The following is a 56,146-nucleotide window of genomic DNA, read 5'->3' on the forward strand; positions in this document are numbered from 1 at the left end:
CTAGCTGCTGCCCCTGGGCGATGACCGTCATTCCGAGGGTGAGGGAAAGGCCGGCGGCGATCGCCAGACAGGCGATAAACACGGCGATCGCCGCTACCCCGTGGGGCATCCATCGACTCAGCCAGCGGGCGGGCAAATCGAGCAAAAAGGCCACGATGGTGGCGGACACAAACACCACCACCAGCACCTCAAAGTAGGCCAGCAGCTGCACCACCGCCCAGCCACTGGCAAACAACAGCAAAAAGCGGACCAGGGTGCTGGCGCTTAAAGCGGCCCAGAGGTGGTCGCGCCCCCTCGGGCCGCGCCCCTGGAGGGTGTCGTTAGGATCCTCCTCAATTTTCATCGGCAGCCGGATCCTGCACTAGCACGAAGGGTTGAACGATCAGGGATTGGAACTGCTTTTTGGCGGTCTGGTCCCAAACTTCGAGCTGAAAGGGGGAGGGTTTGGTGAGCAGGGCTTCTGCGATCCAGCGGTTGACGACCGTAACGTTGTCGGTGGCGATCGCGGCCCCGACCTCGACTAGATCCAGGCTTTTGTCGACCACGACCACGGCTCCTCGATTGGCGTGGGGGCTGATCCAGGCCCAGTCGGCGGGGGCAACCAGTTCTGCGAGTTCGTGCTTGAGGTCTTGGGTCATGGCTGCGGCGGTGCGATCGCGGGTCTGCTTTAGGCTACCAGATGTAGCCGGGGGTGGGTGGCGTGGGCTAGCGGCCCAGGTCGTGGAGGCGGTGAATTTCGGCGGCACAGGCGGCGGTGATCTGCTCCAGCCCGGCGCGATTGTTGGCGGCGGGCGGGGCGATGGGAGCTCCGATGCGAATGGTGAGGGGGACCGGGCGCGGCATCGCAGAGCCTTTTTTGAAAATATGCTCGGTGCCCCAGAGGCTGACCGGCAGCAGCGGCACCTGGGCCTTAGCGGCAATCAGCGCCGCCCCAATTTTAGGGGCGGGGATGCGGCCATCGGGGGTGCGGGTGCCCTGGAGAAAAATGCCCACGGCCCAGCCCTGCTCAAGCTGCTTGAGGGCCTCGCGGATGGCGCTGCGATCGGCACTGCCCCGTTTGACCGGGTAGGCTCCGTAGAGGCGAATGGCCCGGTTGAGTACGGGCACCTTAAACAGCTCTTCTTTGGCCATATAGGACACCGGGCGGCGCACGGCGGCGGAGAGCAGCGGCGGGTCAAAGTCGCTGGCGTGATTGGCCACTACAATCAGCGGGCCAGCCTTGGGGACCAGGTTGGCCCCGTGGACGCGGCCCCGAAAATACAGCCCCAGCATGGGGCTGACCACCGACCACTTGAACAGGTGGTACCACAGCAGATTGACGGGAGGTTCGCGATCGCGGCTCATCAGCGGAATTTTGGAGTTCGGATTTGCAATTTTGGGCGATGGCAGGGGCATGAGGTCAGCGCTTGCCTCAGTTCGTAAACCCCTCTACCTGCTCCAAATTGCCGACATTCACCAGCGCCAGGTCTTTGCAGGTGCGCTTGGTCAGGCCCGTCAGCACGTTCCCTGGCCCTACCTCAACCACCGTATCAATGCCCAACTCCGGTAGCGCCAGGGTAATTTCGCGCCAGCGCACCGAACCTGTCATCTGTTGCACCAGGCGCTGCTTTAGCACCGCTCCATCGGTAGCCGGGATAGGATCGACGTTGGAGAGCACCGGCACCCGGGCCGTGGCAAAGGCGATGGATTCCAACACCGGCTGAAAGAGCGCGGCGGCCTCGGCCATCAGCGGCGAGTGAAAGGCCCCGCTGACGTTGAGCTTCACCGCGCGCTTGGCCTTGACGCTTTCCATCACAGCGGTGACTGCTTCTGGAGTACCCGAGATCACCACCTGCCCGGGGTTGTTGTCGTTGGCCAGCACGACTCCGGGCGTCGCCTCCAGCTTGGCCGCCAGGTCGTCGGCATCAAAGCCCAGCATGGCGGCCATCATACCGTCCGAGGCCTGGGCCATCAGCTCAGCGCGGCGCTGCACCAGGGTCAGTCCAGCGGCAAAGTCAAACACCTGGGCGGCGTACAGGGCGACGTATTCCCCCAGGCTGTGGCCTGCCACCACCGCAGGCTGATGACCCCGATCCTGGAGCAGATCGACCAGAATGCTCTCGATGACGTAGAGGCAGGGCTGGGTGTAGAGGGTATTGGAAACCTTATCATCGTCGGCCTGTACCACCTCCAGCACCGACCAGCCCAGCACGGACTCGGCTTCGGCAAAACGCTCCTGGGCCAGGGGAACCGTTGCCAGGTCTGCCCCCATGCCGATCGCCTGGGAACCCTGCCCAGGAAATACCCACGCTGCCTTTGCCATGCCGATACCCTACTTACTCCGCAAAGCAATACTGTCTCACAAAACGCTCGCCCGAAACAGAGTAGACCCTGCTCGACCGGGGGCGGCGAACTCGTACCGCTAAGCGGAGTTCAAACTGCAACGTTCAAACTGAAAAAGCCTTAGGGGGGATCAGTTCTGCCAAAACTATCCCGCCAAATTCCGCTAGCCCCACCGCAAAATGGCGGCCCCCCAGGTGAGGCCCGCCCCAAACCCAGCGGTGGCAATCACATCCCCAGGCTGCACCTTGCCCGCTCGCACGGCTTCGTCGAGGGCGAGGGGAATGGAGGCGGCGGAGGTGTTGCCGTGGCGAGCCATATTGCTGACCACGCGCTCGGATAGGACGCCGAGGCGATCGGCAACGGCATCGAGGATGCGCTGATTGGCCTGGTGCAGCAGCATCCAGTCGATGTCGGCGGTGGTGAGGCTGGCCCGAAACAGAGCTTTTTCGATTACCTCCGGGACCCGGCTGACAGCGAACTTGTAAACTTCGCGCCCGTTCATGGTGATGGGCGCGAAGGTGCCCCTCTGAACGCTGGTGTCCCCCACCAGCGGAGCGGTTTCGGGCTGGTAGGCCAGGTTGAGGCAGTGGTTAAGGGCACCGTCGCTGCACAGCTCGAAGCCCAGCAGGCGATCGCGATCGCTGGCCCGCAGCACCACCGCACCCGCGCCATCGCCAAACAGCACGCAGGTGGTGCGATCGTCCCAGTCGGTCCAGCGGGAGAGCACGTCCGCCCCGATTACCACCACGTTTTTGAACACGCCCGTGCGGATGTACTGTGCCGCCGTGACCAGGGCAAACACAAACCCCGAGCAGGCAGCGGTGAGGTCGAAGGCTACGGCCCGGGTTGCGCCCAGGGCCGCCTGCACCTGACAGGCGGTGCCAAAGAGGTCGTCGGGGGTAGAGGTGGCCAGCAAAATCAGGTCCACCGCCTCAGGCTGTAGCTCTGCCATCGCCAGAGCGTTGCGGGCGGCCTCTGTGGCTAGGGAGGCCAGGGAATCGGTAGGAGCGGCGATGTGGCGCTGGCGAATACCGGTCCGGGCCGCAATCCATTCGTCGGAGGTGTCCACTCGCTGGCTGAGGTCGTCGTTGGTGAGCCGTACGCTCAAACAGGCCGAACCACTGCCCACCAGTGACACGCCGGGCATAAACTGTTCCACGGGTTATTCTCCGTCTGCTGCGGGCATCGCCACCCGCTGGTACTGCGCCTGAATGCGGTCCTGAACGCGATTGTCGACGGCCTCCTTGGCCAGGCGAATGGCGTTGAATACCGAGGGCGCCTGGGAGCTGCCGTGGCTAATTACCGTCACCCCAGCCACCCCCAGCAGCAGGGCCCCACCGTGCTCAGCGTGATCGACCCGCTGCTTGATCCGGCGCAGGTTGGGCTTGAGGATAGAGGTACCCAGCTTGCCACGAACGCCCTGGGGCAGCTCTTCGCGCAAAATCTGTAAAACCGATTCGCCCACCGCTTCGGCAAACTTGAGCAGCACGTTGCCCACAAAGCCGTCGCACACCACCACATCGAACTGGCCCGAGAGAATATCGCGGCCCTCGGCATTGCCCGCGAAGGGAATGTTTGGATTCTCTTCCAGCAGCTGGTGTGCTCTGAGAGCGGCATCATTGCCCTTGCTGGGTTCTTCACCAATGTTGATCAGCCCAACGCGGGGATGATCGACCCCCAGCACGTGGCGGGAATAAAGAGTGCCCATCATGGCGAACTGCTCTAGATACTTGGGCCGACAGTCCACGTTGGCCCCCACATCCAAGATCAGCACCGATTTGCCCGCCACTACGGTGGGAAACACGGCCCCAATGGCTGGGCGATCGATGCCCTTGAGCCGCCCTAGGCGCAGCAGCGCCGCCGCCATCGCCGCCCCAGAGTGCCCCGCCGACACCACCGCATCGGCCTCGCCGCGCTTGACCAGGTCCATCGCCACATTGATTGAGGCCTGGGGCTTTTTGCGCAGGGCGCTGAGCGGTTCTTCGTGCATTTCAATGCTGCCCTCGGCAGGTACCAGCTCAATGCCCGCCAGCTGGTCAACGTTCGCGATCGATGCCTTGATCTGATCAATGTCGCCTACCAGGGCCACATCGACCTCCAGCTCGGCCTTGGCGCGAATGGCCCCAGCGACAATTTCGCCCGGGGCAAAGTCGCCCCCCATCGCGTCAATGGCAATGCGTGCCCGGTTAAAACCCATCTGCTAAATCTGTGAAAAACCTGAGCAAATTCTAGCAGACTACCCTACCGACTATTCTTCGCCGGGTTCCACGATCCGCTGAAACAGATAACCGGTACCCCGAGCGGTGAGAATGAGTTCGGGATTGCTAGGGTCGTCCTCGAGCTTGGCCCGCAGGCGGGAAATGTGGACATCGACCACGCGGGTATCCACGTGGCGCTCGGGGGTGTAGCCCCACACCTCCTGCAAAATTTCGGAGCGGGAGAAGGGCTCCCCGGAGCGGCTGACCAGCAGCTCCAGCAGGCTAAACTCCATGCCGGTCAGGCGAATGCGCTCGTCGCCCTTGTACACCTGGCGCTTGTTGGTGTCGATGCGAATGGTGTTGATAGAAATGACCCCGGAGCTGGGGATGCCAGTCATGCCGGTTTTGTCGACCCGGCGCAGGACTGAGCGAATGCGGGCCTCCAGCTCTTTGGGGGAAAAGGGTTTGACCACGTAGTCGTCGGCCCCCAGCTCCAGGCCGGTGATGCGATCGGCCACATCGCCCAGGGCGGTAAGCATAATAATCGGGATGTCGGATTCTTTGCGCAGCTCCTGGCAGACGCCATAGCCGTCGAGCTTGGGCATCATTACGTCCAGCACCACCAGGTCGGGGGCGGCATTGCGGAAGGTTTCGAGGGCTTCTTCGCCATCGGCCGCGGTGACAACGTCGTAGCCAATCATCGACAGACGGGTTTCGAGGATGCGCCGAATGCTGGCCTCGTCGTCGACCACCAGAATTTTTTCTTTGTTGTTTTCCAAGGCTTTCAAAGCTCCCTACGTAACGTCATATTCTATAAATAATCGCAACGTTTAATGATTAACTTTTGAAAGGAAGTTAGTCGATCGCGCCATAGAGATGCCGTGGTTTCCCTAAAATTTTCCAAAATGCACCATCGCAAAGGGTGAAGCATTGGTCAATACTATGGGTATTGATTCATACCCAGCCGCTGAAATCGCTGCGCTTCAGGCTTTTTTAAGGTTTGTTGCGGCCATGAGAAGCCCCAGGAGGTGTAGGGCGATCGCTGGATAGAGCAGGGATCGTCTTTCCCAGACATCTCCTAACCAGAATGGGGAGAGGGGTTGGGGGTGAGGGTAGAGCCCAGGCCGAGGAAAGCGACTCCGATCACTAATCTTGGGCCTCCGATCAACTGATCTTGGGATAGATGCCCCCAGGGAAGGGGGCTTCTAATAATGGCTCAGCGGACAGAGTTGATCGTAGAGGAGCGGGGCTATGGGGATGCGACTGAGGGAAATTCCGGTTCTGACGCTTGCCCTGGTGCTGGGCGCTGTCTATGGAGCACCGGCGATCGCCAATGTCACCACCGCAGACCAAACCCAAAACGCAGAAAACCAGGGGCAGGGCTTTCGAGAGGTGGCCATTGAAGAAACCCAGTACGAAGATATTCGGATCGTTGAAATTGCCAGCGGTCTGGAAAATCCCTGGGCGTTAGCCTTCCTGCCGGACGGTCGTTTTTTGGTCACTGAGCGTCCGGGACGGCTGAATATTATTGAGTATGGCACCGTTATTGAAGTGTCGGGGGTGCCTGAGGTCAATGCCGAGAACCAGGGCGGACTGTTGGACCTGGCCCTGCATCCTGACTATGAAACCAATGGCTGGATTTACATGACCTACTCCAAGCCCAATGGCGATGGGGAAACGGCAACGGCCCTGGCGCGGGGGCGATTGGACGGCACCACCTTAGTGGATGTGGAGGATGTCTTTGTCCAAGATCGCTATTCTGAGCCCGGGCAGCACTACGGATCGCGGCTGGCCTGGGCCAACGATGGCACGCTGTTAATGACGATTGGCGATCGCTGGTTTGAGCCCATCCGAGCCCAACATTTGAGCGATCACGCTGGCTCTGTTCTACGGCTCAATGACGATGGTTCCGTCCCTGGGGACAATCCCTTTGTGGGCGATCCAGAGGTCCTAGACGAGATCTTTACCTATGGCAACCGCAACATTCAGGCGCTGATGGTCAACCGGGAGACCGGGGAAATTTGGGCGGTGGATCACGGTCCCCGCGGTGGCGATTTGATCTATCGAATTGAAGCGGGCAACAACTACGGCTGGCCGATTGTGACTCGGGGCCTGGACTACGAAACCGAAGCGCCCATTGACGAGGCGATCGCCCGCCGCATGGAAGACGTGACGGAACCCTTCCATGAGTTTTTGCCCACCCATGCTCCCTCCGGCGTCACCCTGGTCACCGCCGGTCAGTTTCCCGCCTGGCAGGGCAACATGCTGGTCGGCGGCCTGGCCAGCCAGCGGATTCGCCGGGTGCTTTTTGATGAGCAAGAGGTGCTCCACGAGGAAGAACTGCTGCTGCAAACCGTGGGGCGAATTCGGGATGTGCGCGAAGGGCCCGACGGCTATATCTACGTGCTCACGGATGAGTCCGATGGCGGCCTTTACCGAATTGAGGCTGCCGAGCTGAATGATGACGATGACAACGACGAAGAAGACATTGACAGTGTCTAAGGAGATTTCTAGAACAGAACAGCCCACCCAATGGTCCAGGGCTCTAGAATCCAGGGGCTAGATCGGAGATACTATATACTCAATATCTCCATCGCTGATTCCGCCGAGACATCGGTGCAGAGACCCGGTTCCTTGGCCAGGCGGCCCGCCCTCTCCGGGGAGGGCACCAGCGCCAAACGGGTGCCTGGCCATCCTGTTTCCTGGCCATACTGTACTGATGCTCTGGGGTGTAGGCGCGCCAGCCATCGGGCGCTTGCCCGTGTTAACGAAAAGCCCATGCCCAAGTCGCGATCGATCTTTGTCTGCAACGAATGCGGGGCTGAATCGCCCCAGTACTATGGCCGCTGCCCCACCTGCGGCAGCTGGAACTCGATGGTGGAGCAGGCCCAGCCCGCGAAGGAGACGACTTCTGCGCGGGCCTCGGCTTTGGGGCGCAGCCGAGGCACCGCCACCAAGCCCAGCCAACCCCGCCTGGCCATGACCTTGGGGCAGATCGAAGACCACCCCCAGACCCGGCTGCCTTCCGGCTACGGCGAGTTGGATCGGGTGCTGGGGGGTGGCATTGTGCCGGGGTCGCTGGTGCTCTTGGGGGGCGATCCTGGCATCGGCAAGTCCACGCTGCTGCTGCAGACGGCGGATCAGCTGTCGCGGCGAATGCGGGTGCTGTACGTGTGCGCAGAGGAGTCGGGTCAGCAGGTGAAGCTGCGGTGGCAGCGGCTGGGGCCGGTGGGGGGGGAGGGGTGGGGAGTGAGGGGGTGGGGGGAAGGTGAAGGGTAAAGGGCAAAGGGCAAAAAAAGAGGTGTTTGAGGATTTGGAGGAGGGTGAGACCTCTGGACTGGAGGCAGTAGGAGGGGATCTGTACCTGCTGCCGGAGATCGATCTGGAGACCATTCTCATGGAGCTGGAGTCGTTGCAGCCGACGGTGGCGGTGATCGACAGTATCCAGGCGCTGTACTACGCGGCGCTGACCTCGGCTCCGGGCTCCGTGTCCCAGGTGCGGGAATGTACCTCGGCATTGATGCAGCTGGCCAAGCGGGCGAATATTTCGCTATTTATTGTGGGGCATGTGACCAAGGAGGGGGCGATCGCAGGCCCCAAAGTCCTCGAACACTTAGTAGACACGGTGCTGTACTTCGAGGGCGATCGCTTTGCCAGCCACCGCCTGCTGCGCTCCGTTAAGAACCGCTTTGGCGCGACCCACGAGCTGGGCGTGTTTGAAATGGTCGATCGCGGCCTGGCGGAGATCAGTAACCCCTCGGCGCTGTTTTTGGGCAACCGCGATGAGCAGGTGCCGGGCATCGCTACCATCGTCGCCTGCGAGGGCACTCGGCCCCTGGTGGTCGAGCTACAGTCGCTGGTCAGCCCCACCAGCTACAGCTCGCCCCGGCGCTCCACTACGGGCATTGAGTACAACCGGCTGCTGCAAATTTTGGCGGTGCTGGAAAAGCGGGTGGGCATTCCCCTCTCCAAGCTGGATGCCTACGTGGCCTCGTCAGGGGGGCTGGCGGTGGGGGAACCGGCGGCGGATCTGGGGGTGGCGGTTTCGGTGGTGGCCAGCTTCCGCGATCGCCTGGTGGACCCGGAACTGGTGCTGATCGGCGAAGTGGGCCTGGGGGGCCAGGTGCGGCCCATCTCCCAGCTAGAGCTACGGCTGAAGGAGGCGGCCAAGCTGGGGTTTAAGCGGGCGATCGTGCCCAAGGGGCAGCCGGTCAGCGTCGATGGGCTGGAGATTGTGGCGGTGTCGCGGGTGGTGGATGCGATCGCCCAGGCCCTGAAGGGGAGCGGGTAGGGTTTCAGGTGCAGGGTTTGAGGCTTACCTGAGACCTGAAACCCGAAACCTGAGACCCGAAACCTGAAACCTCAAACCTCAGACCCTTCCGCCTTCCCGGGATAAAAGACTAAAATAATGTAAAGAAACCGAAACACTACTCGGAGGCGCACATGACCCCCACCGTCGAAATCTACACCTGGAGAAGCTGCCCCTTCTGCATTCGCGCCAAACGACTGCTCGACCAGAAAGGCATTGAGTACACCGAATACGCCATCGATGGCGATGAAGTCGCCCGCAGCGAGATGTCTGAGCGGGCCAACGGGCGGCGATCGCTGCCCCAGATCTTCATCAACCACCACCACGTCGGCGGCTGCGACGACCTGTTTGCCCTCGATGCCCAGGGCGGCGTCGAGCCTCTGCTGTCGGCGACCTCCGCCAGCTAAGGCACTTTCTGAACAATCAACCGGAAATTTGCGCTCCCATTTGACGCAGAAACCCGGCTGCTCCCCGACCCCAAAATCCTCTGGGTATCTCCTGAAAGCAGCCGGGTTTCTAGCGAGGCAAGACTAGCTGTGGGTAGCGGCCTCCGCAGGGTGCTTGGCTTTGTTGCCATTGCCGTTGAGGTGGCCGTTGGCGTTAGCTTTGCGGGGTTGAATCAGCCCGTAGCCGCCGTGGTTGCGCTCGTAGATCACGTTCATTTCCTCGGTTTCTGCGTTGAGAAACATGTAGAAATCGTGGTCGATGAGGGCAAGTTGCTCCAGGGCCTCCGCAACCGTCATGGGAGCCATGGCGAAGTATTTGGTGCGGATTACTTCGTCGGGCAGCTGAGGTTCACTGGTGCTGAGCACGTGGGACACATCGGTTGCCGGGGCTTCGTTGAGGTAGGCTTCGGTGGTTTTACCCAGGCTGCCCTGCATACGGGTATTGCGCTTTTCTTTGAACTTGCGCAGCTGTCGGCTGATTTTGTCGGCCACCAGGTCAATGCTTGCGTAGAGGTTTTCGCTGCTCTCCTGAGCTCGGACAACGGCACCGTCCACAAACAGAGTAACTTCGGCGGACTGGCTGGCCCCAATTCTGGGGTTCTTGGCTACGGACAGATGGACGTCAACCTCGTTGGTGAGATGTTTGAAGTGGCTCACTGCCTTGAGGATTTTTTGCTCTACATGCTCCCGAATCGCGTCTGTGATCTCAATATTTCTGCCATGGATTACCAGCTTCATAAAGCGGACTCCTTGATACGTCGGCTCATGGTTTCACCCTAACACCTTGTATTCTGCACAACAGCCTCCGTTAGAATCCTTTGCATGGGTTGATAATTCTTGATTGCTAAACCTTGAAAAATAAAGCATTTGCGCTAGTTTACGGTTGACAGAAATGGAGCAAAACCGTCGAGAACCCGGTCTCTGCTGCGAAGTGTACGACCTGGGAATGGCTGCTTTTGCCGATGCTTGGGCGCTGCAAAAGGCCCTGGTTCAGCGCCACCGCACCTCCCCCCAGCCCGATCGCCTGCTGCTGGTTGAGCACCCTGGGGTGTATACCCTGGGCCAGGGGTCTACGCTCGACCACCTGAAGGTGCCAGCGGAGGCGTTGCCCTACCCGCTGTTCCGCACCGAGCGGGGCGGCGAAGTCACCCACCACTGCCCCGGCCAGCTGGTGGGCTACCCCATTCTCAACCTGAAGCGGCACCAGAGCGACCTGCACTGGTACCTGCGACAGCTGGAGGAAGTGTTGATTCAAACCCTGGCCAGGTTTGGCGTCAGGGCGGGCCGCCAGGCGGGGCTGACGGGGGTGTGGGTGGGCGACTACAAGCTGGCGGCGATCGGCATTAAGGTGAGCCGCTGGGTGACCATGCACGGCTTTGCCCTCAACGTTTGCCCCGACTTGAGCGGATTTGAGGCGATCGCCCCCTGCGGCATTACCGACAAATTCGTCGGCAGCCTGGCCCAGTTCTGTCCTGGCATTGCGGTGAATGCCGTGCGGCCGGTGGTGATCGACTGCTTCGCCGAGGTGTTTGGCCTCACGGCGGTGGCGGGGAGTATGACCCAACTGGGCCTCTAAAGCCCTGGGCGGCACAGATGCTGCACCGCCCCCAGCGCTTGAGTTCCCCCATCGGGCAGGGGCAGCGGCACTGGGGACAGCGGGGCTGATGGGCGGCCAGGTGCTGGGTCAACTCGGCCCAGCGCTGAAAACTCTCGGCAGGGGTTTGGGGAGGCAGCGGCGATCGCGGGATAGCCTGAGGCTCAAAGCTGGGATGCTGCCTGAGCCACTCAGGCAAATTTTGTGGATCTGGGCGGGTGGCGGGGCTGGGCTGGTTTTGCTTGTTTTGGCGGTACCAGTCGCCGCTGGAAAAGCGAATATCGCTGAGGTTGAGCTGGAGGCGATCGTTGAGTTTAGCCAGAATGCGGAGGCGCTCCAGGGTAAGGGTTTGTGCCCACATCGGGTTGGCCACCGCCACATGGAGCACATCCTGGTCGAGGCGCACCGGAGCGGCCTGCCGGGCCACCCCTTCGCCCACCACCGCCGTCCACTGGTTGAGAATGTGGCGAAACTGCCCCCGGCTGCGCCAGCGGGGCTGCTGCTCTAGCTGGTGAATGACGGTGTGAAGGGAGTCGAGAGACATGGCGTACCGGCAGAGAAACGCTGACCCTGGGCTGCTCCAGACTAGCCGATCGCGGGGGCAAGTCGGCAATCGAGCGCATGTCAGACTACCCTGAGTCTAGGGCTGCCTCGCTCTGGGCCAGCCAACCATTGCCGCGAAACCCAACCTGCAATCCCATGGCTTCCATTCTCGATCCCCCCATTTTGACCAAGGTTGCCAAGATGAAGGAGCGCGTCTGCTGGCAGCACCCGGCCCTGCGCCAGCGCCGCATCGACCAGACCCGGCTGATCTTGGAGGACGGTCGCAGCGAGGATAGGGAGTTTTCCTTTTTGGTGATCGGCGACAGCGGTTCCGGGCCGCACCCCGACCACCATCCCCAGCGCCGCATTGCCCAGCAGATGCTGCCCCACCTGCAGGACTGCCGCTTTTTGCTCCACACCGGCGATGTGGTGTACCAGGTTGGCTCTAGCGAGCAGTACCCAGACAACTTTATCAAGCCCTACCGGGAGTGGCTGGTGGGGGGCGATCGCCCCTCTCAAATCCCCTTTGACGAAATGCTGTTTCGCTTTCCGTTTTTGGCGGTGCCGGGCAACCACGACTACTACAACCTGCCCCGGCTCTACAGCGTTTTGGTGCAGCTGAGTCGGCCCCTGCGCAAGCTGCTGCGGCTCAACCTCAACCCCAACGTGGGCTGGCGGGGCTCTGGGGTGGGGGATGCCTACGCCCGGGCGTTTTTAGATTATTTGAGGGGAATGCCGGAGGAGGATCTGACGGCCCACCTCGATCGCCACTACGGCCCCTGGAATGACAAGACCTGGGGACTGCGCTATCAGCCGGGGCAGTTTACCCGCCTGCCCAACCGCTACTACACCTTTCGCTACGGCGGCATTGACTTCTTTGCCCTCGACTCCAGCACTTTTAACGACCCGGCGCTGTCGCCCCAGCGGGCTGCCAATAGCCACTACCGCCAGCGCCTCATGGCCCAGCGGCAGGGTATTCTGCGCGAGCAGCAGCAGGTGCGCGATGAAGCCCTCCACCTCCCGCCCGACGCCCCGCACACCCAGGAGCGTCTGGACGACCTCCAGGCCAAGGTCGAGCAGCTAGAGGAAATGCTGCTCGACATCGAGAAACAGGCCAACCCAGGCCCAACCACCCTGGTCGATACCGAGCAGCTGCTGTGGCTGCGGGACGGGCTAATTGCCTCCTGGCAGGACCTGTCGGTGCGGGGGCGCGTGCTGTTTTTTCACCACCCCCCCTACGTGACAGAGGCCACCAAGTGGGGCCAGGCCCAGACCATGGCCATTCGCCAAAACCTGCGCTGGGTGCTCGATCAGGTAGCGGCGGCTGTACCCGAAATCAGCACCGATCGCCCCCCGGTCAACCTGGTGCTCAACGGCCATGCCCACTGCTTTGAGTACATCAAAACCGAGGCCACCGGCTACGCCGATAGCCATATGAACTGCGTGGTCTGCGGCGGCAGCGGCCTCAGCCTGAGGCGACAGCGGCCCGAGGGCACTATGCTCTACGAACCCCTCGGCACTGACCCAGACGGCCAGGTGGCCTTTCGGCTGGTGGCCAAATCGCAGCTATACATGGGTTTGACTGGCCACAAGACCGAGCGGCGGCGGCCCTACTCGTTTGTGCGAATCGATGTTACGGGGGATGATTCACCCCAGTTTGTGCTGACTCCGTATATTTCGGAGCGCTATCACCAGGGGTGGGAGGATTATGCTATGGATCCGCTGGTGTTGAGTTAGGTGGATGAGTGGGTGAGTGGGTGAGTGGGTGAGTGGGTGAGTGGTGGGTGGGAGCGTGGGAGTGTAGGTGGGATAGGCGATGGAGCGGGTAGAGGAGATTTTGCGGTTTTGGTTTGGCGATCCGGCGGAACCCAATGGAGAGTATGGCCAGCAGCGCCAGGTGTGGTTTAAGAAGGATCCGGCCTTTGACGCGGCTATTCGGCAGCGGTTTCTGGCGGAGGTGGAGCGGGCGATGGCGGGTGGGCTGGAGGGCTGGCGATCGCAGCCTCGCTCCTGTTTGGCCCTGGTGCTGCTGCTTGATCAATTTCCGCGCAATCTGTTTCGGGGGGAGGCGAAAAGTTTTGGGGGCGATCGCGCCGCCCTGGCCACCGCCTCCTACGCCCTGGAAAACGGCTACGACCAGCAGGTGTTGCCGGTGGAGCGCATCTTCTTTTACCTGCCGCTAGAGCACAGCGAAAACCTGGCCAACCAGGATCGCTGTGTGGAGCTGGTGCAGGTCCTCCACGCCGCCCATCCCGAGTTTGACTCCACCCTCGACTACGCCCTGCGCCACCGGGAGGTGATCCAGCGGTTTGGCCGCTTTCCCCACCGCAATGAGGTGTTAGGGCGAGAGACGACACCGGAAGAGGCGGAGTTTTTGCAGCAGCCGGGGTCGAGGTTTTGAGCGGTTTTGGATTGGCGGTTTTGGATTTTGGCAGGTTGGTCTATGCGGAGCCTGGACCTTGCCTCCACAGCCCCCTCGCAAAGCCAAAATCTAAAATCTCCCTAACTGCCCAACCGATACCCTTTGCCGTAGACCGTATGAATAATGGGCGGCGTGCCTTTGGGTTCGATCTTGCGGCGCAGTAGGCGCATTTGGGCGGCAACCACGTTGCTGCTGGGGGCCTCCTGATCGCCCCAGACGCCCTGGTAAATTTGCTCGTGGGTGAGCAGCTGGTTGGGGTGGCGCAGCAGGTAGGCCAGCAGGCGGGTTTCTTTATCTGAGAGTTCGGCGGCCTGCCCCTGGCGGTGGGCGAGTTGGTTAGCTTCGTCGAGGGTGAGGTCGCCGTAGGTGAGGCGGGGCGACGGTGGAGCCTCCAGGGTGGGCGATCGCCTGAGCAGCGCCCGCACTCGGGCCAGCAGTTCGCGCAGCTCGAAAGGCTTGACCAGGTAGTCGTCGGCCCCGGCGTCGAGGCCATCGACGCGATCGTTGAGGGTGTCTTTGGCAGTGAGAAAGAGGACGGGAGTGGAGTCGTGGCGCGATCGCACCTCCCGACAAATTTCCAACCCGCTCAGCCCCGGCAGCATCCAGTCGAGAATCAGCAGGTCGTAGCCCCCCTGACTGGCCAGTTCAGACCCCGCTGCGCCGTCGGTAGCCACATCCACCTGGTACCCCTCCCGACTGAGCAATCGGCTCAGCGGGTCAGCCAGTTCTACTTCGTCATCAACCAGCAGAATCTTCATGGTGAAATAGACAGGCATGGATGAAGGCGGCAGTCGTTAATCCCAGAATTCGTCTGCCAGTAGAGCCGCAAGCTCTCGGCTAAACGAATATTCGGCGGGAAACTCGCCCAGAGGGTAAGCGGTTGAGGCCTCTGTTAGGGCATCTTGATACACCTCATCCAGCACGTTTTGAAAGTAGGTCTTAAGGCTGGGCGATTGTTTGAGCAACCGTTTGAGGGCGTTGCGCTGCTCCACAATCGTCAGCTGCCAACCGCGATAGTCATCGGGTGAGTTGACGTAGCAGCGCTTGAGTAAATGGACGAGCAAAACACTGATGCGACTCTCAAGCTCTCGCCTGGCCGACTTACCCAAGTCCTCAATCTCCTCAATCAACCCTTCCCAATCGAGTTGGTCAATGTCTCGCGTTTTCAGACAGGCAACAGTAGCCTCGACCCAGCGGACGAAATCCTCATCGTAAAGCTGATGCAGCGGCGTTTGCAGCGGTGTCTTGGGCATGGCACTAAGGCCAGAGAGAACTATTCATCAGTTTACGCTACGCTGACGGGAGCTTCTCAGCTACAGACAGTCGCCGATCGCCTGATCCAAAATCGCCAGGCCTTCGTCTAGCTCGTCGTAGGTCACCGTCAGCGGCGGGGCGATGCGCCACACTGCGCCCATGCCGGGGAGGGCGGTGATGTTCATGCTCAGCCCTAGTTCCAGGCAGCGGCGGGTGATGGCGGCCCCGGTTTCGGGGTCGGGTTCGCGGCTGGTGCGATCCTTCACCAGTTCTACCCCCATCAGCAGCCCGCGACCGCGCACATCGCCGATTGCCTCGTAGCGATCCTTCAGCTTGAGCAGGCCATCCTTCAAGTAGGTCCCCAGGGTCGTAGCCCGCTCCGCCAAATTTTCGCCCGTCAGCACCCGCAGCACCGCCAGCCCCACCTGGGCAGGCATCGGGTCAGATACGTGGGAGGTGTAGAAAATGAAGCCTTTCTCGTAGCAGTTGGCTTCGATCGCCGCGCTGGTGACGGTTGCCGCCAGGGGCAGGCCGCCCCCCAGGGTCTTCGACAGCGTCAGAATATCGGGCACCATGCCCAGCTGTTCAAAGGCAAAGAAGCTGCCTAGGCGGCCAAAGGCGGTTTGGGCCTCATCCAAAATCAGCACCATGCCCCGCTCCTGGCAGTAGGTCTGCAACCGCTGAAAGTAGCCCTCGGGGGGCACAACCACCCCGCCCGAGCTGAGCACCGGCTCGGCAATGACGGCGGCGTAGGCCCCCACCGACTGGCTATCGACCAGCTCAAAGCCCACCTCCAGGCAGGTCATATCGCACTGGTCCTGGCAGTGGCGAATGGGGCAGCGGTAGCAGTTGGGTGTGGGCAGCGCCAGGTTGCCTGGGATAGTCGGCCCATAGCCCTTGCGGGCCGAGACAAAGGTGCTGGCCCCAGCCCCGGCGGTCATGCCGTGCCAGGAGGCGCTGAGGCCGACCACTTCAAAGCCGCCAGTGTGCAGCTTGGCCATGCGCAGGGCGGCTTCGTTGGCCTCGCTGCCGGTGTTGAGAAACAGGGCCTTTTGCAGGGAGGGGGGCAGGAGGTGGCAGAGGGCATCGGCCAGCTCCACCACCGACGGCGACAGCATGCCGCTGAACAGGTGCAGCACATCCTCACAGGCTTGGTGAATGGCCTGCACCACGTCGGGGTGGTTGTGGCCCAGGGTGGCGCACATCTGCCCGGAGGTAAAGTCGAGAATCTTGCGGCCCTGGCGATCGTAGAGATAGGTGCCCCGCGCCCGCTCAATCAACCGGGGGGTAAAGCGGCCGCCATAGCGCACCAGATGGTGCTCAACAATGTCCCACATCTCTGCTTCTGAGAGACGGGAGGTCCCTGGGAGAGCTTCAGGAGCGGTCTGGGACGGGGCAGGGGTGACATCAGGATTAGAGTCGGGCATGGCGGATCCACAATGATAGGGAAGTTCCCCGAGGACAGCGGGGATACCCGATTGTGTCATATCCCTCAGTCTGTCCAGTTTTTGGCGCGATCGACGGCCTTTGTCCACATCGCAAAGTTGTCCTGGGCTTCGGCCTGGCCCACGCCGGGGTCAAACACGCGATCGATGGGGCGGCTCTCCACCAGGGCGCGGTAGTCGTCCCAGAAGCCTACGGCCAGACCCGCCGCAAAGGCAGCCCCCTGGGCGGTGACATCGAGCACCTGGGGCCGCTCCACCGGAATGCCCAGCACATCGGCCTGGAACTGCATCAAAAAGTCATTGTTGCAGGCCCCGCCATCCACCTTGAGCTGGCGAATGGGGGTACCGGCGTCCTGGTTGACGGCATCGACCACTTCTTTGACTTCGTAGGCGATCGCCTCCAGCACCGCCCGCACCAGGTGCTCGCGCTGGGCACCCCCGGTCAGCCCAAAGAAGGCCCCTCGGGCACCCATATCCCAGTGCGGCGCACCGAGGCCGCTGAGGGCGGGCACGAAGTAGACGCCGTTGTTGTTAATGGCTTTCTGGGCCAGAATTTCGGTTTCGGCGGCGCTGGAGATCAGCTGCAACCCGTCCCGCAGCCACTGAATGCAGGCCCCGGCGGTGAACATGCTGCCCTCGATCGCATAGCCGATCTGGGGATGCTTGGCCTCGCCGGTCGCCGCTGACCAGGCCACGGTGGAGAGCAGCTGGTTCTGCGATCGCACCACCTCATCGCCCGTGTGCGACACCAGAAAGGCTCCGGTGCCGTAGGTGCACTTGAGCAGGCCGGGGCGATCGCAGCCGTGGCCGTAGAGGGCGGCCTGCTGGTCACCAAAAATTGCCGCGATCGGGATTTCGGCCCCCAGAATGGACTTATCGGTGTGGCCAAACACCCCAACGCTGGGCTTGATCGCCGGCATCATGTGGGGCGGAATGCCAAAGAGCTCCAGCAGGGTGTCATCCCACTGGCCGCTGGCGATGTTGAGCAGCATGGTGCGGCTGGCGTTGCTGTGGTCGGTGGCGTGCACCTGCCGCCCAGTCAGGTTCCACAGCACCCAGCTATCCACGGTGCCCGCCAGCACCTGGTCAAAGTCCACCGGCGGGTCAGCCTCCTTTTTGGCCTGCTCTAGCAGCCAGGCTAGCTTGGTGGCCGAGAAGTAGGCGTCGAGCACCAGGCCGGTGCGATCGTAGATTTCTTCGGCTTTGCCCGCCTCCCGCAGCTGGTTACACAGAGGCGCGGTGCGGCGGTCTTGCCAGACAATGGCGTTGGAGAGGGGCCGACCGGTGGCGCTATCCCACAGCAGGCAGGTCTCGCGCTGTACGGTGAGGCCAATGGCGGCAATGTCGGTGGGCTTCAGCCCGGCTTTGGAGATGGCAGACCCCATGGCCCACTCGATCTCGTCCCAAATCTCGCGAGCATTGTGCTCAACCCAGCCCGGCTGCGGGTAGTACTGGGTCAGCTCACGGTAGGCCTGACCTGCGATCGCCCCCTCCCGGTCAAACACAATCGCGCGGTTGCCGGTGGTGCCCAGGTCCAGGGCCATGATGTAGTTAGCAGTCATCGTACCTGTGAGTTTGCAGCGCCAAAAGCTTAGCAAAGCAAGCGTAAACCCGCCCCATCCTTAAGACAGATTTTTAGTTTACGAGCTACTTAGTTTTATTTCTCTAATGCAAATTGGGCAACTAAACTAGCTGTGGATAGGATAGTAAAATTCACCCCTTGAAAATCACCGCCATCACGGATAGCGATCGCGTCTAGATTGCCAAGTACAGCACAGGCTAGCTGTACACCGTCTTCAAAATCAGGCAAATTTAGCTCCAAAGCACGTTGAATGACCTGCGATTCTACTGCGCAGAGGTTAAACCCTCGCAGCAGTCTGGCAATGGCGTCGAGAGCTACCTCTCGGCCCTCAAGCTTACGCACTATGTAAAAAATATTGGTAATTGTGGTCGCTGCGATGTAACCCTGAATTTTTCCGTTTTCAATCAAAGCAAATAAGTCAGTCGCTGATTCTACAAAGGGCTCTCGTTCTAAAATCACATCCAACACAATGTTGGTATCGACTAAAACCTTCATTGATATTTCTCAATCAAGTAATTGGCATAGTCATCGGCAATATCTGAGTCATTGGGGGGGGAACTGGTGGGCTTAGCAATTCCTCTCAACCCAGTCAATGTGCCTCCAGGGACTGGGGATGAAACGGGCTTCTCCCCCTGCTGCTGGACAAACCGGGTAAAGGCAAGCACCAGGTCAGCCTGGTCCTCGGGCAAGGTTTTCACCAGCTCATAGATGGTCTCGGCTGTGCTCATGGCATCTTCGCGACTGCACTTCTCTCTACATCATGCTTCAAACCCTATCCTTCGGCCTTAACCACCTGGAAGTTCGGTATCCCCCTCTCCCAGCGGTTAAGCTCTTGTGAAACAATTTTGATCAATCGCGGGATACTACCTGCCGTTGCGCCCCGACGTTGCGTTTATGAGGCTTGCTCCCTTGAAAGGACTTTGGATACCCCTGAAGCGGCTGCTGGCGACGATCGCCGCCGCGGTGATGATGTGGACGGGGGCGATCGCATCCCCGGCCTATGCCCAATCTCCCACGCCATCTGCTGTGACAGAGGCGATTGGCAACGAAAGTTTTGTGGCCGCTGCCGTGCGCCAGGTCGGCCCGGCGGTGGTTCGCATCGACACCGAGAAAACCATCACTCGCCAGGCGCGGGATCCCATCTATGAAGATCCCTTTTTACGCGATTTCTTCGGCGGCTTCCCGCGACAGCCCCAGGAAGAGCTGCTGCGGGGCCAGGGGTCCGGGTTCATCATCGACAACACCGGCAATATTCTCACCAATGCCCACGTGGTCAACGGGGCCGACCGGGTGGTAGTCACCCTCAAGGATGGCCGCAGCTTTGACGCCGTGGTGGAAGGGGTAGACGAAGTCACCGACCTGGCTGTGGTCAAAATTGACGATGGCGAAGACGATATTTTGCCCGTGGCCACCCTGGGTGACTCAGACCAGGTGGAGGTGGGGGACTGGGCGATCGCGGTCGGTAACCCCCTCGGCCTCGACAACACCGTCACCCTGGGCATTGTCAGCACCCTGAAGCGCACCAGCAGCTCCGTCGGCATTCCCGGCAAGCGGCTGGAGTTCATTCAGACCGACGCCGCCATCAACCCCGGCAACTCCGGCGGCCCGCTGGTCAACCAGCGGGGTGAGGTGATCGGCATCAACACCGCCATCCGCGCCGACGCCATGGGCATTGGCTTTGCCATCCCCATCAATAAGGCCAAGGACATCAAAGACCTGCTGGCCCGGGGCGAAACCGTTGCCCACCCCTACATCGGCGTGCAGATTGCCAACCTCACCCCCGAGCAGGCCCGGCTCAACAACGAAGACATCAACTCCGGCATGTACCTGCCCGAGGTGAACGGGGTGCTGGTGATTCGGGTGTTGGAGGGCACCCCCGCCGCCGCCGCGGGCCTGCGGCGAGGCGACGTGATTTTACAGGTGAATGGTACCCCCATTCGCAGCGCCGACGGGCTGCAAATCAAGGTCGAAAACACCAAAATTGGCGATGCCCTAGAGCTGCAAATTCAGCGCGGTGATCGCCCCCTGACCGTACGGGTTAAAACCGCCGAACTGCGCGAGCAGGCCGACTAGCTCAGCTGCTTTGAAAAACGGTCAGCCTACATCTAAAATCGTCAATCTCAAATTCCCTATTCAGGAGACTCCCCATGTATTCCACCGAAGACACTGGCACCCGCAAAATTCTCTCTGCCGTCAGCCACGGCTCTATTTTCTTCAACGCCCTGGTGCTGTCCGTGGGTGTTCCCATCGCTATTCTGCTGATTTCCAACGATTCAGTCATTAAGGAAAGCGCTAAAGAAGCAATCAACTTTCACATCAATATGTGGGTCTGGTGGGCGATCGCAGGGGTTCTGGCCTGGGTGCTGATCGGCATTCCGCTCCTGTTTGTGCTGGGCATCGTAAATTTCATCATGCCGATCTTCGCTATTTTCCACAGCATCACCAAGCCAGATACCGTGTTCCGCTATCCCCTAATTCTGCGGTTGTTCTAACATGCCGTTAAAACCAAGAACCTGGGCTGCGGTATTGCTGATGATTTCAGGGGTTACCCATGTTATTCAGCTTCAGGTGTACGGGGCTAAATTTCATGTTGTCGGCGCAGTTTTGTTTGGGTTAGCTTACTTTGCGATCGGGGCTCGGCTCCTGCGGCCAGGGCGATCGCCCCTGTGGTGGGGAGCTATCTTACCCAGCATTGGCGGGGTTCTAGGGGTGATTCGCTTCCTAGAACTCCATGCCAACCCATTCACGGTCTTTCATGTTCTGATTGACCTGATTGTGGTTCCCCTGTGTATTCAGCAACTGCGACAGTCTCAACCTTAAAACCCGTTGGTCAGACGACCGTTTAGAAGGCGACCCTAACCATTGAATGTTAGGCTATTTGCCGATCTACCCAGTCCAGCGCTCGGTTCCACGCCCACCAGGGGTCACTGTCCCCGGCCAGGCGTTGACCGGCGCTGCCGTTGTAGTAGCCCACGTGCCCGCCGTAATCGGTCAGCACCAGGTCGATCTTGGCATTGACCGCACAAACTCGCTTCAGGTCGGGAATGATTTCGGGACTAAACAGGGGGTCATCGGCGGCGTAGAGAATCAGGGTGGGAATGGTCAGTTCGGGCATAAAGGGCAGGGGGCTGCTGGCGCTGTAGTAATCTTCTACGCTGGCGAAGCCCAGCCGCCCAATCACCAGTTCGTGGTCAAAGCCCCAGATGCTGTTGGCGCGGTCGATCGCCGCCAGGTCAAAGTGTCCGGGGTGCAGCTGGTGCAGCCGCTGGGCCAGCCGCTTGAGTTCCCGGGCGATCGATCGCTCCAGGTATTTGCCCAATGGGTCGGCGGTCAGGTAGCGCAGCGATCGATTGGAGTCGAGGCTGGGGCACACTACCACCACTCCGCCGATATCCCCCGGCACCAAGCCGCTGTCCGTGGGCAAATCCATTGCGGCTTTGGCCCCCCACAGCGCCAGTTGCCCGCTCAGGGAGTAACCCATAAACCAGAAGGGAGGCGCACAGCCCAAAGCTTTGGCCTGGGCCGCTAGAGCGATGTAGTCATACCCTTCGTACAGGCCGTCGGAAGTTAGGGTGGGGGAGAGTTCAGCGGTTTTGCCGTGGGCGCGCCAGTCAAACATCACCAGGCCGTAGCCTCGCTGGTAGGCCTTGCGGCCCAGAATCTCCAGCTGCCACTGGTCCTCCAGGCTGCCGGTGATGCCGTAGGTGGCAATCACGGTGCCCCTGGTACGGGGAGATACCGCCCAGCGGCCAAAAATGGGCACATTGCCGTGGCCCTTAAAGACATGGTCCTGGTAGCTGACCGGCACCAGATCCGTGTTGTGGGACCAGGTCTGGTTGGTGACCAAAGCCGTATAGAGGGTCATAGCCAGACCATTTTGCAGAAACCAGGGGGGCAGGAAGGGCGGCATAGGGTGGGCAGCACAAAATGGGCGAACACTGCTTTTAGCATTTCAGAGAACCCCGCCCGACACCATCCCCCCACCGAAGAAAAACGTACTATTGATGACAGGCCCTACACCAACTGGCGAGGCACGGGCAACTGGCGAGGCACGGGCAACTGGCGAGGCACGGGGAATGACCAATCCCAACATTCAGAGAGATGTGGTGCGGGTGGGTATGGTGGGCACCGGGTTTGTGGGCCGGCGGCGGGCCGATGCCTTGCAGAAACTGACCACGGCCCAACTGGTCGCTGTGGCGGGGCACACCCCCGCTGAAACGGCGGCCTTTGCAGAGCAGTACAGGGTCGCGGCCCTGGATAACTGGCAGAACCTGGTCACCTACGACGACCTGGATCTGATTGTAGTCTGCCACATCAACAGCGAGCACGGTCCGGTGGTGAAGGCCGCCCTGGAGGCGAACCGCCACGTGGTGGTCGAATATCCGCTGGCGATCTGCGCCGACCAGGCCCAGTCGCTGCTCACCCTGGCCCAGTCCAGGCAGCGGCTGCTGCATGTCGAGCACATCGAGCTGCTGGGGGGCACCCACCGGGCCCTAAAAGCCAACCTGGCGGCGGTGGGGCAGCCATTCCATGCTCGCTACTGCACTCTGGCCCCCCGCCGCCCCGCCCCCCTCACCTGGACCTACTGCCCCCAGCTGTTTGGGTTTCCCCTGGTCGGGGCGCTGTCTCGCCTGCATCGGCTGATTGACTGCTTTGGCCCGGTGGCCCGGGTCTACGGCCAAACCCACTACGGCGGCCATACCCCCGGTCCCGAAGGCATGGACTGCTACCGCACCTGTCTCTGCACCGCCCAACTCACCTTTGCGTCAGGGCTGATCGCAGAGGTCGTCTACGGGAAAGGGGAGGCGCTGTGGCAGGGGGCGCGGCGGCTGGAGGTGACCGGCAGCGAGGGGTATCTGTGTTTGGAGGGCGATCGCGGCACCGTTACCGACGCCCAGGGTACGCGCCCCCTAGAGGTCGGATCGCGCCGGGGGCTATTTGCCGCCGACACCGCCCAGGTCATTGACCACCTGCTGACGGGGCATGCGCTGTACTGCACCCCCGAGGCCAGCCTGTACACGCTCCAGGTGGCGACCTGTGCCCAGCGATCGGCGGAGACAGGGCAGGTGGTCGAGGTGGTCGCTCCCCCGGCTAAGCCTGGCAGTCCGCTGATTGCACCGCCTCAGTGAGGGTTGCCCTGGCTACCGGAGTTGACAGCGAGGCCAGGGTTGATCAAATCATTTGGTAGCGTTGATGACGGCGGGCGTTTATGCCCCTTGGAATCATAGGTCAGCGAACGGGAGTAACAACTATATGACCGTATGTGAGTACAGGCCCGGTTTAGAGGGTGTACCGGCCACCCAGTCGAGCATTAGCTTTGTGGATGGCCAGGCGGGAATTTTGGAGTATCGCGGTATTCCCATCGAAGAACTGGCTCAGCGCAGCACGTTCTTAGAGACGTCCTACCTGCTGATTTGGGGTGGGCTGCCCTCCAAGAGCGAACTGGAAGCCTTCGAGTACGAAATTCGCTACCACCGCCGCCTCAAGTACCGCATTCGCGACATGATGAAGTGCTTCCCCGAGAGCGGCCACCCGATGGATGCCCTGCAGGCCTGTGCGGCGGCCCTGGGCCTGTTCTACTCCCGGCGAGCCCTGGACAATCCGGTCTACATTCAGCAAGCGGTGGTGCGGCTGCTGGCCAAAATTCCCACCATGGTGGCGGCATTTCAGCTGATGCGGAAGGGCAACGACCCGGTGCAGCCCCGCGATGACCTCGACTACGCCGCCAACTTTCTCTATATGCTCAACGAGCGCGAGCCCGACCCGCTGGCCGCCCGCATTTTTGACATCTGCCTCACCCTCCACGCCGAGCACACCATCAACGCCTCCACCTTCTCGGCCATGGTGACGGCTTCGACCCTGACCGACCCCTACGCCGTGGTGGCCTCGGCGGTGGGCACCCTGGCGGGGCCGCTCCACGGCGGGGCCAATGAAGAGGTGATCGAGATGCTGGAGCAGATCGGTTCGGTGGAAAACGTGCGCCCCTACGTGGAGCGCTGCATTGCCGAAAAGTCTAAAATTATGGGCTTTGGCCACCGGGTCTACAAGGTCAAAGACCCCCGCGCTACCATTTTGCAGGGGTTGGCCGAGCAGCTGTTCGAGAAGTTTGGCCAGGACGAGTACTACGCGATCGCCCTGGAGATGGAGCAGGTGGTCTCCGAAAAGCTTGGGGCCAAAGGCATTTACCCCAACGTGGACTTCTACTCGGGCCTGGTCTACCGCAAGCTGGGCATCCCCACCGACCTGTTCACGCCGATCTTTGCGATCGCCCGGGTGGCGGGCTGGCTGGCCCACTGGAAAGAACAGCTGGGCGAAAACCGCATCTTCCGGCCCACCCAGATCTACACCGGCCCCCGCCATCAGACCTACGTGGACCTCGCCAATCGGCCTCAAATTTGGGATAAACAGGGATTTGCAGTCTCTTTGCCCTCCTATGAGGCTCCTTAGCCCTGGGGCGGCCACACGGTCGTAAGAGTGCCCAGATTCGAAAAAATAAATACCTCCTGATGGGTCAGACCCCTCTGGGCACTCTCTCCTTCAGCAGAGATCATTGATTTAGTGACGATTTTCAGGAACTCCTGCCCCTCTGGCGCTTGCGTCGGGGGGCTTTTGTTTGGGGGGTATTGGGTGTCGGGTGTCGGGTGTCGGGCCGCCCCTAAAACCTGACACCTAAAACCTGACACCCCCCTTCCCTCACCCCCCAACCGTAGCCCACACCATCCCCAGCAGCCCCGCCAACCCCACGTAGTAGACCACCACTGGCAGAAGCTGACGCATCAGCAGTCCTTCGCGGCCCAGCAGTCCCACCGTCGCCGCTGCCGCCACCACGTTCGAGACGCAAATTACGTTGCCCGCCGAGGCTCCCACCGTTTGCAGGGCCAGAATGAGCGCTGGCGGCGTGGCGATATTCTCTGCCACCCCAAACTGAAACAGCGAAAACATCATGTTGCTGACGGTGACGCTGCCAGCCACAAAAGCCCCAATTAGCCCCACTCCAGCGGCGAACAGCGGCCAGACTCCTCCCGCCAGGCCCGACATGCCCTCCGCCAGGGCGATCGGCATGCTGGGCAGCCCGGCACCATTGACGTCTGAGTTGATGAAGACCCGCGCCATCAGCACAGCGGCCCCCAGCGCCAGGGCGGTTTTTTGCAGCACGGGCAGCGATCGCCCCAGCGCCTGGCCCAAATCCCCAGGCTTCATCTGGTGCAGCCCGTAGGTGATCGCCACCACCAGCAAAAACATGGTACCCGGCAGGTAGAGCGGGGCAGAGGCCGCCGTGATGGTGGTGCCAAAGATCCCGGTCCAGGCGACCCGTGCCCCTTGGAGCCAGCCCTTCAGCGGCAGCTGCGACAGCCGAGACAGCACCAGCAGCACGCCGAGCAGGACGTAGGGCAGCCATGCCTTGACCACGGTCATACCCGCTGGGGGTGACGGCAACGTAGGCACGACACTACCCGACCAGCTCTCGGGCCAGCTCTCTGGGGGCGGAAAATCCCAGGGGCGCTGAGGCTGGAGCCAGCCCAGGCGAATCAGGGTGACGACGATAGCTAGCCCCACCAGTCCACCGATCATCGACGGAAATTCGGGCCCCAGGAAAATGGCTGTCAGGCTGTAGGGCACGGTAAAGGCCAGGCCCGCCACCAGGGCAAAGGGCCACAGCCGCCCCTCGACCCGCCCCCGACCCCGAGCAAAAATCCGGCTGATCATCATCACTAGCAGCAGCGGAATAAACGTGCCGATCGCCGCGTGAATCAGAGCCGCCCGGCTGCCCACCTGGGCGATGAACTCATTCAGGCCCAGGTTCTGGGCAGTCAGGGCCGCCTCCACCGCCGTCGCTCCCCCCAGGCCCGCATCCATGCCAAAGATCAGCGGAGTGCCGACGGCCCCAAAGGTAGAGGGCGTGCTTTGAATGATCAGCGCCGCCAGCACCGCCGCCAGGGCCGGGAACCCCACCGCCACCAGCAGGGGCACGCAGACCACCGCCGGGGTGCCAAACCCCGATGCCCCCTCAATAAAGCTGCCAAACAGCCAGGCGATCACGATCATCTGCACCCGGCGATCGGGCGACAGGGCCAGCAGGCTCTGGCGGATCACCGCGATCGCCCCCGACGCCAGCAGCACATTCAGCAGCAAAATCGCCCCAAACACGATGAAGAGAATCTCGGCGGCGATCGCCAGCCCCTGCACCAGCGAAGCCGCAATGTAGCTAAAGGGTACCTGCCACGCTAGCACCGCCACCAGCGCCGTCGCCACCAGCGCCCCCGGCATCGCCTGACTGGCCGGACGCCGCGCCACAACCAGCAGCAGAAACACCGTTGCGATCGGCAGCAGGGCAATGAGGAAAGTCAGCATGGAACGTCGTGGGGTGGAGTGTTGTCAGGATTGTAAAGGGATGGGGATGCGGATGAGGTAGGTGGTGAAGGCGAGGAGTAATACCCACCCATCCGCCCACCCACTATCCTCACTAATACCTTCACCCAAGAATTCCAATGAATCCTGCTTCCTAGCTCCGGTGGATCGCGAGAGATGACGGTAGAATCTAAACAACTGTTTTTTCCTCGCTAGAGTCAACCGTACCGTTGCTAAGGACTGGCCGATGAACCAAGGAATTGACCTACAGGGTAGTTTTGTCAACGCCCTAGTTGACCTGGGCTTGCCTGCCGGGGCAGCAAAAGCCCTATGGCTACCCCTGCCCATGGTGGTCATTTTGGTTGGGGCGACCGTAAGCATTTTTGTAACGGTATGGCTGGAACGAAAAATTTCCGCCGCGGCCCAACAGCGGATTGGGCCCGAGTTTGCCGGACCGCTGGGCACGCTTCAGGCGGCGGCGGACGGCATCAAGCTCATTTTCAAAGAAGACATTACTCCCGCCAAGGCCGACCGGCTACTGTTTACGCTGGGGCCTGCGATCGTTGTGATTCCGGTCTTCCTGTCTTACCTGATCGTACCCTTCGGCCAAAACCTGGTGATTACCGATATTGGCGTCGGCATCTTTCTGTGGATTGCTCTGTCCAGCATCGCTCCCATTGGGCTGCTGATGTCGGGCTATTCCTCCAACAACAAGTACTCTCTGCTAGGGGGCTTGCGGGCGGCAGCCCAGTCGATTAGCTACGAAATTCCCATGGCCCTGGCGGTGCTGGCCGTGGTGCTGATGTCCAACAGCCTCAGCACTATCGACATCGTCAACCAGCAGTCGGGCTACGGTATTTTGGGCTGGAACATTTGGCGACAGCCCGCCGGGTTTTTGATCTTCTGGATTGCCGCTCTGGCAGAGTGTGAGCGTCTGCCGTTTGACCTGCCCGAAGCTGAGGAAGAGCTGGTGGCGGGCTATCAGACCGAATACACCGGCATGAAATTTGGCCTGTTCTACGTGGGCTCCTACGTCAACCTGGTTCTATCGGCGCTGATTGTCTCCATTCTGTACCTGGGTGGCTGGGAGTTCCCCGTCTCCGTGAGCTGGCTGGCCGGCCTGCTGGGGGTCAGCGAAACCACCCCCTGGCTCCAGGTGATCACCGCCTCGGTCGGCATCATGATGACGTTGTTTAAGGCCTACGCTCTGGTGTTTATTGCGGTGCTGCTGCGGTGGACCATGCCCCGCGTGCGCATTGACCAACTGCTTGATTTTGGCTGGAAGTTTTTGCTGCCGGTTTCTCTGGTCAACCTGCTGCTGACCGCGGCCCTCAAGCTCACCTTTCCGGTGGCCTTTGGCGGCTAGTGCAGAGCCGCTGCTTTAACCTAAGTCTAGGGGTGAGTAGTTTTTGTCGAGGCTCTAGGGCTTTTTCTGCGAACTTTCACCCACTCCCCTGTAAAACTCTGGAGGCTTCCCCATGCTGGGTTTTCTAAAACAAGTCGGCGACTATGCTAAAGAAAGCTTACAGGCGGCCAAATACATTGGCCAGGGGCTGTCTGTAACCTTTGACCACATGAGCCGTCGTCCGGTGACGGTGCAGTATCCCTACGAAAAGCTGATTCCGTCTGAGCGGTTTCGGGGACGTATTCACTTCGAGTTTGACAAGTGCATTGCCTGCGAAGTGTGCGTACGAGTATGCCCGATCAACCTGCCCGTGGTCGATTGGGAGTTTGACAAGACCACTAAAAAGAAAGACCTCAAGCACTACAGCATTGACTTCGGGGTCTGCATTTTCTGCGGCAACTGTGTGGAGTACTGCCCCACCAACTGCCTTTCCATGACCGAGGAGTACGAACTGGCCAGCTACGATCGCCACGAGCTGAACTACGACAACGTAGCCCTGGGACGCCTGCCCTACAAGGTCACCCAAGACCCAATGGTGACTCCCCTGCGGGAACTGGCCTACCTGCCCAAGGGTGTGCTCAGCCCCCATGACCTGCCAGCCAACGCGCGACGGGCGGGGCAAATGCCTCAGGAAATTCTGGAGGCGGAGCAGGCCAACTCTAAGCCAGATGCCAAAGCCGAGACCTCAGCCTCTGAGTAAGTACCGTGGTTTTGGTTCCGTGGTACATTCGCCTAGGCTACCACTGTTGCAACAGCTCGATTTAACACCAGGAGATTAGAACTGTGACGCTAGCGGAAGGGGTACAACTCGTTGCCTTTGGTCTACTGACCGCCATGACGCTGGGGGGTGCCCTGGGGGTCGTGCTGTTGGACAACATTGTCTACTCAGCGTTTTTGTTGGGGGGTGTATTTACTAGCATGGCTGGTCTATACATCCTGCTCAACGCCGGGTTTGTGGCGGCAGCCCAGGTGCTGGTCTACGTGGGCGCGGTCAGCGTGCTGATTCTGTTTGGGATCATGCTGGTGAACAAAGAGCAGCCCTTCATTCCCATGAAGCGGGCCTGGCTGGGCAGGGTCGCGACAGCTGGGGTCTGTGCGGGGCTATTTGCGCTGCTAGCGGCATCGACCCTGAGCACGCCCTGGGCCATCTCCGGTGAAGTGCCCAGCGGCGATATGGCTACCGTAGCCATTGGTATTCACTTTTTTACCGACTACTTGCTTCCCTTTGAGTTGGCCTCCGTGCTGCTGCTGATTGCGCTGATTGGAGCGATCGTGCTGGCGCGGCGAGAGTTCATTCCCGATGCCGCCCCTGGGGAAGCTGCCTCGGAGGCGCTACAGTTGCCCGAGCGCCCCCGTGAGTTGGTCTCTGCTTCTTCGCTGGCCGACACCGAACGTTAGCTTTAGGGAAAAATCCTCAGGGTTTGTTTCTGGCGATCGCACAGACAACCGGCCACGCACCCAAGCAACCCTGGGATCTCCCAACGTCCCCACTCCCCCACCCTCGTTTTTCAGCCATGCAACTTGAGTACTTTTTGCTAGTCGCCGCCGCCCTGTTTTGCATCGGGGTCTACGGTCTGGTAACCAGCCGCAACGTAATTCGGGTGTTGATGTCCATCGAGCTGATGCTGAACGCGGTCAACCTGAATTTAATGGCTTTTTCCAACTACTTAGACCCGGCGGGCATCAACGGCCAGGTGTTTGCGGTGTTTGTCATTAGCATCGCGGCGGCGGAGGCGGCGGTGGGACTGGCCATTGTGCTGTCCATCTACCGCAACCGCGACACGGTGGATATGGAGCAGTTTAATCTGCTGAAATGGTAGGCGAACCCTCGGAGTCGCTAGCCTTTCGGTTGTAGGGGAGGCGATCGCTTCCCCTACAGCTGTTTGAGACACCGACGATGTTGCTATGCTCTAGTGAATACTGAGGGTAGACTAACCGCCGCCGTCCTGAGCTGCATTGAGCCTGTCCCCTGCTCTCTCCATTCACGGCCTCTTGTTGTGCAACTTGAGCAAGTCATCATCGTCCATAAAGCCGGCAATCGGCTGAGCCAGAAGTGGGCCGAAAAATGTGCCCACGAGCTAGAAGCCTTGGGTAGCAAGGTGTTGCGAGGCCCCAGCGGTCCCAAAGACAACCCCTATCCCGTTTTCTTGGCTTCGGTCAGCCAACCCATCGATCTGGCGATTGTGTTTGGCGGCGACGGCACTGCCCTCACAGCGGCTCGCAACTTGGCCGCCGAGAACATTCCTATCCTGGCCGTCAACATTGGTGGTCACCTGGGCTTTTTGACTGAAAGTTCCGAGGAGATGGACAATACCGAGGCCGTGTGGGAGCGCCTGCTGAGCGATCGCTTTGCGGTACAGCGGCGAATGATGCTGCAGGCCCGCATCTACGAGGGGCACCGCACCAACCTGGACCCGGTCAGCGAGGTGTATTTGGCCCTCAATGAAATGTCGATCAAGCCCGCCTCCCCCGATCGCATGATTACCTCCATGCTGGAAATGGAGATCGACGGCGAGGTGGTCGACCAGTACCAGGGGGACGGCCTGCTGATCAGCACCCCCACCGGATCTACCGGCTACACCGTGGCGGCGGGCGGCCCGATTATTCACCCCGGCATGGATGCCATTGTGGTGACGCCAATTTGCCCCCTCAGCCTGTCAAGTCGCCCAATTGTGCTGCCGCCTGGCTCGGTGGTGAGCGTGTGGCCCCTGGCCGACCCCGACCTGACCACCAAACTATGGACCGACGGCGTTTTGGGTACGGCGATTTGGCCGGGGCAGCGGGTCGATGTGCGCAGCGCCGAGGCCATGGCCCACTTCATTATTTTGCGGCAGGACCACTCCTACTACGGCACCCTGCGCAACAAACTCAGCTGGGGCGGTACCCGGATCAGCTACAGCGACAACCATAGAAACTGATCAGGAGCTGTGGCGATCGCGCTGAATGTCGTAGATCGCTTTTTCCCAGCACCACTGCTCGCTGTGGTTGGGGTTGCGCAGCTGCACCTGCTCCACCAGACGCTCGGCCACGGCCCGATTTCCCCCCACCAGACGCAGCAGCTCTCGTTCGGTGCGGCTGCGGACGGGACGAGTCGGGGCTGTGGCGGGGGCCGTGGTGCGATAGCCTCTGGAAGGACGACGGGGCTGGCGACGTTTGAGCCAGAAAATCAGGGTAACGAGCAGCGCGATCGCCAGCAGTAGAGATAGATCCATCGGTCGGTTAAAAAATTGCAGCGTTCAGTTCAAGCAGCGGGGCAGGGTACTGAGCCCCAGCCCCATTCGGCGAGTCCAGGGCCGTGCCGGAAGGCTACCGCCCGTTCCTATTCCAGGCCCGTGCCTATTCCAGGATAAACAAGTTCCAGACTGGCCTCCTTGCCAGCATCCCCGGCGACTCGTGCCATTAAACCGCCAGGGTTTGCTAGTGTTAGTTATATATTTGTCCAGCCTAGCCCCTGGGATTTTGCGGCGGCAACCCTGCCTCCATCGGGCTCAGGTAAGCGTTCAGTCCCTCATTTGCACGCCGTTACCCATGCCAAGAACCCAACGCAACGACAACTTCATCGACAAATCCTTCACGGTCATGGCCGACATGATTTTGAAGATGATGCCCGCCAAAAAAAGCGAGAAGGAGGCCTTTGCCTACTACCGCGACGGCATGTCGGCCCAGGCCGACGGCGAGTACGCCGAGGCGATGGAAAACTACCGTGAGGCCCTGCTGCTAGAGGAAGAACCCTACGACAAGAGCTTCATTCTCTACAACATGGGGCTGATTCACGCCAGCAACGGCGAGCACGACATTGCCCTGGAGAAATACAAAGAGGCGCTCGATCTCAACCCCCGGCTCTGCCAGGCACTCAACAACATCGCGGTGATTTACCACTACAAGGGTGAACAGGCCGAGGCCGCTGGGGATACCGACACCGCCGAAAACCTGTTCGACGAGGCGGCTCGCTACTGGCTAGAGGCCATCACCATTGCCCCCAACAACTACATCGAGGCCCAAAACTGGATGAAGAACACGGGCCGCATGAAGAACGACATTTTCTTCTAACGCAGCGTCAAAGCTAAAATTTAAGGCTCTCGTAGGTTGGCTGAAGCGGAGCGTAACCCAACAACCGTCAGCCTTGTTGGGATTTGCTAGCGCGCCACCAACCCTACAAACCGCTCGGCAGTTAACTGCCCGTAGGATGGGCACTGCCCACCACCCTTGCCGCCCCACTGCCTGAATTACCCTGCCATGATTGATCTCGAACAAGTTCGCAAAGTAGCCCTGCTGGCCCGTCTCGAGCTAACTGCCGACGAGGAAGAGCAGTTCACCGGTCAGCTCAGCGGTATTCTTGACTACGTCGAGCAGCTCAAAGAGCTCAATACCGAGGATGTTGAGCCCACCACTCGCGCCATTGAGCTGAGCAACATTACCCGACCCGACAACCTCCAGCCTTTTCCAGAGCGGGGCGCTATTCTCGACTGTGCCCCCGATCGCGAAGACAACTTTTTCAAGGTGCCCAAGATTTTGAACGAGTAGAGCGGATTAGGGGCTGTCATCTGATTGGGACAGGGCAATCGCTGAGTTCCTGGCGGTTGCTTTTATTGAGCGTGGGGCTTTCCCAGGCCGCTATACCGTGAGGGCCTATGAAGCGTCGGCAGTTGGTCACATCGACAACCTGGGGTGTGGCAGCGGCAACCACCGCCAGCGTGGCCGCCTGCACAGGCTCACCCCCAGTGGTCGAGGAGCCCGTCAGGGACGATGATTTGCCTCAGATTGACTGGCCAATGGCCACCAGTTGGCCGGTCTCCCTGGCCCCCCTGCTGAGGGGAGCGGAGGTATTTGCCCAGCGGGTGAGTGCCCTCAGCGACGGCCGCTTTACGATTACCCCCCGCCCGGCTGGGGACCTGGCCCCGCCCCTGGAAGTGCTCGATGCGGTGTCCCAGGGGGTGGTGCCCTGTGGCCACACCGCCGCCGCCTACTATATGGACCGCAGCCCAGCGCTGGGGTTTGGCTGCGGCGTTCCCTTCGGGCTGACCCCCCAACAGCAAAATGCCTGGCTCTACGAAGGGAACGGGCTGAGTTCGCTACAGGCGGTTTACGCCCGCCGGTTTAATTTGATTCAGTTTCCGGCTGGGAATACTGGCACCCAGATGGGCGGGTGGTTTCGCCGCGAAATCAATTCCGTCAGCGATTTGGCCGGGCTGAAAATGCGCATTGCGGGTCTGGGGGGCCAGGTGATGGGGGAACTGGGGGTCGCGGTGCAGCCCCTGCCGGGGGAGGAGATCGTTCAGGCGCTGCAAACCGGGGAAATTGACGCCGCCCAGTGGGTTGGCCCCTTCGACGACGAAAAGCTGGGCCTCCACCGGGTTGCCGAGTACTACTACCACCCCGGCTGGTGGGAGCCGAGCAGCACCTTGGAAGTACAGATCAACCTCGACGAGTGGAACGCGCTGCCCCCGGTTTACCAGGCAATGGTGCAGGCGGCGGCCTGCGAAGCCAACCTACAGATGCTGTCTCGCTACGAGGCCCTGAATTCAGCGGCCCTGGAACGGCTGTTGGCCAGGGGCACCCAGCTGCGGCGGTTTAGCGATGAGATTATGACGGCGGCTCAGGAGGTGACCTTTGACCTGTACCAGGAGTTTGCCGCCAGCGATGCTGACTTCAAAACGATCTACGACAACTGGCAGGGGTTCCGCGATCGCATCTACGCCTGGAACCAGCTCAGCCAGCACAGCTTTGAGAGCTTTGCCTACGCCAACCTGCGATCGGTCGTGTAGTACGGGTTGTCAGAGATAGGGCAACCATTGCTGAGGGTTTCAGGTGCTGGGTTTCAGGTTTCAGGAACAGTTGGCTGACTTCTGCCGCAGGGGACTAGTGGGTCGTTTGGGTCAGGCGTGGCAAAGCTTGATATATCGAGCTTTTGACCACAATTGATGACACGTCCTAGTACCGCTACAACGCCAGGGCTTGCCTATCGTAGTTAAGCGGGTCGATGGTGTTCGTGCCAGTGGCGGGCGATGTCGATGCGGCGGCAGATCCAGACGCGATCGCGCCCCTGCACGTGGTCCAGAAATTTGGCCAGCGCTGCCGTTCGCCCCGGTCGCCCCGCCAGGCGACAGTGCAGGCCGATGCTCATCATTTTGGGGCACTCGTCGCCTTCGGCGTAGAGGGTGTCAAAGGCGTCACGCAGGTAGGCGAAAAACTGATCCCCCGAGTTGAAACCGGCGTAGGTGGCAAAGCGCATGTCGTTGTTGTCGAGGGTGTAGGGGATCACCAGATGGGGTTTGCCGTACTCGGTGCTCCAGTAGGGCAGGTCGTCGGCGTAGCTGTCGGCATCGTAGAGAAAGCCCCCCTCCTCTACCACCAGGGCCCGAGTGTTGGGGCTGTTGCGGCCCTGGTAAAAGCCTAGCGGACGGCTCCCCGCCACCTGAGTATGAATCTCCACCGCCTTGCGAATGTGTTCGCGCTCGGCCTCCAGGCCAAAATACTGGTAGTCAATCCAGCGGTAGCCGTGGCTGGCGATTTCCCAGTCGGCTTCGGTCATGACCGCCACCGCTTCGGGGTTGCGGGCCATCGCCATCGCCACCGCGTACACCGTCAGGGGCAGACCCCGCCGGGTAAACAGCCGATGCAAGCGCCAAAATCCGGCCCGGCTGCCGTACTCGTACATCGACTCCATATTCATATTGCGCACCCCGGCCAGGGCCGCCGCCCCCACACTTTCCGACAAAAACGCCTCGGAGGCAGGGTCGCCGTGGAGAATGCAGTTTTCGCCACCCTCTTCGTAGTTGATCACAAACTGCACCGCAATTTTGGCGTCGCCGGGCCACTGGGGGTGGGGCGGCGTGCGGCCATAGCCAATCAGATCGCGGGGGTAGGAGGGGGAAACTGCCATAGGAGGGGATAGCGTAAGCGTTTGCAGGCCAATAAGGCTGGATTTTACGGGCAAAACGCGTTTCGGTCTAGGGTCGGGGGTGCCCCCGCGATCGCACGGATCCTTCCCAGGGCCGTTAATGGCCGTTTTCCAAAAAAACTGGCCTGAGGTAGTCAAATAGTCCATTCCCCCCTCGTTTATGATCTACAGATGGGCTAAGGTCGAGGAGTGGCTAGGGGCCAATCGGCGATGACCTGGGTAGCAAGGCGACGGTGTCCCCTCAAACCTTGTATTCTGTAGACTCGGCCCGTGCTGCTAGGGACCTGCTGGGCTGACATTGTATTCATCCCCCTTAACCACCCCAGCCTGGTGGTACTGGAGCTACGACCTTGTTGAACGGCCTTGTTGAACGGAAGGAGTAAACCCATGTCAGATGTTGCGCTCTTGCCGAACCGAATGCAGGCTGCCCCCGTTCTGGACCTGGACGCTGTCAACCGGGAGTGGGGCGAGGCCGATGCCGCCAGCCTGGTCCAGTGGGGCCATGACACCTTTGGCGACGGGCTGGTGTTGAGCACTAGCTTTGGCATTCAGTCGGCGGTGATGCTGCATCTGGTGACCCAGGTGGTGCCCAACATTCCGGTGATCTGGGTAGACACGGGCTATCTGCCGGTGGAGACCTACCGCTTTGCCGACGAGCTGGCGGTTCGTCTCGATCTCAATCTCAAGGTCTATCAGTCGCACCTCAGCCCAGCCCGGATGGAGGCGCTCTACGGTCGCCTGTGGGAGCAGCAGGATGTCGATGCCCTCAACCGCTACGACAAAATTCGCAAGGTAGAGCCCATGCAGCGGGCGCTCAGTGAGCTAAACGCCACCGCCTGGCTGACAGGGCTGCGCTCCGACCAGACCGACCACCGCAAGTCCCTGGGGCGCGTGGGTCAGCAGGGCGGGCGCTACAAGCTGCTGCCAATTCTAAAGTGGACCTCAAAGGATGTCTACGAGTACCTGGTGGCCAATGACTTGCCCTACCATCCGCTGTTTGACAAAGGCTACGTGAGCGTGGGCGACTGGCACTCCAGTCGCCCCATCACCGCCGCCGATGCCAACGAGCGCGACACCCGGTTCAAAGGGCTAAAGCAGGAGTGCGGGCTGCACCTGCCCCAGTCCCCCGAGGAGGCGGCCAGCCTCGACTCCAGTTCCCTGTAGCCGCCCCTGCTCAGCCCTGGTCTTCTACTGCCGTGGAAATCTCAAAGTTGGCCTGTTTGGCGATCAGCTCCAGGAACTTGGCGGTGCTGCGATCGGGTTCGTAGATGCCGTTTTCCCACTCGCTGATGGTTTGGCGGCGAACGCCCATCTGCTCGGCAAACTGCATCTGGGTCAGGCTCAGGTGCTTGCGCAGGGCGCGAATGGCGTCCTGCTGCCAGATAATTTTGCCGTCCTGGGTCACGCTGGTGGGCTGAGCGTCAGCCCGGCGGAAGGTGACGGTTTTGCTGGCGATGTCGATGGCCTGGACGTGATAGCCAGCCCCTACCCAGGCACTGGCCTGCTGGGCGGCAGGGGTGGCGCGGTTGTGCCACCAGGTTTTGCGATCGCGGGCTGAAGCAGGCAGACCAATGCCCAGCAGACCTTCTATTTCTGCAAAAGTCAGAGCTACTTCAGTTTTTTGGGATTGTTTGAGATGGTCGTATAGGGGATAGTACTTAGTGCCAGATTTCATGTAGGACCGTGACGAATCAGGAGTAAAGCTATCTAGCTTTCTATCATGCCGCAAAACCTGGCTACCGCCATCTGAGCGGTGCTGTTTGAGCTATTCAACTGATTCTGGTTATTAATTGTTAGCGATCGCTAGCGATCGACTGAGCCCATTACCACATCAATACTGCCGAGAATAACAAAAATATCCGCCACCTTTTGCCCCTTGATCAGGTGGGGTAGTAGCTGCAAATTGTTAAAGTCGGCGGGCCGAATTTTCCAGCGCCAGGGCATGGGACTGTCGTTGCCAATGAGGAAAATACCCAGTTCGCCCCGCCCCGATTCCACTCGCACGTAGTGCTCTCCCGCCGGAATTTTGAAGGTAGGCGCGATTTTTTTGGCGATGAACTGGTAATCAAAACCATCCCACTGGGACTTTGGTCCTTCGGCCAGGCGGCGGGCCTCCAGATTTTCCCAGGCCCCGCCCGGCAGCCCACTGAGAGCCTGCTGAATGATGCCCAGCGACTGGCGCATTTCCTCCAGCCGCACCCGGTAGCGGGCCAGACAATCCCCCTCGGGCTGCCACGCCACCTGCCAGTCAAAGTCGTCGTAGCACTCGTAGTGATCGACCTTGCGCAGATCCCACTGGACCCCTGAGGCCCGCAGCATAGGGCCTGAGCAACCCCAGGCAATGGCTTCGTTGCGAGGCAGTACCCCCAGCCCTTCGCAGCGGCGGCGAAACACTGGATTGTCGGTGACCAGGCGCTCGTACTCGTCGAGTTTGGGGGCCAGGTAGTCAACGAAGTCCCGGCATTTTTCGACCCAGCCGTAGGGCAGGTCGGCGGCCACTCCCCCCACCCGAAAGTAGTTGTGGTTGACCATGCGGTAGCCGCTGACGGCTTCAAACAGGTCCAGAATCGGCTCGCGATCGCGCAGGCTGTAGAAAAATAGCGTCTGTGCCCCCATATCCATCACAAATGGCCCCACCCACAGCAGGTGGTTGACCAGCCGGGTCAGCTCCAGCAAAATCACCCGAATGTAGCTGGCCCGGCGGGGTACCACGATATCGGCCAGCTTTTCCACCGCATTGACCGTGACCGCCTCATTGAACAGGCCACCGTAGTAGTCCCAGCGGCTGGTGTAGGGAATGAACATGGTGGCGGTGCGGCTTTCGGCGATTTTCTCCATGCCCCGGTGCAGGTAGCCGATGACCGGTTCGCAGTCGACCACATCTTCGCCGTCGAGGGTGACCATGATCCGAAAGCAGCCGTGCATGGAGGGATGGTGGGGACCAAAATTGATCACCATCGGGTCGGTGCGGGTTTCTAGCTGTACCACAGGACAATCTCCAGATCAGAGGGCATGGTTCCAGTGTGGGTGCCTTCCCCTGGTCTGTCTTGCAGGTTCTGACGCTAAATTGCACAAACGTCCGATCCGGCTGCCCCGATCGCGAACCTCTCTGGCCCTGGCTCTAGCCGCCATCGCCCTAGCGATCGCGATCGCCTAATCTCCGCTTCACAATTCGACGGTCAAACTCAGGTATTTCTTAAAGTTATGACCGAGTTATTACCGAACTTTAGATTTGCCCGGATTTTGCCTTCTCTTTGAGGGAACTATAACTACAACTTAAATATTTCTGTTAATCGGCCATGAAAACCTCTACAGTTCTAGTGCCCCCCACCCTTGCCCAAGCACCCGTTGCCAGCAGGCTGCCGGTGGATAACCCTTGGATGCTGTCGTCTGGGGGGTTGCTGGTACTGCTGCTGGGCCTGGGGGTTTACTCTCACTTGCAAACCCGCCGTCTGGTGAAACAGCTTAAGTTTGAAACTTACAAAAACCAGGAGCTGCAAAAAAAAGTCAAGCTGGCGCTCAAAACCATCAGCAAGATGGAGCAAAACCCAGACCTAATTCACTCGCGGGAATTCAACCTTGACTACCTGCGGATGCGGATGGATGAGGAGCACTTCCATACGTCGATTGTGAACCAGCTCAAGGTGAAGGTGAAGCAAAAGATTAGCGTCGCGCTGCGGCCGCGTCAGGCTGAGGAAGGCATGATCGGCATTGCCAGCAAGCCCAGGGTGGTCGACGAAATTTTTGATGTGGAGTACGCCCCTCAAGATAGCCCCCTGGCCAAGAAGCGGGTGCTGTTCCGCATTCAAATTCGGCTGGCCAAGCTGCCCACCCAGGCAACCTCGTCGACCATCGCTCAACTGGTCGACTGCATCGAAAACTTCATGAGCCCCGATGCCGAGGAAACCCACTGGCAGCCCACGATCCAGGGCCGGATTGCCAACATGCACTGGGACCAAAAAGCCAAGCCCACCCCCCTGCTGGTGATTGAACAGTCCAGCGAAGGGGTGAATGTTACCCTGCGCAGCCGCAACACCCTGCCCGCCAGCACCAGCTCTACGACTGGGGCCAAACCCGCCCGGCAAAGGAAACCGGCGTAGCGGTTGGTGACACCAACGCTTAGACGGCGGCCGTAGCCATCGCGGCAACATCTGCCGTTGGGGTTGGGGCCAGTCGCGCTTCGGCCATATCGGCAAAAATGGCGTCGAGCAGCTGTTCGCGCAGGTCGGGAATGACCGCCAGTGCCCGGGTCCAGTCGGGAATTTGGGTACCGGTAGGGTCCTCCAGGTACTGCTCCCCCGCCTCTAAAATGACCTGTTCGAAGGTTTCGATGGTCATTTCCTCCTGGTGGCGATCGTAGTCCAGACCGTTGAAGCGGGCATCGACAAAGTATTGACGGGCCAGGTTTTGGGCTTCGCGGCGGTACTTGATCCGCAGAGCCCGAATGTGGTCGTGGCCAATCACCACCTGCTCGGTTTCGGTCAGGGTTCTAAACACTGAGTGCAATATGTCGCGACACATTTTTTGCAGCCCCGAACTGGCAGAGGTGCCCATGGTCTGATGCTTGTGCTCAAAGATACCCAGGTCGATCTGGGCAATCCGCTTGAGGGCGACGTTGCGGTAGACCTCGGCCAGCAGCCCGACTTCCAGCCCCCAATTGCCGGGAATGCGGGTATTCAGGGCCAGGTCGCTGGAGAGGGCAAACTCGCCGGAGAGGGGATAGCGGTAGGCGTCGAGGTAGCGCAGGTAGTCGCTGTAGCCAAATAACTCCATCAGCGAGGTGATCAGCGGCGTGACAAACAGCCGGGTGACGCGACCGTGCAGGCTGCGGGGGTTGTCGCCAATGCGGGCGTAGTAGGCCTTGCTAAAGGCAATGCCAAACTCCTGCTCCAGCAGGGGATAGAGCAGTTTGAGCGGGTAGGAGCGATCGTAGGTGACAATGTCGGCATCGTGGAGGGCGATCGCGGCGGCGTGCAGCGAGGCCACCCCCAGCCCCAGCCACACCGCCCGTCCTTTGCCCTTGAACCGGAGCAGATCCAGCCCTTTGTCCTTGAGGGTTTGTAGGATGGCTGTAATGCCGGGGCCGTTTTCCCACAGCACAAAGGTGGGCTGGGGCAGCGGCTCAAAAAACTGCACCGCATGCTGGTACTGCTCGAAGGTGTCCGCGTAGAGACAGACGATGACGTTGTTGACAAAGGGACAGTGGCTGAGATGGTCGCGAATGGTGGCCAGGGCCGGGCGCTGTAGCTCTTCGTACAGCGATGGAATCAGCACGGCGGTGGGGTGGGTTTGGCTGAGCTCGATCAGGCGTTGCTCTAGGCGATCGGGCTGATAACTCAAATCGTGGATAGTTGTGATCAACTCTTGTTTGTAGTCCATACCCCGGTGTCCCTAACGGATAAATCTCATCATAGGGACAAGTGGCGATCGCAAGCTGTCTGAATCAATACCCGATATCCCCCACTCACTCCAGGGTGAATGGGGGCAGCGGTGATGGGTCAAGCCCTGGGTTAGAGGAGGCGATCGCCTGAAGGGCAGAACTTCACTGGCGGTCGATCGCTACAGGCCTCTACCCAGAATACGGAGTTTTGCCCGGAAGGGGGGCTGCGGGTTGAAGACGGCTAGCTAGAAGATAATCAGGGCGGCTAAACCGCCCGCCAGCACGCCATAGCAACAGGCCAGCAGCGCTTTAAAGGAGCCTCGGTACTTGTAGCGCCACAGCATCGAGGCCAGGGTGGAGGAGTAGAGCAGCTCTTCGATCGGGAAGTAGGGGGTTTCAAGACTGATGTCGATGCCGATCACCAGCATGGTCCAGAAGAGAAAGATGATAAAGCTATTGATAATGGGAGCGCGGCTTTCTCGGGCTGGAACTTGAAGGCGGGCAATAAAACCCAGGTAAATTAAAACAATAAAGGGAAAAAGTGCGGCGGCAATGGCGCGAGCACCAATGTTAAAGGAATCACCAAAGGACAGAGCAATACTAGAAAACAGTTGATACAGTAAAAAGCCAACCGCCAGAAACAGGACAAAAAAGCTCAGGATCCCCTTCGAGCCCTTGGTCCAATCGCCGGAAATTTGCCGTTGCCGAGATTGCATAGGTAGACGTCCCAAACGTTTGATTATCTAATTCATTGAGGTTGTGCGGGTGGCTGTTGTGCGGGTGGCTTCTTTGGCTGTAGGTCCAGGTTCACAGCTTTTTTCGATCGCTTCGATCGCACAAATAGGCCAGTTTGGATGAATTGATCTAATTTAATCTGATTAACCTACAGGATTGAACTAAACCGTAGCAGCCTGGGTAGCCCAATCGCCTGACCAGTTAGATAGATTTTTAGATGTTGGAAATGGATAGTGTGGCGACGTCCGTGCCCAGATGTTCTGCTAACCGCTCACGGCAAAACCAACGTCCGTTTACAGCTAGCCCCAGCATTGCAGTCTAAAAATACGCCAAAGGGTAGACGATACTCGGGTGAAGACCTGTCATTTTGACAGATAAACTCTAAATGAAAATTTTCGTCCCTTAGCCAAGTCGAAGTGCATTGAGGTACATAGATTGAAGTCAAAAATCTTGTCGCCTTTGCCAGGCAGGTCTGGTGCGGACGGGCTTGTATGGGTTATCAGGAGGTCTGACGATTACTGCTGAACTGTTGCGTACCCCGGCCACCCTGCAGCCAACGATCGCTGAGCTACTGCGGCTGGCCACTCCCCTGGCCGAGGAATTTGCGGCCCAAGCCGCCGCCCTCGATCGCTCCGGGGCCTTTCCGGCGGCGGGGTTTCGACGGCTGGCGGCGGCGGGCTTTGTAGTGGCTCCCCTGCGCTCGGGTCTGGGGGGCTGCGGCCTGGGCATTGAGGCCAGTAGCACCGAGGCGCTGCTGCGGTTGCTGAAGCACATTGGCCGAGGCAACCTGGCGATTGGGCGCGTGTACGAGGGCCACGTGAACGCCCTACAGCTGATTCAAACCTTTGGCACCGCCGCCCAAATTGAGCGCTACGGGCGCGAGGTCCGCGAGCAGCATCTGCTGTTTGGGGTTTGGAATGCCGAGGAGGGTGAGGGCGTGACCATTGTGCCCCTGGGGTCGGGGCGCTATCGGCTGGAGGGGGCAAAAACCTTCTGTTCCGGGAGTGGCTATGTGCAGCGCCCCTTTGTCAACGGCAAACTGCCCGATGGATCGTGGCAGATGTGCATTGTGCCCATGGATGCGGTTCAGACCGACTGCGATCGCGACTGGTGGCAGCCCCTGGGCATGCGCGCCACCACCAGCTTCAAAATTGACTTTACCGGCGTCGAGCTGGGGGCAGAGGATCTGATTGGTCAGCCGGGGGACTACCTGCGGCAGCCCTGGCTCTCGGCTGGGGTGGTGCGGTTTGCGGCGGTACAGCTGGGCGGGGCCGAGGCGCTGTTCGACCTCACGCGCCAGTACCTGCAGGGGGAGCACCGCACCGAACACCCCTATCAGCAGGAGCGCCTGGGTCAAATGGCGATCGCCCTGGAGAGCGGCAATCTCTGGCTGCGGGGGGCGGCCGAACGGCTGGCCAGCTACGCCCCCCAGTTTGGCGGTGACCCCCACACGGCCCACAGCCACTGCGATCGCCTGGTGGCCTATGCCAATATGACCCGCACCACGGTTGAGCAAATCTGTATCGAGGTTATGCAGCTCTGTCAGCGGTCGGTGGGCGCTCGGGGGCTGCTACCGCCCCATCCCATGGAGCGGGTGATTCGCGATCTCACCCTGTACCTGCGCCAGCCGGCCTACGATGCCGCGATTGCGGGAGTGGGGGCCTTTGCCCTAGCCCAGACGGCTCCGGCCGATGAGCTATGGCAGGTCTAGGGCCGCAGGTAGAAGATCCGTCGCCATTTGCCGCCGTGGCGGACCTGCCGCTGCAATCGCTAGCGACGATCGAGGCCCCCGTGCTCGTGGTGGCCCCCCATCCCGACGACGAAACGCTGGGCTGTGGGGGGGCGATTGCCCAGCTGCGATCGCAGGGCTGTGCCGTCCGGGTGCTGGTGGTCAGCGATGGGGCTAACTCTCACCCGCGATCGCGGCTATATCCGCCGTCCCGGCTGCGGGCCCTGCGCCAGGCCGAAACCCTAACCGCCCTGGCCGGGCTGGGGGTAGAGGCCACCGAGGTCACCTTTTTGGGCCTGCCCGATGGCTCCGTACCCCATCTGGTGGGGGCGCCGCCTCGTCGTCATTCTGCGGCGGCCCCGCTGGCCCTGGCCCAGTGCCAGCACTACCTCGGCCTGAGCGCTCCCCAAACCATTTTTTTGCCTTACCAGTTTGACCCCCACCGCGATCACCGCGCCACCTGGCAGCTGATACGGGGTGCCGCCGCCGCTCTGCCCCAGCCGCCCCGCATGATTGAATACCCAATCTGGGACTGGGACCCGCAGCAGCGGCAGCCCCTGGGCAGTGGCTACCGGGCCTGGCGTCTCGACATTTCTGCTCAGCTAGGGCTGAAGCAGAGAGCCATTCACTGCTATCGATCCCAGACCACCGCCTTGATCCCCGACGACCCGACTGGCTTTCGGCTTACCCCCGAGCTAATCGCCCCCTTTCTCAACCCCTGGGAAGTGTTTCTGGAGCTAGACCCATGAGCGATCAATCCCTGGCGGCAGACTTTTTTGACCGGCTCTACCAGGCGGACCCCGATCCCTGGGGGTTTGAAACCAGCCCCTACGAAGCCGCCAAATACGCCGCCACTCTTGCCGCCTTACCCCACCAGCGCTATCGGTCAGCGTTTGAGATTGGTGGTTCGATCGGTGTCCTCACCGAGCGGCTGGCCCACCGCTGCGACGCGCTGCTGTCGGTGGATATTTCCGCCGTGGCCCAGGCCCGAGCCCGGCAGCGCTGTCAGCATTTGCCCCTGGTCGGCCTGGAGCTGATGAGCGTACCCCAGCAGTACCCCGATCGCCACTTCGACCTGGTGCTGCTCTCGGAGGTGGGCTACTACTGGTGCTGGGCCGACCTGTACCTGGCCCAGACCAAAATCTATGCCTCGCTCCTGCCCGGCGGCCATTTGCTGCTGGTGCACTGGCTGCACGAGGCCCCCAGCTATCCCCTCCGCGGCGACGACGTCCACGATGCCTTTCAGAGGTTTGCGGCCTCGCGGTTGATTCACCGCGTCGGCCAGCGCACCGCCGACTACCGCCTAGACCTCTACGAGCGACCGTAGCCCGCGACGCTGTTGCCACTGGTGCAGACACAGGCGCAGATCGGCGATCGCCACCTCGATTGGCACCTGGGCCCATCGCTGCTGCCACAGGCCTGCGGCCTGCTGGCGCTGCTCCACCCGCAGCAGCAATTCGCCCACCGTTGCTGACTCCTTGACCGCCTGACACAGATCGCCCAGGGGCACCGCCCACTGGCTGGCCAGCCGCACCAGGCGGGAGGGGGCCAGAAAACCGGGGGAGGACGGGCTTTCCACCGTCTGTCGCCAGTAGCGGCGCAGCTGCCGGCGGGCCAGCAGCTGCGCCTCAATCTCTGCCGCCGACGCAACGAAAAATGCCTGTCGCCGCTGCCCCAGAGCCTGAAACTGACTGAGGCGATCGGCCAACCCCAGGGCGGCCCGCCCCTGGGGCCGGGCTGAGGTCGTCACCCGCATGAGGTAGCTGTGACGCACCCTGGCCCCAGCAGCGATCAGAGATTGGTAGAACGCTACGTCTTCGCCCGTTTGCACCGGGGGTAATCCTCCGGCCTGGGCATACATCTGCTGGGTAACCGCGAAGTTGGCCCCAAAAAACTGGTAGTGGCGGGGAGAGCGATCGAAGGGGTCAGGGTCGAGGTAATCCTCCAGCCGCTTGATCAAGTAGCGATACCCCACGAAGCGCAGGTAGGATGCCCTGGTGGCTTTGTCCAGCGCCGATCGCTCGGCCTGGTGAATGACCGTGCGGCCACCTACGGCGTCGGCCCCCTGCTCAATTTCCTGCAAAATAGCGGCCACCCAGCGGCGATCGACCTGGCTATCGCCATCGGTAGAGGCAATGATGCCCCGACTGCAGCTCAACCGCTGCAGCCGCCAGTAGGCTTCATCCATTAGCAGCTGGCGCACCCGCCCAATGCAGGCGTCTGCCTGGGGCAGCGATCGCTCGACCACGTGAATCGGCACCTGGGGATGCTGGCGAGCAACCCGCCGGGCGATCGCCGCCGACGCATCGGTGCAATTGTTGGCCAGGACGATCACCTCGTAGCAGCCAGATACCAGGGGGGTATTCTCAAAATCAGTCTGGTCAACCAGGGCCAGCAGAGATTTGAGCAAAATCTCGGCCTCATTGCGTACCGGCACAATCACCGACACCCGAGTTTGAGGCAGCGGTAGCTGAGCAATTCCCAGGGGGGACGATCGCCGGCCGTCCTCCAGTTCAGCCATAGAAGAGCTGGAAATTGCCGCCAAGCAATCACCTTGCATAGTAATCCTTTTAGGGAAGAAAAATAGGCAAAGCCGGATTGGCAGAAACGCCCTTTCGCCTGCTCTTTACCATAGGCTCTGGCCCTAGCCCCACAAATCACTCTTCTGATAGAACTCAATCCCCGGGGGCCCAACGAAGGCCGGAAGGGATAATTTTGGTGGCGTTGCTGAATGCAGGTATGATATGCCCCCCAATTCTGAGGGAGTCGAGATCTCAAAGTCCCCCAGAACTGGGGGACTTAAGGGGGCAATGAAAGGACGTCAAGTTTACAGATGCATTACTCAATTGAGCAACGCCGTTTTGGTAAACACCTTCGTGCCTAGGCTCCGACGACGACACCACCGTTGGGGTGCAGCACCTGACCCGCCATATAAGATGCATCTTCAGAGGCTAAAAAGACAAAGCTAGGCGCAACTTCCTTGGGTTGACCAGGGCGTTTCATCGGCACCTGCTGGCCAAAGTTCGACACATCGTCGCCTTCAAACGCATCGGGAATAAAGGGTGTCCAAATTGGTCCGGGGGCTACCCCGTTAACGCGAATGCCCTTCTCCAGCATGGGTGCGGCGAGGGAACGGGTAAAGGCCAAAATGGCCCCTTTGGTGGTGGAATAGCTCAGCAGACTGGCATTGCCCTTGTAGGCATTGATCGACGTGGTGTTGATGATGGCGCTACCTGGCTGCATGTGGGGGGTTGCAGCCTTGGCAAAGTAGAACATCGAAAAGATATTGGTGGCAAATACATCGCCCAGGCGAGCCGCATCAATTTCCTCTAGGCTGGGCTCCTGGTACTGCACTGCCGCATTGTTGACCAAAATATCGAGTTTGCCAAACTCCTGAACCGTTTTCTGCACGGCTTGATGGCAAAACTGCTCGTTGCGAATGTCTCCCGGAATCAGCAGACAGCGCCGTCTGTAATCCTCCACCGCCTGCTTGGTTTCCTCAGCATCTCCGTGCTCGTCGAGGTAGACAATGGCGACATCGGCCCCCTCTTTCGCGTAGTACACCGCCACCGAGCGACCAATGCCGCTATCGCCCCCCGTAATCAGTGCCACCTTGTCTTGAAGTTTGCCGCTGCCCTTGTAGTTGGGATCGTCGTACTGCGGTCTGGGGGCCATGTCTGATTCCAGCGCCGGGGTGCGCTCCTGGGTTTGGGCTGGAATTTGGTCGGGGGTAATGGGCATGGGTTATCTCCGTAGAAAATTGTGGTTAAGGAAGTTGTAATAACAGACCCTTTGAGTTCAAACGCTGGCCAAGCTAGCCAGTCAAAAGGAGGCAAGGGCTGAAGCGCTGGTTCAGGTGTCTTTTTCCCGCAAGCAATCACAAGAAATTTGGATAGAAAACCTGGAAAGTCCTACCCAAATGCCTCTGTACTCTCTAGCTGGGTCTCAGATAAAATCTGCCCTCAATGTAACGAGTGTAAATACATCGGTTATCTTTCCTTAGGGTGAACCCCCAGTTCTGGACTGGCCCCGCTGGAACCCTACCTTCGAACGCGATCCACTAATAAACTGCCGGGCTAAGAATTGTAGACCAGTCAGTTTTTAAGGCTAAGGTTTTTGGTTCCCTACAGGCGTGGCAGCAAATTACTTTAGCCCCTAGGGAAAATCGCCTGAGACAGCACGGCGATCGCCACAAAATCAACAACTAGAAACACAAAATATAAGTCCAAAGGCATACGACCCCTGGTGCTTCTCTGTCTCAGGATATAAGTTGTCCAGGCACCGTTATGCTAAAGTCAAACGTTATGCAATCTTTGAGAGTAAACCGCAAACTGGGAGCAACAGTAGCAACAGTATTTTCAGGCGCTGCTGACCTTAGACTGCGATGATTAGGCCCAATGAAGTTACACCTCTCTTATCTACAGCCTAGGGCCTACGGCATAGCGTTTCTTAGCGTCGGGCTGGCTCTATTGCTGATGCAAGCAATCAACCCCGTTGCCGGTATGGCTATGACCCCGTTTTTACTGTTTTATGGGGCCGTGGTGGTAGCAGCCTGGTGGGGCGGCTTTGGCTGTGGGCTATTAACCACCGTCCTGGCCGCTATAGCCAGCAGCTATTTTTTTATGCTGCCGCAGCATACCTTCAGTCTGAGCCCAGCGATCGTGGTTCGTCTCGCTGTCTTCCTGATTCAGGGCGTCGCCATCAGCGTAATTTGCGGCTCTCTCCACAGAGCTCGTCTGCATCTGGAGCGCAGTTCTCAAAAACTTCAGGAAAGCGAAGCCTCCCTCGGCCACACCAACCAATGGGTAACGGCCATTTTAGAGAGCATTACCGAGGGGTTTTATGCTCTCGATGGGCAGTGGCGGTTTGTCTACGTCAATCCTCAGGCGCTGCGTCTGTTTAAGCGTCCCCTCGACGATCTGCTGGGGCACCCGATCTGGGAAGTGCTGCCCACCCTGGAGGGCACCGCTATGGGCGATGCCTTTCGGCAGGTCATGGCCACCCGGCGATCGCAGGTGGTTGAAGCACCGGGGCTAGTCCATCCCGATCGCCTGTTTGAAACCCACATGAATCCGCTGGTCAACGGCCTGGCGGTCTACTTTCGTGACCTGACCGATCGCCGCCAGGACGAGCGCCGGCTAAGGCAGCAAATACAAATGCTGGATCTGGCCAACGACAGCATCATTATTCGAGAGCTAGACAGCGCCGTCATTACCTACTGGAACCAGGGGGCGGCGCGGCGCTACGGTTGGTCGGCAGCCGAGGCGGTGGGGCAATCGGCGACGGACCTACTGAATACAATCTTGCCCCAGCCGTTTGACACCCTGCGTAGGGCCATTCTGCAGGAGGGGCACTGGATAGGGGAGCTGATTCAGACCACTCGCAGCGGACGCACGGTGATCATGAGCAGCCGCTGGACGCTCCAGCAGACCCCAACGGGTGAGCCCGATGCCATTCTCGAAATCAATTACGACGTCACCGAGCAAAAGCATACGGAAGCGGCCCTGCGCAAGAGTGAACTGCACTTCCGCACCCTGGCCGACTCGATGCCGCAGATGTTTTGGACGGCCCAGACCGATGGCCAGCTCGAGTACTGCAACCAGCGCTGGTACCACTACACAGGGCTGAATGCGGCCCAGAGCTACGCCCAGGGCTGGGTGTCGGTGCTGCACCCCGACGACCAGACCGGCTGCCAGGCCGCCTGGGCGGAGGCCCTGCAGACGGGGCAGCCGCTGGCTCTAGAGGCCAGACCCCGGCGGGCCGTAGATGGCCAGTACCGCTGGCACCTGGTGCGGGCGTTTCCGCTCCAGGGGGAACGGGGCGAAGTGCTGCGCTGGTTTGGCTCCCTGACGGATATTCACGACCAGAAGCTGACCCTGGCCGAGCGCGATCGCGCCCTGGCCCAGGAGCGGGTGGCCCGCACCGAGGCGGAGGCCGCCAGCCGCATCAAGGACGAGTTTCTGGCGATGCTCTCCCACGAGCTGCGCACCCCCCTCAACCCAATTCTGGGCTGGGTGTCGCTGCTGCGATCGCGCTCCTTCGATGAAACCACCCGATCCCGAGCCCTCGAAACCATTGAGCGCAATGCCAAAATTCAGGCCGAGCTGATCGAAGACCTGCTGGATGTATCCCGCATTCTGCGGGGCAAACTGAACCTGGATATTGCCACCGTGAACCTGGCCAGCGTGATCGAGGCCGCCCTCGAAACCGTGCGACTGTCGGCCCAGGCCAAGGCCATTGCTCTGCACACCGAGGTTGACCCCGCAGTGGGGGCAATTGCGGGCGACTACAACCGCCTTCAGCAGATCGTGTGGAACCTGCTTTCAAACGCCGTCAAGTTCACCCCCGAGGGGGGAGCCGTGACCGTCAGGCTCTATCGGGATGGCACCTGCGCCACCCTTGAGGTGGAGGATACGGGCCAGGGCATTCGCGCCGACTTTTTACCCCATGTCTTTGAGCAGTTTCGCCAGGCCGACAGCAGCAGCACCCGCGCCTTTGGTGGCCTGGGCCTGGGCCTGGCGATTGTGCGCTACCTGAGTGAGCTGCACGGCGGGAGCGTGGCGGTGGCCAGCCCCGGTGAGGGTCAGGGGGCTACCTTCACCGTGCGGCTGCCCCTGAACCCCAGTACAGCCCTGCCGCCGCCCCTGGCGATCGCCCAGGACAAGGCCAGTCTGGCGGGGCGCCGGGTTCTGGTCATCGATGACGACCTCGACTCGCTGCACCTGCTGACGGCCCTGCTGGAGGACTACGCCATGGAGGTGCTGACCGCCGCCTCAGCCGAGGCGGGTCTGCATCTGGTCAGTCAGCACCCTCCCGATATTTTGATCAGCGATATTGGCATGCCCGACCAGGACGGCTTCATGCTGATTCGCGCCCTGCGCCAGCGGTCTGAGGCCGAGGGAGGCAACACGCCCGCGATCGCCCTGACCGCCTATGCCGGTGAACAAAACCGCGATCGCGCCCTGGCAGCGGGTTTTCAACGCCATCTCACCAAACCCGTAGACCTGGAGGAGCTACGCCAAACCCTGATCGAACTCCTCCCCAGCGGCGAGTCCGCTCCCCATCCCGCCCAGGACGGGTGATCAATTCCAGCGACCCAGAGTTAGACCCAGAGTTCAAAGTGCAATGTTCAACATGAAAACGCTTTGGGGTGGCAGCGGTTCAAGCTGCTCAAAGGGCAGACTTGTTTCTACCCTGACGGCCTGGGTTCGCCGGGCGGCCAGGGCGGTGCGAAGCGCATTTTGGAAAGATGCTGAGGTATCCAGCGAAAACAGCTATGATTGAGGTGGTTTTGCCCTATTCTTCCATCCTCCCCTTGACCTATGGATAGCCTGGCCCAAACCCTGCTGTGGCTAGTCTGGGAAGCTGACCTAAAGGCCGACTCCAGCCCAGGTCCGCTGGTGCTTTCCCCTGCGGTTAAGGGGCTCTTAGCACCCTCTGCGATGGCCGTGGTAGCGGGGGCAATCGTGCTTGGCAATAGCCTGACGGCTCCGGCCCTGGCCAGTAGCCACCGCTGGGGTGGAACCGTCTACGTAGCCACCCCCGAAGGGTATGCCCTCAACGTGCGATGGGGCCCAGGCACCAACACTGGCGTCTACCGCCGGGTGCGCCGGGGTAGTGCCCTACAGACCTCAGGCGTGCGCCGCGACGGCTGGGTGCAGCTGGTCGATGCCACCTGGGTGGCCGGTAGCCTGGTCAGCAGCGCCCCGGTGGGCCCAGTGCAGCCCGACCGGCCCACGGTAGACGACCCCAGCCTGGCCACAGTCATTACACCGGAGAACTTTGCCCTCAACATTCGCTCTGGCCCGGGCCGCGAGTACCCAGTGGTGGGGCAGTTCGTCAACGGCAGCCGCATTCGGCTGACGGGGCGCTTCAACGTGGGCTGGGCCCAGCTGACCAACGGCAACTGGGTCGACAGCGGTCGCCTCCAGTACAGCGGCCCTATCCGCAATGACCCCGCTCAGCCCCGTCCGCAGCCCGACCCGGTCCCGACAGCGGATGTAATTGAACTCCAGCGGCTGCTGCGCCAGGCTGGCTTCCTGCCGCCCAACTTTGTCATCAACGGGATCTACGATCAAACGACCCAGGCGGCGGTGCGTGAGTTTCAGCGGGTGAATGGCCTGCCCGTCACTGGCATTGTCGATGCCGCCACCTGGCAGGCCCTCTACCGGGCGACGAGCCCTACACCGCAGCCCTCGCCCGACCCCACCCCCAATCCCACCCCCAATCCCACCCCCGACCCACCGCCCATCGGCGGCGGTCAGCGACGGGTGGTTACCGATGGCGACGCGACCTCGGTGTTCAACGGCCCCGGCACCGAGTTTGGCTTCGTCAGAAGCGTACCGAATGGCTCAATTGTCAATATCACCGGACGCACCTCGGGCAACTGGTCCGAGCTGAGCGACGGCACCTGGATTTTTTCGCTGTGGCTGGAGCCCCTTTAGGGGCTATCATCCTGAAATTTGCTCCGTCAAACGCCGCGCAGCGGTAGCAGTGCTTCAGGACCAATCCCAGCAGTGGCAGGTCAGTCACTGATATTGAAAAAAATCTATGCTTAACAAAGATTCGTAGAGCAAAATTCAGGGGAGGCCGCGATCGCCCCAGGGTGGGCCATTTGAACCCATTCACAGCCGGGCCTAACCGCTCTGAGCGGCGCTTAACAACTTGTGACTTTATAACGTTATGTGTAATATCTAAGTGAAACCATTGAGTCTTGCCTATGGCTGCTTCAAGTCCTGGGCCAGGCACCTCGGTGGAATCCCGGTAGGGAGCGGCGGTCGAGACCTGGACTGCCTCGGTTTTCCCTATTGTCGGGTGAGTTGTGTGGGAGGACCCTGACCTTGTCTAGCGAATCGGAGTCATCGATCACCTTCTGGGCGTTCCTGCAGGACACCGTCATTCAGGTGCTTCAGCTGGTGGATCTGCGGCTGGCCCTGGTGATAGCGTTGGCGGCGTTCATGCTGGCGGTGGGGTTTGACTCCTCCGGCAACCAGGCCGAAGCGGCGGATCTCGTCACCCGCTCGGCGCTGGTACCGGTGCGAGTGTCGACTCAAGCAATGGGCTGGGGCGATCGCTCCGTTACCCCCCAGGCTGGCCCCACAGCTACAGGCGATGCGCAACTGGCGACAGCCCGCCGTCTGCACCACGGCAACCTGACCAGTGCCATCATCACCAACAATCGCCTGACTGAGGCCCACTTTTTCACCGATTTGCCCGCTGGTAACCCATAGGGGCGTCCCCGGTGACTGCCTGCGGCCGGTCGCCACCCTAATCTTCAGAACTCCTGACAACTGAATCGACTGCCGCGCTGAGGGCCTAAAATAGTATGTTGGCCCTCGGCGCTGTTTTGCCTCAGCGCCGGTTCGCTAGCCGGCCCCCGGACGAGCGGCTCTGCGTCGCCCGATCTGCCCAGTTTGACTCAGTCCCTTCACGTCAGCATCCTCCTATGAGCTCCTCCATTCGCTTTCTCATGTGTGCCCCCCACCACTACGAGGTGGACTATGTGATCAACCCCTGGATGGAGGGCAACATTCACCGCTCATCCCTCGCCACCGCCCAGGAGCAGTGGCAGAATTTGTACCAGATCATCAGCGATCGCGCCGATGTGGACCTGGTCAAGCCCCAGCAGGGCTGGCCTGACATGGTGTTTACCGCCAACGCCGGGCTGATTCTGGGCAACCAGGTGGTACTGAGCCGCTTTTTGCACCCCGAGCGCCAGGGGGAAGAGCCCTACTTCAAGGCGTGGTTTGAGGAGCAGGGCCACGAAGTGTTTACCCTACCCTCGGAACTGCCCTTTGAGGGAGCCGGGGACGCCCTGCTGGACCGGGAAGGGCGCTGGCTGTGGGCGGGCTACGGCTTTCGCACCGAGCTGGACTCCCACGGGCTGGTGGCCCAGTGGCTGAACATTGAAGTGCTGTCGCTGCATCTGATGGACGAGCGCTTCTACCACCTCGATACCTGCTTTTGTCCACTGACCGGGGGCTACCTGCTCTACTATCCCCCCGCCTTCGACGCCTACTCCAACCGTCTGATCGAACTGCGGGTGCCGCCCGAAAAGCGGATCGCCATCGACGAGCCCGACGCCGTCAACTTTGCCTGTAACGCGGTCAATATCGATCGCACCGTGATCATGAACCAGGCCAGCGACGAACTGAAGGCCCGCCTGGCCGAGGTGGGCTTTGAGGTGGTTGAAACCCCCCTGACCGAGTTCCTGAAAGCCGGGGGCGCCGCCAAGTGCCTCACCCTGCGCGTCACCGAGCCGCTGCACCCCGAACCTGCCCAAGGCGGCCTGCTGGTCCGCACCGTCACCATGACCGGGCACCTGCTCGACTCGGGCCTGGTCAGCCGGGCGCTGGATCTGGTTATGGAAGGGGGCGGCAGCTTCCAGGTGCTGAACTTTGACCTGGGTGAGCAGCGCCAGAGCACGTCCTCCGCCGAAATTCGCGTCTCGGCCCCCGATCGCGAGGTGATGGACGAAATCATGGCCCAGCTGATCGACCTGGGCGCGGTGGCCCTGCCCGAAGATCAGCAGGATGCCCACCTGGTCACCATTACCCAGGCCGGTGTCGCCCCCGACGACTTTTACAGCTCCACCATCTACCCCACCGAAGTGCGGGTGCGGGGTCAGTGGGTGCGGGTGCAGGGCCAGCGCATGGACGGCGTGATTGTGGTCTCACAAACCGAGCCGGTGGCCACCTGCAAGCTGCTGCGCGACCTGGCCGTGGGCGACCAGGTGATCGTTGGCTACGACGGCATTCGCAGCGTGCGCAGCACCAAGGACCGCAGCCGCGCCGCCCACGCCACCGAGGAATTTAGCTTCATGGGCTCCGGCGTCTCCAGCGAGCGCCGGGTAGAGCTGATTGTGGAGCAGGTGGCGTGGGACCTGCGCCGCCTGCGGGACCAGGGCGGCAAAGTGGCCGTGGTGGCTGGGCCGGTGGTGATTCACACCGGCGGCGGCGACCACCTGTCGCGGTTGATCCGCGAGGGCTACGTGCAGGCACTGCTGGGGGGCAACGCGATCGCCGTCCACGACATCGAGCAGGCCATGCTGGGTACCTCCCTGGGCGTTGACATGAAGCAGGGCACCTCGGTGCGAGGGGGACACCGCCACCACCTGCGGGCAATCAACGCCATTCGCCGCTGCGGCAGCATCGCCAGCGCTGTGGAACAGGGGGTGCTGACCAAAGGCGTGTTCTACGAGTGCGTCAAAAACAACGTGCCCTTCTCCCTGGCCGGGTCCATTCGCGACGACGGTCCCCTGCCCGACACCAAGATGGACCTGATCGCGGCCCAGGCCGACTACGCCCGCCTGATCGAAGGCTGCGACCTGATTTTGATGCTCTCGACCATGCTGCACGCGATCGGCGTCGGCAACATGACCCCCTCCGGCGTCAAAATGGTCTGCGTTGACATCAACCCCGCCGTGGTCACCAAACTGGCCGATCGCGGCTCCCTGGAGTCGACCGGGGTGGTCACCGACGTGGGCCTGTTCCTCAGCTTGCTGGTGAAGCAGCTCGATCGCCTCACCCAGCGGCACGTTGTGACCAAGGTGTAAGCTTGTTGGCCCGATCGCACCGTATGGACGCGATCGGGCCAGATTTTTTCAAGATCTAAAGTTCGCTGGGGGTATCCGGGGCCACTTCCATACCCCGCTCGGCCCGCACCACCGCAGGCTCGTCATCTTCGAGATCGGAAAGGCCCTCGATCTCCACATTCATGTCGCTACAGGCCGCCCTCAGGGCTGTCTGAAACTTGGCCGTGTCGCTGCCGTAGCCACACCGCTCGGCGGCGATCGCCAGCCCCTCGCTGGCATTGGCCCGGGCGCAATCGACCAGAATGACACCGGTCAGCGGAGATGAACTAGCCATATGCAGAGTCGCTTTTGATAAATTCTGACTCCTAAACTATTACCCGCAGTATTCCTTAACATCTAACCCACGGGGGACTTGTGGTTTAGAAACGACCGAAGGGAAGAGGCGACTGTCGCCCGGTTTCCCACAGAGGGTAGATGAGATTTTGCGGTGGCTGCGGTTAGATCAAACAGAACGCAGTCACACCACAAAAGAGTAATCAAATTTATGAGCATCAACATTGGTCTATCCGAGCAGCAGCGCCAGGGCGTTGTTGAACTCCTCAATAAAGTTTTGGCCGATGCCTACCTGCTGCTGATCAAGACGAAGAAGTACCACTGGGATGTGGTTGGTCCTCAGTTCCGCACGCTGCATGAGCTGTGGGAAGAGCAGTACGAAGCCCTGACCACCAACATCGACGCCGTGGCTGAGCGCGTTCGGGCGCTGAATGGCTACCCCCTGGGCACCGCCGACAGCTTCCTCAAGAACGCCACCATTAAAGAGCACCCCGGCGATCTGCCCAACGCCAACGAAATGGTCAAGCGCCTGGTTATCGATCACGAGCAAATCATTCGCAACCTGCGCGAGTTCGTCGATCAGACCTCCGAAGAGTTCCACGATGAGGGAACCTCAGACTTCCTGACCGGCCTGATGGAAGAGCACGAAGAAATGGCCTGGATGCTGCGCTCCTTCATCGAAGGCGAAGCCCTCGAAGGCAGCGGCCAGCGTGACAAAGAGCTGGTTGCCAAAAAGTAGTCAAGCGCCCACGGCCACCCGCAACGGCTCATGCTGGGCTCAGGCCTGGATTATTTTTCCCAGCCCTGACCACTCGACCCAAACGCGATCGCCGTTGCAGCTTGGCGTGACCATTCACCCTGCCCAGTCCTCTCTCCAACCGAGGGAGAACCTGGGTGGGGTGTTTTTGTCGTCGTGCTGCCCCAGTTCAGGCGGTAATCTAGGGGAGCCGACCGTTGCCATTGCTACCCCCTGCCATGCCCACCGTCACCTTTCCCCTTGCCTACCTGCAGCGGCTCACCGCCACCGACCCGCAGCAGCTCGAACAGCAGGCCTTTGACTACGGCCTCGATGCTACCCTGGGCCACCAAACCCTGGAGGTCGAAGTGACGGCCGAGCGGCCTGACCTACTGGCAGCAGAAGGGTTTACCCGCGCCATCAACATCTACAACGGGTTGGTTCGCACCGTGCCCGACCAGCTGATGCCTTCAGGCTGCCGGGTGGTGGTGCTGCCGGAGGTGCTGCCCCTGCGCCCCCACATTGCCGCCCTGGTGGTGCGCGGGGCCGACCTACAGGATGGTGGGCTGGAGGTGCTGGTGCAGTTTCAGGAAAAGGTGACCCAAACCTTTGGTCGTCAGCGCAAAAAAATTGCGATCGGCGTCTACGACCTCGACCAGATCAGCGGCAACTTGACCTACGGCGCAGAACCGCTCGATGAGCTGAGCTTTGTGCCCCTGCACAGCACCCAGCCCATGACCGCGCGGCAGATCCTGCACTCCCACCCAGCAGGCAAACTCTACGCCCACACGCTGAAAGCCAGCCACCAGGCTCCGGTGCTGCGCGATGCCGCTGGCACTGTGCTCTCCATGCCGCCAATTGTCAACAGCGCGGGGGTGGGAGAGGTCAAAGCCAGCACCCGCAACCTGTTTATCGATGTCACCGGCATTC

55 protein-coding genes and 1 pseudogene (2 of these 56 running past the window's edge) are annotated in these 56,146 nt (G+C 60.7%); 30 read left to right on the forward strand and 26 right to left on the reverse strand.

The window, feature by feature from the left end:
* From NF78_RS17310 to rpaB, 7 genes are all read right to left on the reverse strand, one after another.
* Positions 1–343: the beginning of an AI-2E family transporter gene (locus NF78_RS17310; RefSeq protein WP_035990311.1), read on the reverse strand. 743 nt of this gene lie to the left of the window's left edge; the window shows 343 of its 1,086 coding nt (coding positions 1–343); the start codon lies at positions 341–343; its stop codon lies off the left edge, out of view.
* A complete protein-coding gene (locus NF78_RS17315) occupies positions 333–746 on the reverse strand; it encodes a DUF2288 domain-containing protein (RefSeq protein WP_263970643.1) in 414 nt (137 codons plus the stop codon). The genes NF78_RS17310 and NF78_RS17315 overlap by 11 nt, the downstream gene beginning before the upstream one ends.
* A complete protein-coding gene (locus tag NF78_RS17320) occupies positions 706–1,395 on the reverse strand; it encodes a lysophospholipid acyltransferase family protein (protein WP_318655484.1) in 690 nt (229 codons plus the stop codon). The genes NF78_RS17315 and NF78_RS17320 overlap by 41 nt, the downstream gene beginning before the upstream one ends.
* Before the next feature lie 16 nt (positions 1,396–1,411).
* Positions 1,412–2,302, reverse strand: coding sequence for an ACP S-malonyltransferase (fabD, locus tag NF78_RS17325; protein ID WP_035990316.1), 891 nt, complete (start codon positions 2,300–2,302; stop codon positions 1,412–1,414).
* 183 nt (positions 2,303–2,485) lie between these two features.
* Positions 2,486–3,481, reverse strand: a complete 996-nt coding sequence (locus NF78_RS17330) for a beta-ketoacyl-ACP synthase III (RefSeq protein WP_318655485.1) — start codon at positions 3,479–3,481, stop codon at positions 2,486–2,488.
* Between the two features lie 3 nt (positions 3,482–3,484).
* Complete coding sequence (gene plsX, locus NF78_RS17335) at positions 3,485–4,519, reverse strand: phosphate acyltransferase PlsX (protein WP_035990318.1); 1,035 nt, start codon at positions 4,517–4,519, stop codon at positions 3,485–3,487.
* A 51-nt stretch (positions 4,520–4,570) separates the two neighbouring features.
* The gene (rpaB, locus tag NF78_RS17340; RefSeq protein ID WP_052050977.1) at positions 4,571–5,299 is read right to left on the reverse strand and encodes a response regulator transcription factor RpaB; all 729 of its coding nucleotides are present in this window, start codon (positions 5,297–5,299) and stop codon (positions 4,571–4,573) included.
* 472 nt (positions 5,300–5,771) lie between these two features.
* Here rpaB and NF78_RS17345 point away from each other — a divergent pair, with 472 nt between their 5' ends.
* The 3 genes and pseudogenes from NF78_RS17345 to grxC all read left to right on the forward strand — a co-directional run bounded on the left by NF78_RS17345 (position 5,772) and on the right by grxC (position 9,236).
* Positions 5,772–7,022 (forward strand): PQQ-dependent sugar dehydrogenase, encoded by a 1,251-nt coding sequence (locus NF78_RS17345; protein WP_052050691.1) that lies wholly within the window; start codon positions 5,772–5,774, stop codon positions 7,020–7,022.
* Between the two features lie 276 nt (positions 7,023–7,298).
* A pseudogene (radA, locus tag NF78_RS28395) lies at positions 7,299–8,811 on the forward strand (DNA repair protein RadA).
* Positions 8,812–8,963: 152 nt separating this feature from the next.
* The gene (gene grxC / locus NF78_RS17360; RefSeq protein WP_035990324.1) at positions 8,964–9,236 is read left to right on the forward strand and encodes a glutaredoxin 3; all 273 of its coding nucleotides are present in this window, start codon (positions 8,964–8,966) and stop codon (positions 9,234–9,236) included.
* A gap of 123 nt (positions 9,237–9,359) precedes the next feature.
* On the opposite strand, the gene hpf is transcribed toward grxC, so the two are convergent.
* A complete protein-coding gene (hpf, locus tag NF78_RS17365; RefSeq protein ID WP_035990327.1) occupies positions 9,360–10,013 on the reverse strand; it encodes a ribosome hibernation-promoting factor, HPF/YfiA family in 654 nt (217 codons plus the stop codon).
* A gap of 154 nt (positions 10,014–10,167) precedes the next feature.
* On the opposite strand from hpf, the gene lipB reads away from it, so the two are divergent.
* A complete protein-coding gene (lipB, locus tag NF78_RS17370) occupies positions 10,168–10,851 on the forward strand; it encodes a lipoyl(octanoyl) transferase LipB (protein ID WP_035990329.1) in 684 nt (227 codons plus the stop codon).
* Here lipB and NF78_RS17375 read toward each other — a convergent pair.
* Complete coding sequence (locus NF78_RS17375; RefSeq protein ID WP_035990332.1) at positions 10,811–11,413, reverse strand: DciA family protein; 603 nt, start codon at positions 11,411–11,413, stop codon at positions 10,811–10,813. The two genes, lipB and NF78_RS17375, sit on opposite strands and share 41 nt — an antisense overlap.
* A 155-nt stretch (positions 11,414–11,568) precedes the next feature.
* On the opposite strand from NF78_RS17375, the gene NF78_RS17380 reads away from it, so the two are divergent.
* Positions 11,569–13,149 carry a metallophosphoesterase family protein gene (locus NF78_RS17380; RefSeq protein ID WP_035990335.1) on the forward strand — a complete coding sequence of 527 codons (1,581 nt, stop codon included), beginning with the start codon at positions 11,569–11,571 and terminating at the stop codon, positions 13,147–13,149.
* Positions 13,150–13,228: 79 nt separating this feature from the next.
* Entirely contained in the window at positions 13,229–13,813 is a 585-nt protein-coding gene (locus NF78_RS17385; RefSeq protein ID WP_035990337.1) for a DUF924 family protein, read from the forward strand.
* A gap of 101 nt (positions 13,814–13,914) precedes the next feature.
* Here the strand turns inward: NF78_RS17385 and rppA are convergent, their stop codons facing one another.
* The 6 genes from rppA to NF78_RS31895 all read right to left on the reverse strand — a co-directional run bounded on the left by rppA (position 13,915) and on the right by NF78_RS31895 (position 18,843).
* On the reverse strand, positions 13,915–14,592 hold the full coding sequence (gene rppA, locus NF78_RS17390; protein WP_035993131.1) for a two-component system response regulator RppA: 678 nt from the start codon (positions 14,590–14,592) through the stop codon (positions 13,915–13,917).
* 36 nt (positions 14,593–14,628) lie between these two features.
* Complete coding sequence (locus NF78_RS17395; protein ID WP_052050692.1) at positions 14,629–15,087, reverse strand: DUF29 domain-containing protein; 459 nt, start codon at positions 15,085–15,087, stop codon at positions 14,629–14,631.
* A 60-nt stretch (positions 15,088–15,147) separates the two neighbouring features.
* Positions 15,148–16,515, reverse strand: coding sequence for an aspartate aminotransferase family protein (locus NF78_RS17400; protein ID WP_081972742.1), 1,368 nt, complete (start codon positions 16,513–16,515; stop codon positions 15,148–15,150).
* A 65-nt stretch (positions 16,516–16,580) separates the two neighbouring features.
* Positions 16,581–18,095 carry a glycerol kinase GlpK gene (gene glpK / locus NF78_RS17405; RefSeq protein ID WP_035990343.1) on the reverse strand — a complete coding sequence of 505 codons (1,515 nt, stop codon included), beginning with the start codon at positions 18,093–18,095 and terminating at the stop codon, positions 16,581–16,583.
* Between the two features lie 95 nt (positions 18,096–18,190).
* Positions 18,191–18,610, reverse strand: coding sequence for a PIN domain-containing protein (locus NF78_RS17410; RefSeq protein WP_035990344.1), 420 nt, complete (start codon positions 18,608–18,610; stop codon positions 18,191–18,193).
* Positions 18,607–18,843 (reverse strand): hypothetical protein, encoded by a 237-nt coding sequence (locus tag NF78_RS31895; RefSeq protein WP_035990346.1) that lies wholly within the window; start codon positions 18,841–18,843, stop codon positions 18,607–18,609. Before NF78_RS31895 ends, NF78_RS17410 begins: the two co-directional genes overlap by 4 nt.
* 181 nt (positions 18,844–19,024) lie before the next feature.
* On the opposite strand from NF78_RS31895, the gene NF78_RS17420 reads away from it, so the two are divergent.
* The 3 genes from NF78_RS17420 to NF78_RS17430 all read left to right on the forward strand — a co-directional run bounded on the left by NF78_RS17420 (position 19,025) and on the right by NF78_RS17430 (position 20,935).
* Entirely contained in the window at positions 19,025–20,188 is a 1,164-nt protein-coding gene (locus NF78_RS17420) for an HhoA/HhoB/HtrA family serine endopeptidase (RefSeq protein WP_318655486.1), read from the forward strand.
* A 74-nt stretch (positions 20,189–20,262) separates the two neighbouring features.
* Positions 20,263–20,607: a DUF4870 domain-containing protein gene (locus NF78_RS17425; RefSeq protein WP_035990347.1), complete on the forward strand. Its 345-nt coding sequence runs from the start codon at positions 20,263–20,265 to the stop codon at positions 20,605–20,607.
* A 40-nt stretch (positions 20,608–20,647) separates the two neighbouring features.
* Positions 20,648–20,935, forward strand: coding sequence for a hypothetical protein (locus NF78_RS17430; RefSeq protein WP_156119860.1), 288 nt, complete (start codon positions 20,648–20,650; stop codon positions 20,933–20,935).
* Positions 20,936–20,984: 49 nt separating this feature from the next.
* Here the strand turns inward: NF78_RS17430 and NF78_RS17435 are convergent, their stop codons facing one another.
* A complete protein-coding gene (locus NF78_RS17435; protein ID WP_035990350.1) occupies positions 20,985–22,025 on the reverse strand; it encodes a YheT family hydrolase in 1,041 nt (346 codons plus the stop codon).
* Positions 22,026–22,191: 166 nt separating this feature from the next.
* On the opposite strand from NF78_RS17435, the gene NF78_RS17440 reads away from it, so the two are divergent.
* Together NF78_RS17440 and NF78_RS17445 are read left to right on the forward strand one after the other, a co-directional pair.
* Entirely contained in the window at positions 22,192–23,244 is a 1,053-nt protein-coding gene (locus NF78_RS17440) for a Gfo/Idh/MocA family protein (protein WP_052050693.1), read from the forward strand.
* 124 nt (positions 23,245–23,368) lie between these two features.
* Positions 23,369–24,562, forward strand: a complete 1,194-nt coding sequence (locus NF78_RS17445; RefSeq protein ID WP_052050694.1) for a citrate synthase — start codon at positions 23,369–23,371, stop codon at positions 24,560–24,562.
* A 246-nt stretch (positions 24,563–24,808) separates the two neighbouring features.
* Here NF78_RS17445 and NF78_RS17455 read toward each other — a convergent pair whose 3' ends face one another.
* Entirely contained in the window at positions 24,809–26,467 is a 1,659-nt protein-coding gene (locus NF78_RS17455) for an L-lactate permease (protein WP_052050695.1), read from the reverse strand.
* A 244-nt stretch (positions 26,468–26,711) separates the two neighbouring features.
* Here NF78_RS17455 and nuoH point away from each other — a divergent pair, with 244 nt between their 5' ends.
* From nuoH to NF78_RS17480, 5 genes are all read left to right on the forward strand, one after another.
* Positions 26,712–27,830: an NADH-quinone oxidoreductase subunit NuoH gene (gene nuoH / locus NF78_RS17460; RefSeq protein WP_035990353.1), complete on the forward strand. Its 1,119-nt coding sequence runs from the start codon at positions 26,712–26,714 to the stop codon at positions 27,828–27,830.
* A gap of 115 nt (positions 27,831–27,945) precedes the next feature.
* Entirely contained in the window at positions 27,946–28,569 is a 624-nt protein-coding gene (ndhI, locus tag NF78_RS17465) for an NAD(P)H-quinone oxidoreductase subunit I (protein ID WP_225885426.1), read from the forward strand.
* Between the two features lie 83 nt (positions 28,570–28,652).
* Positions 28,653–29,267, forward strand: a complete 615-nt coding sequence (locus tag NF78_RS17470; protein ID WP_035990357.1) for an NADH-quinone oxidoreductase subunit J — start codon at positions 28,653–28,655, stop codon at positions 29,265–29,267.
* 116 nt (positions 29,268–29,383) lie between these two features.
* Positions 29,384–29,689 carry an NADH-quinone oxidoreductase subunit NuoK gene (nuoK, locus tag NF78_RS17475; protein ID WP_035990360.1) on the forward strand — a complete coding sequence of 102 codons (306 nt, stop codon included), beginning with the start codon at positions 29,384–29,386 and terminating at the stop codon, positions 29,687–29,689.
* Between the two features lie 177 nt (positions 29,690–29,866).
* Positions 29,867–30,787, forward strand: a complete 921-nt coding sequence (locus NF78_RS17480) for an NAD(+) kinase (protein ID WP_035990362.1) — start codon at positions 29,867–29,869, stop codon at positions 30,785–30,787.
* Here NF78_RS17480 and NF78_RS17485 read toward each other — a convergent pair whose 3' ends face one another.
* Positions 30,788–31,081, reverse strand: coding sequence for a hypothetical protein (locus NF78_RS17485; protein WP_035990364.1), 294 nt, complete (start codon positions 31,079–31,081; stop codon positions 30,788–30,790).
* A gap of 316 nt (positions 31,082–31,397) precedes the next feature.
* On the opposite strand from NF78_RS17485, the gene NF78_RS17490 reads away from it, so the two are divergent.
* From NF78_RS17490 to NF78_RS17500, 3 genes are all read left to right on the forward strand, one after another.
* Positions 31,398–31,919, forward strand: a complete 522-nt coding sequence (locus tag NF78_RS17490; protein ID WP_035990366.1) for a photosystem I assembly protein Ycf3 — start codon at positions 31,398–31,400, stop codon at positions 31,917–31,919.
* 186 nt (positions 31,920–32,105) lie between these two features.
* The gene (gatC, locus tag NF78_RS17495; RefSeq protein ID WP_035990368.1) at positions 32,106–32,393 is read left to right on the forward strand and encodes an Asp-tRNA(Asn)/Glu-tRNA(Gln) amidotransferase subunit GatC; all 288 of its coding nucleotides are present in this window, start codon (positions 32,106–32,108) and stop codon (positions 32,391–32,393) included.
* A 107-nt stretch (positions 32,394–32,500) separates the two neighbouring features.
* Complete coding sequence (locus NF78_RS17500; protein WP_035990370.1) at positions 32,501–33,634, forward strand: TRAP transporter substrate-binding protein; 1,134 nt, start codon at positions 32,501–32,503, stop codon at positions 33,632–33,634.
* A 203-nt stretch (positions 33,635–33,837) separates the two neighbouring features.
* Here the strand turns inward: NF78_RS17500 and puuE are convergent, their stop codons facing one another.
* Positions 33,838–34,752 (reverse strand): allantoinase PuuE, encoded by a 915-nt coding sequence (puuE, locus tag NF78_RS17505; RefSeq protein WP_035990371.1) that lies wholly within the window; start codon positions 34,750–34,752, stop codon positions 33,838–33,840.
* Positions 34,753–35,157: 405 nt separating this feature from the next.
* Here puuE and NF78_RS17510 point away from each other — a divergent pair, with 405 nt between their 5' ends.
* A complete protein-coding gene (locus tag NF78_RS17510; RefSeq protein WP_035990373.1) occupies positions 35,158–35,934 on the forward strand; it encodes a phosphoadenylyl-sulfate reductase in 777 nt (258 codons plus the stop codon).
* Between the two features lie 10 nt (positions 35,935–35,944).
* On the opposite strand, the gene NF78_RS17515 is transcribed toward NF78_RS17510, so the two are convergent.
* Both NF78_RS17515 and NF78_RS17520 read right to left on the reverse strand, forming a co-directional pair.
* Positions 35,945–36,445, reverse strand: coding sequence for a helix-turn-helix domain-containing protein (locus NF78_RS17515; protein WP_035990375.1), 501 nt, complete (start codon positions 36,443–36,445; stop codon positions 35,945–35,947).
* Positions 36,446–36,573: 128 nt separating this feature from the next.
* A complete protein-coding gene (locus NF78_RS17520; RefSeq protein ID WP_035990377.1) occupies positions 36,574–37,758 on the reverse strand; it encodes an NAD(P)H-quinone oxidoreductase subunit H in 1,185 nt (394 codons plus the stop codon).
* Between the two features lie 311 nt (positions 37,759–38,069).
* Here NF78_RS17520 and NF78_RS17525 point away from each other — a divergent pair, with 311 nt between their 5' ends.
* Positions 38,070–38,870 carry a hypothetical protein gene (locus NF78_RS17525; RefSeq protein WP_081972743.1) on the forward strand — a complete coding sequence of 267 codons (801 nt, stop codon included), beginning with the start codon at positions 38,070–38,072 and terminating at the stop codon, positions 38,868–38,870.
* Positions 38,871–38,889: 19 nt separating this feature from the next.
* On the opposite strand, the gene NF78_RS17530 is transcribed toward NF78_RS17525, so the two are convergent.
* A complete protein-coding gene (locus NF78_RS17530; RefSeq protein WP_035990379.1) occupies positions 38,890–40,149 on the reverse strand; it encodes a glucosyl-3-phosphoglycerate synthase in 1,260 nt (419 codons plus the stop codon).
* A gap of 246 nt (positions 40,150–40,395) precedes the next feature.
* Entirely contained in the window at positions 40,396–40,866 is a 471-nt protein-coding gene (locus tag NF78_RS17535; RefSeq protein WP_035990381.1) for a hypothetical protein, read from the reverse strand.
* A 548-nt stretch (positions 40,867–41,414) separates the two neighbouring features.
* On the opposite strand from NF78_RS17535, the gene NF78_RS17540 reads away from it, so the two are divergent.
* From NF78_RS17540 to NF78_RS17550, 3 genes are read left to right on the forward strand one after another with little or no spacing between them, the layout of a single operon-like run.
* Complete coding sequence (locus tag NF78_RS17540; protein WP_156119861.1) at positions 41,415–42,596, forward strand: acyl-CoA dehydrogenase family protein; 1,182 nt, start codon at positions 41,415–41,417, stop codon at positions 42,594–42,596.
* A complete protein-coding gene (locus NF78_RS17545; RefSeq protein ID WP_052050697.1) occupies positions 42,584–43,363 on the forward strand; it encodes a PIG-L deacetylase family protein in 780 nt (259 codons plus the stop codon). Before NF78_RS17540 ends, NF78_RS17545 begins: the two co-directional genes overlap by 13 nt.
* Entirely contained in the window at positions 43,360–43,941 is a 582-nt protein-coding gene (locus NF78_RS17550; protein WP_035990383.1) for an SAM-dependent methyltransferase, read from the forward strand. The genes NF78_RS17545 and NF78_RS17550 overlap by 4 nt, the downstream gene beginning before the upstream one ends.
* On the opposite strand, the gene NF78_RS17555 is transcribed toward NF78_RS17550, so the two are convergent.
* Both NF78_RS17555 and NF78_RS17560 read right to left on the reverse strand, forming a co-directional pair.
* Positions 43,918–45,135 carry a glycosyltransferase family 2 protein gene (locus NF78_RS17555; protein WP_197064916.1) on the reverse strand — a complete coding sequence of 406 codons (1,218 nt, stop codon included), beginning with the start codon at positions 45,133–45,135 and terminating at the stop codon, positions 43,918–43,920. The genes NF78_RS17550 and NF78_RS17555 overlap by 24 nt on opposite strands.
* Positions 45,136–45,494: 359 nt before the next feature.
* On the reverse strand, positions 45,495–46,355 hold the full coding sequence (locus tag NF78_RS17560; protein ID WP_035990386.1) for an SDR family oxidoreductase: 861 nt from the start codon (positions 46,353–46,355) through the stop codon (positions 45,495–45,497).
* Between the two features lie 656 nt (positions 46,356–47,011).
* Here NF78_RS17560 and NF78_RS17565 point away from each other — a divergent pair.
* The 4 genes from NF78_RS17565 to NF78_RS17580 all read left to right on the forward strand — a co-directional run bounded on the left by NF78_RS17565 (position 47,012) and on the right by NF78_RS17580 (position 54,168).
* Positions 47,012–49,696 (forward strand): PAS domain-containing protein, encoded by a 2,685-nt coding sequence (locus NF78_RS17565; protein ID WP_072016170.1) that lies wholly within the window; start codon positions 47,012–47,014, stop codon positions 49,694–49,696.
* A 240-nt stretch (positions 49,697–49,936) separates the two neighbouring features.
* Entirely contained in the window at positions 49,937–51,058 is a 1,122-nt protein-coding gene (locus NF78_RS17570) for a peptidoglycan-binding protein (RefSeq protein WP_035990387.1), read from the forward strand.
* A 396-nt stretch (positions 51,059–51,454) separates the two neighbouring features.
* Positions 51,455–51,844, forward strand: a complete 390-nt coding sequence (locus NF78_RS17575) for a hypothetical protein (protein ID WP_035990390.1) — start codon at positions 51,455–51,457, stop codon at positions 51,842–51,844.
* Positions 51,845–52,059: 215 nt separating this feature from the next.
* Entirely contained in the window at positions 52,060–54,168 is a 2,109-nt protein-coding gene (locus NF78_RS17580; RefSeq protein WP_035990393.1) for a TIGR00300 family protein, read from the forward strand.
* A gap of 55 nt (positions 54,169–54,223) precedes the next feature.
* Here NF78_RS17580 and NF78_RS17585 read toward each other — a convergent pair whose 3' ends face one another.
* The gene (locus NF78_RS17585) at positions 54,224–54,481 is read right to left on the reverse strand and encodes a hypothetical protein (protein ID WP_035990396.1); all 258 of its coding nucleotides are present in this window, start codon (positions 54,479–54,481) and stop codon (positions 54,224–54,226) included.
* 210 nt (positions 54,482–54,691) lie between these two features.
* Between NF78_RS17585 and NF78_RS17590 the strand changes: the two genes are divergently transcribed.
* Both NF78_RS17590 and pheT read left to right on the forward strand, forming a co-directional pair.
* Positions 54,692–55,219, forward strand: coding sequence for a Dps family protein (locus tag NF78_RS17590; RefSeq protein ID WP_035990399.1), 528 nt, complete (start codon positions 54,692–54,694; stop codon positions 55,217–55,219).
* 236 nt (positions 55,220–55,455) lie between these two features.
* On the forward strand, positions 55,456–56,146 hold the 5' portion of the coding sequence (gene pheT, locus NF78_RS17595) for a phenylalanine--tRNA ligase subunit beta (protein ID WP_035990400.1). 935 nt of this gene lie beyond the right edge of the window; the window shows 691 of its 1,626 coding nt (coding positions 1–691); its start codon is at positions 55,456–55,458; its stop codon lies off the right edge, out of view.

This window comes from Leptolyngbya sp. KIOST-1 (assembly GCF_000763385.1).
In the GTDB taxonomy this organism is placed as follows: Bacteria; Cyanobacteriota; Cyanobacteriia; order Phormidesmidales; family Phormidesmidaceae; genus Nodosilinea.

Bases quoted from the DNA above. Each gene is read 5' to 3' on its own strand.
- NF78_RS17320 (WP_318655484.1), bottom strand. From the start codon at position 1,395: ATGCCCCTGCCATCGCCCAAAATTGCAAATCCGAACTCCAAAATTCCG.
- fabD (WP_035990316.1), bottom strand. From the start codon at position 2,302: ATGGCAAAGGCAGCGTGGGTATTTCCTGGGCAGGGTTCCCAGGCGATC.
- plsX (WP_035990318.1), bottom strand. From the start codon at position 4,519: ATGGGTTTTAACCGGGCACGCATTGCCATTGACGCGATGGGGGGCGAC.
- NF78_RS17345 (WP_052050691.1), top strand. From the start codon at position 5,772: ATGGGGATGCGACTGAGGGAAATTCCGGTTCTGACGCTTGCCCTGGTG.
- grxC (WP_035990324.1), top strand. From the start codon at position 8,964: ATGACCCCCACCGTCGAAATCTACACCTGGAGAAGCTGCCCCTTCTGC.
- hpf (WP_035990327.1), bottom strand. From the start codon at position 10,013: ATGAAGCTGGTAATCCATGGCAGAAATATTGAGATCACAGACGCGATT.
- lipB (WP_035990329.1), top strand. From the start codon at position 10,168: ATGGAGCAAAACCGTCGAGAACCCGGTCTCTGCTGCGAAGTGTACGAC.
- NF78_RS17375 (WP_035990332.1), bottom strand. From the start codon at position 11,413: ATGTCTCTCGACTCCCTTCACACCGTCATTCACCAGCTAGAGCAGCAG.
- NF78_RS17380 (WP_035990335.1), top strand. From the start codon at position 11,569: ATGGCTTCCATTCTCGATCCCCCCATTTTGACCAAGGTTGCCAAGATG.
- NF78_RS17385 (WP_035990337.1), top strand. From the start codon at position 13,229: ATGGAGCGGGTAGAGGAGATTTTGCGGTTTTGGTTTGGCGATCCGGCG.
- rppA (WP_035993131.1), bottom strand. From the start codon at position 14,592: ATGAAGATTCTGCTGGTTGATGACGAAGTAGAACTGGCTGACCCGCTG.
- NF78_RS17395 (WP_052050692.1), bottom strand. From the start codon at position 15,087: ATGCCCAAGACACCGCTGCAAACGCCGCTGCATCAGCTTTACGATGAG.
- NF78_RS17400 (WP_081972742.1), bottom strand. From the start codon at position 16,515: ATGCCCGACTCTAATCCTGATGTCACCCCTGCCCCGTCCCAGACCGCT.
- glpK (WP_035990343.1), bottom strand. From the start codon at position 18,095: ATGACTGCTAACTACATCATGGCCCTGGACCTGGGCACCACCGGCAAC.
- NF78_RS17410 (WP_035990344.1), bottom strand. From the start codon at position 18,610: ATGAAGGTTTTAGTCGATACCAACATTGTGTTGGATGTGATTTTAGAA.
- NF78_RS31895 (WP_035990346.1), bottom strand. From the start codon at position 18,843: ATGAGCACAGCCGAGACCATCTATGAGCTGGTGAAAACCTTGCCCGAG.
- NF78_RS17425 (WP_035990347.1), top strand. From the start codon at position 20,263: ATGTATTCCACCGAAGACACTGGCACCCGCAAAATTCTCTCTGCCGTC.
- NF78_RS17430 (WP_156119860.1), top strand. From the start codon at position 20,648: ATGATTTCAGGGGTTACCCATGTTATTCAGCTTCAGGTGTACGGGGCT.
- NF78_RS17435 (WP_035990350.1), bottom strand. From the start codon at position 22,025: ATGCCGCCCTTCCTGCCCCCCTGGTTTCTGCAAAATGGTCTGGCTATG.
- NF78_RS17440 (WP_052050693.1), top strand. From the start codon at position 22,192: ATGACCAATCCCAACATTCAGAGAGATGTGGTGCGGGTGGGTATGGTG.
- NF78_RS17445 (WP_052050694.1), top strand. From the start codon at position 23,369: ATGACCGTATGTGAGTACAGGCCCGGTTTAGAGGGTGTACCGGCCACC.
- NF78_RS17455 (WP_052050695.1), bottom strand. From the start codon at position 26,467: ATGCTGACTTTCCTCATTGCCCTGCTGCCGATCGCAACGGTGTTTCTG.
- nuoH (WP_035990353.1), top strand. From the start codon at position 26,712: ATGAACCAAGGAATTGACCTACAGGGTAGTTTTGTCAACGCCCTAGTT.
- nuoK (WP_035990360.1), top strand. From the start codon at position 29,384: ATGCAACTTGAGTACTTTTTGCTAGTCGCCGCCGCCCTGTTTTGCATC.
- NF78_RS17485 (WP_035990364.1), bottom strand. From the start codon at position 31,081: ATGGATCTATCTCTACTGCTGGCGATCGCGCTGCTCGTTACCCTGATT.
- NF78_RS17490 (WP_035990366.1), top strand. From the start codon at position 31,398: ATGCCAAGAACCCAACGCAACGACAACTTCATCGACAAATCCTTCACG.
- gatC (WP_035990368.1), top strand. From the start codon at position 32,106: ATGATTGATCTCGAACAAGTTCGCAAAGTAGCCCTGCTGGCCCGTCTC.
- NF78_RS17500 (WP_035990370.1), top strand. From the start codon at position 32,501: ATGAAGCGTCGGCAGTTGGTCACATCGACAACCTGGGGTGTGGCAGCG.
- puuE (WP_035990371.1), bottom strand. From the start codon at position 34,752: ATGGCAGTTTCCCCCTCCTACCCCCGCGATCTGATTGGCTATGGCCGC.
- NF78_RS17510 (WP_035990373.1), top strand. From the start codon at position 35,158: ATGTCAGATGTTGCGCTCTTGCCGAACCGAATGCAGGCTGCCCCCGTT.
- NF78_RS17515 (WP_035990375.1), bottom strand. From the start codon at position 36,445: ATGAAATCTGGCACTAAGTACTATCCCCTATACGACCATCTCAAACAA.
- NF78_RS17525 (WP_081972743.1), top strand. From the start codon at position 38,070: ATGAAAACCTCTACAGTTCTAGTGCCCCCCACCCTTGCCCAAGCACCC.
- NF78_RS17530 (WP_035990379.1), bottom strand. From the start codon at position 40,149: ATGGACTACAAACAAGAGTTGATCACAACTATCCACGATTTGAGTTAT.
- NF78_RS17535 (WP_035990381.1), bottom strand. From the start codon at position 40,866: ATGCAATCTCGGCAACGGCAAATTTCCGGCGATTGGACCAAGGGCTCG.
- NF78_RS17545 (WP_052050697.1), top strand. From the start codon at position 42,584: ATGGCAGGTCTAGGGCCGCAGGTAGAAGATCCGTCGCCATTTGCCGCC.
- NF78_RS17550 (WP_035990383.1), top strand. From the start codon at position 43,360: ATGAGCGATCAATCCCTGGCGGCAGACTTTTTTGACCGGCTCTACCAG.
- NF78_RS17555 (WP_197064916.1), bottom strand. From the start codon at position 45,135: ATGGCTGAACTGGAGGACGGCCGGCGATCGTCCCCCCTGGGAATTGCT.
- NF78_RS17560 (WP_035990386.1), bottom strand. From the start codon at position 46,355: ATGCCCATTACCCCCGACCAAATTCCAGCCCAAACCCAGGAGCGCACC.
- NF78_RS17565 (WP_072016170.1), top strand. From the start codon at position 47,012: ATGAAGTTACACCTCTCTTATCTACAGCCTAGGGCCTACGGCATAGCG.
- NF78_RS17570 (WP_035990387.1), top strand. From the start codon at position 49,937: ATGGATAGCCTGGCCCAAACCCTGCTGTGGCTAGTCTGGGAAGCTGAC.
- NF78_RS17580 (WP_035990393.1), top strand. From the start codon at position 52,060: ATGAGCTCCTCCATTCGCTTTCTCATGTGTGCCCCCCACCACTACGAG.
- NF78_RS17585 (WP_035990396.1), bottom strand. From the start codon at position 54,481: ATGGCTAGTTCATCTCCGCTGACCGGTGTCATTCTGGTCGATTGCGCC.
- NF78_RS17590 (WP_035990399.1), top strand. From the start codon at position 54,692: ATGAGCATCAACATTGGTCTATCCGAGCAGCAGCGCCAGGGCGTTGTT.